Source organism: Corynebacterium sp. KPL2825, from assembly GCF_037908445.1.
GTDB classification, from domain to species: Bacteria; Actinomycetota; Actinomycetes; order Mycobacteriales; family Mycobacteriaceae; genus Corynebacterium; species Corynebacterium kefirresidentii.
The window spans coordinates 55,754-113,424 of the sequence record NZ_JBBMGI010000007.1; the positions used below are offsets into that span (position 1 = coordinate 55,754).

Here is a 57,671-nt window from a genome sequence, read left to right on the forward strand (position 1 = left end):
CCAAAGGGTGGATAAATGAAGGGCAATTGAATATCGCCGGCCAGCATGGGTCCGCTGTAGACAGAGCGGTGTTCAAGGAAGGCCTTGACGCCTTCGCGGTAGACCACCATATCGATGGGGAAGTCCGTAATGTGGATGTCTTGGACGATCTTCCGAGCGCCAAAAATGAGCCCCAGTAAGGCCAGGGCATAGCGGAATAACGGGGTACGCGCGAATTTCATCGCAGGATATCTTATGTGATTTGCGGGCAAAAGGCGCGCACCCCACCGAAGCACAGCAATTTAGCAGCTATCTCCTGCTAATTCACATAACCGTCAACCACGCGAACCGCGCCGCGGTCAGCTGAGGTTGCCATTGCCGCATATGCACGCAGTGCCTTAGTGATCGGGCGGTTGCGGCTTACTGGGGTCCAAGGGGATTCGCGCTGTTCTTGGGCGGCGCGGCGGCGCTTCAGTACTTCCTCATCCACGTCTAGGGTGAGCTCGCGCTCGTGGATATTAATAGAGATGGTGTCGCCGTTTTCGATGAGCCCGATAAGTCCTTGGTGAGCAGCCTCGGGGGAGATGTGTCCGATGGATAGGCCGGAAGTACCGCCGGAGAAACGGCCATCGGTAATCAGGGCGCATGCCTTGCCCAAACCGGCACCCTTGAGGAAGGAAGTCGGGTGGAGCATCTCTTGCATGCCAGGGCCACCGGCCGGGCCTTCATAGCGGATGACCACGACATCGCCCGGCTGAACCTCTTTATTGAGGATGATAGATACCGCTTCCTCCTGGGACTCTACGACTCGTGCAGGGCCGGAGAAGGTCCACAGCTCCTCTTCGACGCCCGCTGCCTTGACGATGGCCCCGTCGGGAGCGAGGTTGCCGCGCAGGACAACGAGGCCACCATCGGAAGAAAAGGCATGCTCGGCGTCGTGGATGCAACCATTGGCGGCGTCGGTATCGAGCTCGTCCCAGCGGTTGGATTGGGAAAAGGGCTCCGTGGTGCGCACACCGCCGGGGGCGGCGTAGTAGAGTTCGCGGGCCTCATCGGTGGCGTGAGGGTTGCGGATATCCCAGTCATCGAGCCACTGTTCGGCGTTGTCATATATCGCTGTATGTACCTTGAGGTTGAGGTGCCCGGCGCGGCGAAGCTCGCCCAAGATGGCGGGAATGCCGCCGGCGCGGTGAACATCTTCAATGTGGTAGGTCCCGTTGGGCGCTACCTTGGACAGGCAGGGTACGCGGTAGGAGATGTCGTTGATGTCATCCAGGGTGAAGTCCACCTCGCCTTCCTGCGCGGCCGCCAAGGTGTGCAGGATGGTATTGGTGGAGCCACCCATGGCCATGTCTAGGGCCATGGCGTTAGTGAAAGCTTCCTTGGTAGCGATGTTGCGCGGAAGGACCGATTCGTCTTCTTCGCCGTAATAGCGACGGCACATATCGACGATGGTGGTGCCGGCCTTTTCGAATAGGCCGCGGCGGGCCGTGTGGGTGGCCAAGGTGGTACCGTTGCCGGGCAGTGCAAGGCCGAGGGCTTCGGTCAGGCAGTTCATAGAGTTGGCGGTAAACATGCCGGAGCAGGAACCACAGGTGGGGCAGGCAGATGCTTCGACCTGGGTCAGTCCTTCATCCGAGACCTCATCATTGGCGGAGGCCGTAATCGCCGTTATGAGGTCGGTTGGGGCGTGGGCTACGCCGTCTACAACGACCGCCTTTCCTGCCTCCATTGGCCCACCAGAGACAAAGATGGTGGGGATATTTAACCGCAGGGCAGCATTGAGCATGCCGGGGGTGATTTTATCGCAGTTGGAGATGCATACCAGGGCGTCGGCAGTGTGGGCATTGGCCATGTACTCGATGGAATCGGAGATGATTTCGCGGGAGGGAAGCGAGTACAGCATGCCGCTATGGCCCATGGCAATGCCATCATCGACTGCGATGGTGTTGAATTCCTTGGGCACTCCGCCGGCCTCACGTACGGCATCGGCGACAATATCGCCGACGTTTTTGAGGTGCACGTGGCCGGGGACGAATTGGGTATAGGAGTTGGCGATGGCCACGATCGGTTTACCAAAGTCATTTTCCTTGGTGCCGGTTGCGCGCCACAGGGCCCGGGCGCCAGAGGCCTGGCGTCCGACGGTAGTTACTTTTGAGCGCAGCGGGAACATGGTTTAAAGTCACCATTCCTTCAAGGGATGTGGGGGAGGGCGTCGGTGGCGTATTTAGTTTTCGGCCGAGGGCTTGAGCTCGGGGTGGCGCTCAAGGTAGTCCGCATACTCTTCTTTGCTGAGCAGGACTTGCTGGCCGTCGCGGTGGACGACAACCACCTTTTCATCTGCCGCGTCACGGCCCTGGGTAAGGGCGTCCGGGATGCGGCCGCGGGAGGCCTCTGAAAGGCGTGGGAGCGAGTTAAAGGTGATACCGGGCAGGTTGTGCTCTGCGCCGCTTCTCGTACGAGCAAAGGCGCGGGAGCGTTGGAACCCGATACCGGCAAAATCGTCCCAAGGGATCTGTACCTTTTTCCGGAAAGCATAGGAAATGTCGATCCCGGATTCGGAGACCTTGGTGCGGGATTTTATGACCCACCACAGCCCAAGGGCGGGGATGATAAACAGCCATGCGAGGTATTTGGGGGCCCACCCAATGCTCAATAGCGCAATGGTGGACAGGATAAGGATGCCCAAGATGTGGTCACGGGATGGCTTGAAAACCTCTGCCTGGGTGGTGGACTGATGAGGTTTATTGTCCTTAGGTGGTGGAGTCATAGTGTGCAAGCCTAATTCACAGGGGTGGGTGAGGGCTAACCTATTTTCAGGTATGTCTCACCATGTGGGAAACCGATCCCAAATGGGGGTAACTGTCATAACCGTAATAACTATCGGTGTATAGTCATGCTCATGATCATTATTCGACTTCAGGTAGTACCAATGCGGCGGTGACCGCGGCGCTCATGACGTCGACGCTTTTCGCCCCCGCAGACACACCAGCCCGCGGGGGCTTTGTTCATATCTAAAGGCGTTAACGATGATGATCACGACCAGTATTAGAGCAATCCAAGGAGCACATTAACCGTGGTTACGACAACTTCGCCCACGCCCGCTTCGGTGGCTGCAGCCTCACGCGCCCACGCTCCGGAGCGGATGAGTGGTGCCCACGCCATTGTCCGCACTCTTGAAGATTTGGGAACCGATCTTGTCTTCGGCATTCCAGGCGGTGCCGTGCTTCCGCTCTACGATGCTTTGCATACCTCGACCAAGCTGCGGCATGTGCTCACCCGTCATGAACAGGGAGCTGGACATGCTGCGGAAGGCTATGCGCAGGCTTCTGGCAAGGTGGGGGTGTGTATTGCCACCTCGGGGCCGGGTGCGACTAACTTGGTGACAGCGCTTGCCGACGCCAACCTGGACTCCGTCCCCATCGTCGCTATCACCGGCCAAGTGGGAAGCAATCTTTTGGGAACCGATGCCTTCCAGGAGGCCGATATCCGTGGTGTGACAATGCCGATTACCAAGCATAACTACATCGTGACGGATCCTAGGCAGATTCCCGCTGCTATTGCTGCAGCATTCCATTTGGCTTCTACAGGGCGCCCAGGACCGGTCCTAGTGGATATTCCGAAAGACGTTCAAAATGGCCACTTGGACTACTCTTTCCCAACCGAATTCGATTTGCCTGGATATAAGCCAACGACCAAGCCACACCACCGTCAAATCGCGCAAGCGGTTGAACTCATCGCGCAAGCAGAAAAGCCGGTTATTTATGCCGGAGGTGGTGTCATCAAGGCAGAGGCGGCACGGGAGCTGCGTGCATTTGCGGAATGTACCGGAATTCCAGTCGTGACCACACTCATGGCCTTGGGGTCCTTTCCAGAGTCTCATCCGCTGCATATGGGCATGCCGGGCATGCACGGCACCGTTCCGGCGGTCGCGGCGATGCAACGTGCGGATCTGCTCATTGCCATCGGCGCGCGCTTCGATGATCGAGTAACTGGGGATATCTCAACCTTTGCCCCTGAGGCCCAGGTGATTCATGCGGATATCGATCCTGCTGAAATCGGCAAAATCCGTGAGGTGGACGTGCCTATCGTGGGTGATGCGCAAAAGGTACTAGCGGGACTTTTAAAGGAATACCGTAAAAACTCCTCTCTGGATCTGCCGCAGACAGGTCCATGGCGGGACTACCTTGACGGACTCAAAGAGCGGTTTCCCCGTGGTTATGATCCCACTCCGGATGGGCAGCTAAATCCTCAATTTGTCTTGGAGAAGCTCAGTGAAACCGTAGGCCCCGAAGCAATTTATTGCGCCGGAGTGGGGCAGCACCAGATGTGGTCGGCACAGTTTATTGACTTTGAACAGCCGCGTTCCTGGATTAACTCCGGCGGGGCTGGAACCATGGGCTATGCGGTACCGGCAGCCCTTGGCGCCAAAGCAGCATGCCCAGATAAAGAGGTATGGGCGATTGACGGTGATGGCTGCTTCCAGATGACCAACCAGGAGCTAACCACCGCAGCTTTGGAGGGCTTTCCATTCAAGGTTGCCGTTATTAATAACGGCAACCTAGGTATGGTCCGCCAGTGGCAAACCCTGTTCTTTAATGAGAAATACTCCCATACCAAGCTGCGAGAGCGCGATGTCTATACCCCGGACTTTGTCCGCTTGACAGAAGCACTGGGGTGTGAAGCCATCCGGGTCACCTGCGAGGAAGAAGTGGTGCCAGCGATTGAACGGGCCCGTGCAATCAATGACCGCCCTGTGGTTATTGACTTCATCGTTGGAGAAGATGCCCAGGTGTGGCCGATGATTGGCGGTGGGGCGTCTAACGAAGAGATTCAATACGCCCGCGGTTTGCGCCCGCTATTCGATGAAACTGAATCGGCAGCAGAAAGTCCAGCCGATATCGACGAGACCATCCAGGAGGTATAGGCATGGCACCCACTGACGTTTCCCGGCATACCTTGTCGGTCCTGGTGGAAGACGTAGAGGGAATCCTGTCGCGGGTGACCGGAATGTTTTCGCGGCGCGGTTACAGCATCATTTCCCTGGTTTCCGCCCAAACGGAAAATCCGGGTATCAACCGGCTGACTATCGTGGTTGATGCATCCGAGACAATTATGGAGCAGGTAACTAAGCAGCTCAATAAAATTGTTCCGGTCATCAAGATAGTTGAGCTTGAGGCTGACGCAACCGTGGCGCGAGCTCTGATGATGGTCAAGGTGGCTGCAAATAATACCAACCGGCCCCAGGTTGTCGATGCCGTCAATATCTTCCGCGCTCGCGTGGTAGATGTGGCGCAAGAATCCGTGGTAGTAGAAGCGACTGGTACCCCGGGAAAGCTGGCGGCGCTACTGGATGTATTAGAACCTTTTGGTGTACTCGAGCTGGTGCAGTCGGGCGACGTGGCCTTAGGGCGTGGGCCCAAAGCATTGGCTCCGCCCCGAAATTAATATCTCACTAGGTGGGCATTAAATCCCATACACTGATACAATAGTGGGTGGGACGTTGATTCATTGAACTTTCAATCACTACAGAATTGAGGATTAGGACATGGCAATTGAGACCTTTTATGACGATGATGCGGATCTGTCCATCATTCAAAACCGCAAGGTAGCCGTCATCGGCTACGGTTCCCAAGGTCATGCACACTCGCAAAACCTGCGTGACTCCGGCGTTGAGGTTGTTATCGGCCTGCGCGAGGGTTCCAAGTCGGCGGATAAGGCTGAGGAAGCAGGTTTTGAGGTTAAGACCGTGGCAGAGGCTGCTAAGTGGGCAGACGTCATTATGCTGCTGGCGCCAGATACCTCTCAGAAGCAGATCTTTGAAGAGGAAATCGCCCCTAACCTGGAAGATGGCAATGCACTGCTGTTTGGTCACGGTTTGAATATTCACTTCAAGCTGATTGAGCCGCAGGCCAGTGTCACCGTCGGAATGGTTGCTCCTAAGGGGCCTGGTCACTTGGTTCGCCGACAGTTTGTAGATGGCAAGGGAGTTCCGTGCCTCATTGCTACTGAGCAGGATCCGAAGGGTGAAGGCCATGATTTGACCTTGTCCTATGCCGCAGCCATCGGTGGTGCGCGTGCCGGCGTTATCCCGACTACCTTCGAAGCAGAGACGGTTACTGACCTCTTCGGGGAGCAGGCTGTCTTGTGTGGCGGTGTGGAATACCTGATTCGTACCGGCTTTGAGGTTCTGACTGAGGCTGGATACGAGCCAGAAATGGCCTACTTTGAGGTTCTCCATGAGATGAAGCTGATTGTGGACCTGATGTTTGAAGGCGGCGTCGCCAATATGAACTACTCGGTATCTGATACCGCAGAGTTTGGCGGCTACATTTCCGGTCCCCGCGTTATCAATGCCGATACCAAGCAGCGCATGAAAGACATCTTGTCTGATATTCAGGATGGCACCTTCACCAAGCGCCTGCTGGCCAATATTGAGGGCGGCAACAAGGAATTGGAGGACCTGCGCGAGGAATTTGCACAGCACGAGATTGAAAAGACCGGCGCTAAGCTGCGCGATTTGATGAGCTGGGTCAAGAACCCACTGGATGCTACGGCCTAGCACATAAGGCCACGCGAATAGCGCCAAACCCACGGTGAATTAGGGGTGTTCACCGTGGGTTTTTCTGAATTATCGGCAGGAAAGAATTAATCCTTGGGGGTAGGATGTCGGGCATGGGCTTTACGACGCCAAGTTATGATCTCAAAGACCTCTTTGCACGGATTAATCGCGGGGACATCCAGCTACCTGATTTCCAACGCAGCTATGCATGGGACGAAGATCGCATCCGTTCACTCATTGTTTCTGTGCTGCGCGGCTATCCCATCGGGGCGCTTATGGCACTTGATACTCGAAACGAAAAGATGCGCTTTCGCCCCCGCGCCCTCGCCGGCGCGCCGGATACCGGCGTTGACCCCGGCTTGCTCCTTTTAGATGGACAGCAGCGTTTGACCACGCTGTATCACTGCTTCAACGGCGAGGGCTTTGTAGACACAACTGACTTCCGCAAGAAGAAAATTCATCGCCGTTTCTTCATTGATATTCGAGCTGCCGTGCGGGGCGAGATTATGCCGGATGACGCCATCTTTGCAGTCGATCACAAAGGAAAAATTCGATCGCACTTCGCACCGACGATTGAGGGGGACATTCTTTCACGGGAAGACGCCCTAGAGAATATGTGCATTCCTGTTGCTTCACTATTGAGTGAAGATGGCGTTGGCATGCTCTTTGAGCTTGCATCGACCAAACAGGAATACAGCGCGGAGCTAGCAGCGTTTAATAATCGCATCGTTAGACCATTGTCCGGCTATGACCTGCCGATGATTCGGCTTTCCCGAGAAACAGAGCGAGCCGGCATCGGGTCAATTTTCGCGCAGGCAAATTCGGCAGGCCTGCAAATGGACGTATTCGATTTACTCACCGCAGTATTTGCTTCCGAGGATCCCACGTTCCACCTGGCCACTGATTGGCAAGAAGTGGAAAAGGATCTGCGTACGTCCCCAGCTTTGGACGGAATTGGGCGCACAGAATTTCTTTCTGCAGTATCGCTTTTAGTCTCCGGAGAAAAGGGCCGTGCTGGTGGGCAGCGCGAGGACATCTTAAAGCTGTCCCTAACGGAGTATAAGGCGGCGGCCAATGATTTACGCATTACTTTCCGTGAGGTATCTGAGTTTTTGGCGGAACGATGCATCCTTAATACGGATCAGGTTCCGTTTAATGAACAGATTGTTCCTCTAGCCGTCATCATTGCCCGCCTGGCTAAACGCGGGGGAGCGCTGTCCACCCAGCAATCGTGGGACCGCATGAACCAATGGTTCTGGTGCGGCGTCTTCGGCGAGCTTTATGGCTCGTCTGCAGTGCAGCTGCGCGCCGCTCGCGACGTGGATGAGGTCACCGAGTGGGTAGCGGGCGCAACGGATGAGGCCCCGAAGACTGTCACCGATGCCACCTTCCGGGAATCCCGTTTGCTCTCTGTGGATGATAATGACGGTGTATGGCATGGTCTCTATGCCCTCCTTATGGCGCGCGGCGCAAAGGATTGGCGCACAGGAAAGGCGTTTAATAGGCGCACATTTGAAGAGCTCAAGCCGGGCTTTTTCCCGGTGTTCCCGCTGAATTGGTGCAAGCGCCACGGAGTGGACCCCGTTTTGGCGGAGTCCGTGATGAACTACACCCCAATGGGCAAGCGAACTGAGGTAGTACTCGATGGCTTCGCTCCCGATCGCTACCTGCCGCGCGTTCAGTCCAAGTCCATCATGGAAGACAGGCAATTTGATGAGGTACTAGCGTCCCACGATATGAGTTTGAATTACCTGCGGGCGTCACAGCCGCGAGAATTCCTAGCAGACCGTCGTCAACGGTTCCTTGACATCGTGGAATATGCTTTAGGTAAACCTGTCATCCGTGATGTGGATGAAGCAAACCTGTTTGGTGGAGAGGAAGGCCCGCAAGCTTTTGATCGCTAATTCTGTGCGCCTGACTGCCACAGTGCTTGTCGCATCGCTCGCATTAGCTGCCTGTGGCACGCCAGTTACTGAAACCAAACTGGTCAGGCGGGGATTGTCTGATTTGGATGAGTCTGAAATTGACCTCAATAAGGCCAAAGCGGAGAACCAAAACCGGCTGATTGACCCGAAATTTGACGGCAGATTCGTCATTGTCAATGACCCCATAGGCATCGAGGCTAGCCGCCTATTTTTTGAAGATTCCGATTCGCTCGTCCTCTTTACCGCGGATGATAAATCTATTCTGCGTGCAGCAACGTTGGCGGTAAACCAGCATTTGCCTGCGGTGCAGTATGACGACGCTAGGCGATTGGAAATCCATAAGCTACTCACGGACCTGGGAGTACGACGCTTGGTGATTGTCGGCGATGTGCCGTGGACACAAACATCTGGGGACTTCGAGGTGATTAAGGATCCAGGTACGCACAAAGCGCTGGGAGAGTTTACGGCATTCCAATACGGCTCCAAGGTGGTAGCTTCCCCTGAGCAAATGGTCAAAGATATTGCGCGATTGGACAAGACTCCCCAAGTGGAGCTGCGGCCCGCATGGGTGCCGTATGAAGGCGAGCCTGAGGCTGATGGGAAAAAGAAAAAACCTGTCCCAGCACAGTCCCGCAGGGATGCCCAGATGGCGCCGAATATCATCGCGACAAAAGACAGTCCCATCGCGAACGTCATTACGGCGGCAGCCTATGGCGGCAAGGTGTTGGTAGTGCCGACTGTTGATCCATTGGAGGATAAGCACAGCATGGCCGCTGTTGCAGGCCTTGAAGATGGTGCCTTAGTAGCCCTTGGACCGGAATTCGGTCGAGTGAAAGAATTTAAGGCAAAAATCAAGCAGGGCGCTCCTTCCTGAACTACACTTCCTTGACACGCGGGAATTCCGCGTGCACCGCATCACACTTAAGCGAAGGAAGATATGTCGAAGCCGGTAGTCCTTATTGCCGATAAATTAGCTCAATCCACAGTTACGGCCTTGGGGGATTCAGTTGAGGTTCGTTGGGTGGACGGTCCAAACCGTGCGGAGTTGCTCGCCGCAGTTCCGGATGCAGAGGCTTTGCTGGTGCGTTCTGCAACTACTGTTGATGCAGAGGTTTTAGAAGCAGCTCCAAAGCTAAAAATTGTGGGCCGCGCAGGAGTAGGCCTAGATAACGTTGATATTCCGGCGGCAACGGAAAAGGGCGTCATGGTGGTAAATGCACCTACGTCTAATATTCACTCGGCGTGCGAACAGGCCATTGCATTGCTCTTGGCGACGGCGCGTCAGGTACCAGCAGCCGACCAGTCGCTGCGCGAGGGGGAATGGAAGCGTTCTTCTTTCAAGGGCGTGGAGGTATATGGAAAGACCATCGGTATTGTTGGTTTTGGACACATTGGTCAGCTCTTCGCACAGCGTCTGAAGTCTTTTGAAACGACCATCATTGCCCACGACCCCTATGCCAACCCGGCTCGTGCGGCGGCACTGGGCGTGGAACTGGTCGAATTGGAAGAGCTCATGTCTCGTTCCGATTTTGTGACCATTCACCTTCCGAAGACCCCAGAGACTGCCGGAATGTTTGATAAGGAGCTTTTGGATAAGGCGAAGAAGGGGCAGATTCTCATTAATGCGGCTCGCGGCGGATTGGTGGATGAGGAGGCCTTGGCTGAGTCTATCGAACAGGGCCATCACCGGGGCGCGGGTTTCGATGTCTTTGCTACGGAACCATGTACTGATTCTCCGCTCTTTAAGCTGCCGCAGGTCACCGTTTCCCCACACTTGGGAGCCTCCACTGTAGAGGCCCAGGACCGAGCAGGAACCGATGTGGCGGCTTCGGTGCTCAAAGCTCTCGCTGGTGAGTTTGTCCCGGATGCGGTAAATGTCTCCGGTGGTGCTGTAGGAGAAGAAGTTGCTGGCTGGCTGGATCTCGCGCGCAAGCTAGGACTTACGGCTGGACGTCTGCTGGGGCAGGCACCCGTTGCCGTTGAAGTAGAAGCTTGCGGTGAGCTGTCTACCGAGGATGTAGAAGTTTTAGGTCTTTCTGCTGTCCGGGGTCTGTTTAGCGGCGTGACATCGGAGCCGGTGACATTTGTTAATGCCATGCAGATTGCGCAGAGCCGTGGGGTAGAGGTGGAGGTATCTACCAACGCGGAATCCAAGGGGCACCGCTCCTCCTTGCAGGTGAAAGTTATCGGTGCTGATGGAGAAACTTCCTCGCTGACCGGTGCGCTTATTGGCATCGATGGAACCGAGAAGTTTATTCGTATTAACGGCCGCGGCGTCGATATGCGCGCTACTGGTCGCAATCTTTTCTTCCGCTATGCAGATGCTCCGGGCGCGTTGGGAACGGTGGGTACCAAGCTAGGTGCTGCTGGAATCAATATCGTGGCGGCGGCGCTTACGTATGGCAAGCAGGAATCTGATGCGGTTCTTATTCTGCGTGTGGAAGCCGAGGTTCCGGAGTCTCTCATTGCTGAGGTCAATGCGGCATTAGGTGCGCAGTGTGAACAGCTGGATATGGACGCATAAAGCTGCTGGTGCAGAATCCGTGGAGCATATCCCGCGTAGTGACAGGTAACTTCCTGCGCTGCGCGGGTCCTTTTTGATAGAGTTGGTTAAATCCACTCTATGGGAAAGGAATCCTACATAATGAAACTTGCGGTAATTGGTGGGGATGGTATTGGGCCCGAGGTAACGGCTGAGGCTCTCAAGGTGCTGCATGCCGTTCGCTCCGATATTGACACCACCGAGTATGACCTTGGTGCCCGGCGCTACCTACGCAACGGGGAGCTTCTCACGGATGCGGATTTAGCTAGTCTCCGCGAACACGATGCCATCTTATTGGGGGCTATTGGTGCCCCGGGTAAAGTGCCTCCAGGCGTATTGGAGCGAGGGCTATTGCTCAAGATGCGATTTGCGCTGGATCACTACGTAAACCTCCGTCCTTCCAAGCTGTATCCCACTGCTTCTTCGCCGTTGGCCGATCCTGGAGACATTGATTTTGTGGTGGTGCGCGAGGGCACCGAGGGGCTGTACTGCGGAAACGGTGGTACCTTGCGCGAGGGCACTGAGCATGAGGTGGCCAGTGAGGTATCACAAAACACCCGCTTTGGCGTGGAGCGCGTAGTGCGCGATGCCTTTGCGCGGGCTGAGCAGCGCCGCAAGCACCTGACCTTGGTGCACAAAACCAATGTATTGGTCAATGCGGGTGGGCTGTGGCAGCGCACTGTCGATGACATCGCCGCTGAGTTTCCAGAGGTTCAGGTGGAGTACCAACATATTGATGCTGCGACCATTTATATGGTTACGGATCCGGCGCGATATGACGTAATAGTCACCGATAACCTTTTTGGAGACATTCTTACCGATCTTGCCGGTGCCGTAGTGGGTGGCATTGGCCTTGCTGCCTCCGGAAATATTGATGCTTCAGGAGCGAATCCCTCGATGTTCGAGCCGGTCCATGGTTCTGCACCGGATATCGCTGGGAAGGGGATCGCGGATCCGACAGCGGCTATTTTATCGGCGGCCATGCTCCTTCGGCACGTAGGCGATGAAGCCAATGCGCAACGGATAGAGGATGCGGTAGCGCAAGACGTTGCCCAACGCGGCGATGGGTCGGTGAAGACCACTGACGTCGGCGACCGAATTTCGCGCGCCCTAGCTACATAGGAGCAAACCTGCCCTGCACGATGCGCTTGCCGACGCCCCCGGATCCGAACGGTTGCTTTCATCCCCTCTTCCAAGGGCTTGCAATGGCGTTTGTAAGAACACCGCAATTTACTCAAATTAACTAATTAACACCGTAACCTTTGCACACATGTGAAGGTAACGATTGAGTAGGATTACCGCTATGCGTTTAGGACGAATTGCACACCCAGAAGGAATCTGTTTCGCCATTATCGATGGGCCGAAAGACGCCCCGATGCAAGAGCTAGTAGCAAAAGAAATTGCTGGCACGCCTTTCACTCCGCCGGAGCCAACCGGACGCGAGTGGAAGCTTAACGAGGTTCGCCTCTTGGCACCGACCCTGCCTACCAAGGTTGTGGCGCTGGGCCGCAACTATGCGGACCACGTTGCGGAAGTCTTCAAGAAGTCTGCCGATAGCTTGCCGCCCACCATCTTCATTAAGCCGTCCACCGCGGTCATCGGCCCGGATGCCGCGATCAAGATCCCAGACTATGCCACCAATGTAGAGTTTGAGGGCGAGCTTGCCGTAGTCATTTCCAAACCGTCGAAGAATATCAAGGCCGAGAACTGGCAAGACCACGTACTGGGCTACACCATTTGCAATGATGTTTCCTCCCGTGACCTGCAGTTCAAGGACGGACAATGGGCTCGTGCCAAGGGGATCGACACTTTCTGCCCGCTCGGCCCATGGATTGAGACGGATCTGGACAGCTTGAATCTGGATGACCAGAAGATTAATGCCTACCTGACACACGAGGGCTCTCGTGAGCAAAAGCAGGATTCCAATACGGACCAGATGATTGTGAAGATGGGCGGCATCTTAGAAGAGATTTCCGCCGCCTATACCTTGCTTCCCGGCGATGTCATTACTACTGGTTCACCGGCGGGCACCGCTCCGATGGTGCCGGGGGATACCATCGAAATCGAGATTCCAGGGCTGGGAACCCTACGCAATTCCATCGACCGTGCATAACTCCCACCAGAGCGAGCATCGCCCCTACGTTCCCACTCCCGCGGAAATGGAGGAGCGGTACCGCAGCACTGATCGCGTGTGGTCAGGAAAGCCGAACTCCACCCTTGTCGATTATGCTGCGGAGCTTGCGCCTGGCTCTGCCCTGGACATTGGCTGCGGAGAAGGCGCGGACGCGCTCTGGCTTAAAACCACGGCTAGGATGTGTTGGGCATTGACTTCGCCCCGACGGCCGTAGCCCGCACTCGCGCCCTCGGCGTTGCCGCACAGGTTGCTATGTTTAGTGGCTTTAGCCATGAGCCCTTTGACTTGGTAAGCGTCCACTACGGTGGGATACGCGCAACGTCGGAAGAGGTCGAAAAGCTTGAGCACTTGGTAGCTCCAGGGGGAACACTGCTTTTTGTTCACCACGATATGGAGTCCACAGAACTGGCGAAGCCGGAATGGTTGGCGCACAACCTGCGCGAATTGGAAACTGTCACCCTAGCCCGCCGGGAGCGCCACTTGGCTGAAGGTGCAGGTGCGCACCACCGCACCGACGTCGTGCTCGTCGCCAAGCGCGTGGGCTAGAGGCTTAGCGCCTTCAAAATGGTGCGCAGCTTAGCGGTGGTTTCTTCCAACTCCGCTTGGGCATCAGAATCGCCGACGATGCCTCCACCAGCCCAAGCGCGTGCGGAGAGTCCATCGCCGGCAACCTCTGCGCAGCGAATGGCTACCATAAATTCGCCGTCACCTGAACTATCGCACCAGCCGACCGCGCCGGCATAGAAACCACGGTCAGTCTCCGCAGTCTCAATAAGGGCTTGGGCGGCTTCGGCCGGGGTGCCACAGATAGCCGGTGTGGGATGGACCGCTAGGGCAAGCTCGAGCGCGGTCAAGTCTTTATCCTTGAGCGTTCCGGAAATCGGCGTGCCAAGGTGCCACATTTCATTGGTGCTTATCAGTTGTGGGACGTCCGGAATATCTAGTCGCTCGCACAATGGGGTGAGCGCCCGGCGCAGGTGGTCGACCACAAAAGCGTGCTCGTGGAGATCCTTGGAAGAATGCAAGAGGTCCTGTCCTGCGAGGTGATCCTCGGCCGCCGAGGCGCGGCGCGGAGACGAACCCGCCAAGGGAAAGGCTGACACAGTCGAGCCTTGACGCTTGACTAGAACCTCCGGGGAGGAGCCGACAAGCATCGCGCCCGGCCTTCCAGCGGGGGAGAGATCAGCAATGAACCCGTCACGGTTGGCAGAGAGATCGATAAGGCGCGCCGCCACGAGGCGCGGATCGATAGCTTCAGGGAATTCGATGTCTACCGCGCGGGCCAGAACTACCTTTTCTAGTTTGGAGGTTTCAATCGTGCCGATGGCTGCCTCCACGCGGCGAAGGTGTTCCTCAGGCTCTGGATCGAAGCCAACTACGCGGGAGCTTAAACTCTGGTTGCGATAATAGGCGTGCGGTTCCAGCGGGCCCTCTTCGCGGATGATGGCCTCCGGTACGGTTAGTGCCGCGGGGGTGTCCGAATCGAAGGGGATCGCACCGACGACCATCTCTACATCCTTGCTGCGGAGAGCGGAAATTGCCGCATCGGCGTCATTAAAAGCGTGGCGCGCACCTTGGGTACGGACAGACCCCGTTGCCCGTGAGAGCAAAAAATCGGGGGCGGTGCTTGGTCTGTCTTCGTGCATGAAAATATAGCTTAATGCCTTGGGCTTTTCTTACAGAATTGAGTGTGCACTGGGCGTGTAAACAGTGTCTTTAGTGAAAAATGTGGTTAGTTTTAACCTTGTGGCTAATGTTACTAATTTTCTTCGCTATTTCCTTTACCTGATTGTTGTTGGTGTGCTGGCTTGCGGGGCGCTGCTGAGCGTGTCTCCTGCCCACGCGCAAGAAGCGCCTGCACCTGCACCTGCGCCGGCCCCAGCAAACGCACCACAGCCAGCACCGGCACCAGCACCGGCACCAGCACCGGTACCGGGGCCGGCACCCGAAAACGCGAAGCCGGTTATCCCGCAGCCAGATGGATCCCACCTCGTTCCAGAAGGCGTGAAAGAATCCACCCCGGCACCAGCAGATAAAGGTGCTGACCAAGACAACCCGGCACCTGCTCCAGAGGGATCATCGCTTCCGGAGCCGGCGCCGCGGCCAGCGATGGTAGATGCCAGCATCAACCCCAACCCGCCATTTAAGCCGGGCTCCATACAGTCGCTCACTATGGAGCACGAGGGAAAGACCCGCAGGTATCTATTGCGCATTCCCAATAACTATTCGCCGGAAAAGGCTGCGCCTGTACTTTTCGGCTTCGGTGGATGGGGAGATTCCCCGGAAAACTATTCCAGCTACGCACGCATGCAGACCACTGAAGCCAATAACGAGGCAATCATCGTCTACCCGGAGGGTTTTGAGCGTGCTTGGGAGGCAGCACCTTATGCCAAGACGCGCGATGGTGAGGACATCCGCTTCATCAAACGCATTCTTGACTCTGTGGACAAGGACTACCACGTTGACCGCAACCGCGTGTACGCCATGGGTATGTCCAATGGCGGCGGCTTTACCTCAGTGCTGGGCTGCCACGCCCAAGATACCTTCGCCGCTGTAGCCATGGTCTCGGGTGCTTTTTATAACCCGGTCGAGGTCAACTGTGCCGATGCGCCGATGAGTACCCTCATCATGCATGGCGTCAATGACAAGATGATGACCTATGAAGGCGGTGACCGGCACGAGGCTGGCTACTTGCCGGTGCGCACCGTGCTTGGCGGCTACCTGAAACGCAATCGATGCGATATGACCTTCCAGGCGACTCCAGAGGCTGGCGGTTCCGAACGCCTGAACTTCAACGGTTGCCAAAAGGACGTACAGCTGGTCAAGGTTCCAGAAGACCACACCTGGTTCTGGCAGCCAGATACTCCAAAGGTGGTCTGGGACTTCCTCTCGTCCAAGACCAGGGTATAAAAACAGCGGCTCTTAGCCACGGATGAGGCCCAGAGGAGAGATCCTCCGGGCCTCGTTCTATGGTTGGCCGATAACTAGCACTGCGCTAGTCGACGCGCGGCAAGTGGGCCGTGGCATCATCGGCCGGCTGCTGCGCTGGGGCCTTCTTCTTGCGGAAGAACCGGACATAGACCAGCAGGCCGATTCCGAGCACCAGAGCGAATGCGCCTAGTCCGGCTAAAAGGCCCGCCCAGAAGCTGCTTTTAGCCAGGGTGGCGGTATACGCAGCGGCATTAGTCAGTACATTTCCAGTGTTTTTGCCTTCCGCAGCGCCGGCATCCGGCACCCTCTTTGCACCAGCGGTGCCTGCGGCCTTGCCCTTGGTACGCTTTGCGGACTTTGCGTCCCGAGAGCCGGTGGACTTTTTGGCCGTCGAGTGGGAAGAACCGCTGGTGGAAGCAGAACGGTGCGAGCCCGTGCCAGCGCCTCCGCTTTTTCCGGATTTCGCAGTGGAGGCAGAATCATTGACACGGCTAGTCGAATGGTGGGTCGTAGCCCCAGAACCAGCACCAGACTTTCGCGTAGTACCAGAGGCGTGAGCCGAACCCGTGGACGGCGTCTTATGTGGCGCTCCATCCTTCCCAGCGTCTTTTTCCTTGGTGCGGGAGGGCTGCTTGCGCTTGCCCGCGCTGTCCTCGTCAGAACCCTTCTTGTCTTCTTGTGGCTTGCCACCTTCTAGGAATTTCTGGCCCTCCTGCAGGGTATTGTCGAGTTCTTTGTCTAGCCCGGCGATGGCTTTGTCTACGTCTTTGACGTCTTTTTCCAGTTGCTTGGGGCGGCTATTTGAGTCGCCACCGTTGCCGGAAGCACCATCCGCATCGGTATAGTCCACGCCGCATAGATCTTTCGCATCTGCCTGCTCTCCGACGAGGAAGCCAGTATGCAAGTGGTGTCGGGTGCCGTCGGGAAGCTCAAAGGTAAAACTCACCGCGAAAGTACCCGGCTCGGTAAAGGCAAAGGCCGGGTGGGAATGGGAGTTGCCGGGGTAGTCCCAGGCAGAGCCATCGGCAGTGTCCATAAGCACCTTGGGGTCACCAAGATTCACCTGGTAGGCCAAGATGCGGCCATCCTCGGGGCCCTGTGCGATAGCCATGCTCAAGGTAGCGGTGTCTCCAGCGGCGAGGAGATCCTGAGACAGCTCTTGGGTATTAAAACCTAGCCAAGGAGCATCGGGGTCTTGCGTTTGCGGCAGAATCCAACCTTCATCGGGCAGGGAAGAATCACCGAGCTCTGATAGCGGTTGTTTAAGGTCATCAGATACCTCAATGGCAAAGGACTCAGAGTCATGCTCGACGCCCTTATCATCATCTTTCACCGTGAAGCTGAGATCACCGGAATCGCCGCTGAGCGCCATGTCCTGGTGGCCCTTGGTGATGAGGTCGAAGTCGCTGGAAGAGCATTCCGCGGTGGATTCTTCGGCATATGCGGTGGCGGGCTCGAAGGGTTCTACTCCCGCTCCCGGAAGGGCGCCGAGGCTAATAAGTCCGGCGGCGCCAAGGGCCACCGCGGTGCGGCAGACAGGTTTCATGAGGAGACGGATTCCTTTCGTGGGGTGGGGTGTGGGGCGTCGGAAAGCGAGGCACCTGCGTGCTTGCGGGCGCCGAGCAGTGGGTGGATAGCCCAAACGCCCAAGAAAATGACGGTGAGGGTGAGCACGATGGTGGCGCCGGCCGGCAGGTCAATGGCCCATGCTAGGTAGATACCGAGGAAGCTAGATAGCGCGCCAATGAGGGCGGATAGCCACATCATGGTCGTGAGGTTTGCGCTAAGTAGGCGTGCCGTCGCGGCCGGAGTGATAAGCAGTGCGAGGACCAAGATATTGCCGATCGTGCTTACGGAAATGACCACTGCGGCCGTGACGCACAGGTACAAAATGATATCCAGCACAAAGACGGGCAAGCCCATTGCGCGAGCGGTTTCCCGGTCCAAGCACGTGGCATTGAGCTGGGGGCCAAAGGCTATAACGATGGCGATAACCACGGCACATACGCAGGCCGCGATGATGATATCGGTGCGGGATACGCCGGTGAGTGAGCCGAAGAGGAAGCTTGTCAACGAGGCACTATAGCCATCGGTGCGCGAGATGATCACCATGCCCAAGGCGAAGGCCGCGGCGAAGAAGATACCGATGATGGAATCCGCTCGTACGTGGCGACGCTGCGAAAAGGCGGCGATGAGCAAGGCCACAACCGCACCGGCGACTGCGCCACCCACGAGCACCGAGGCTTGCAGGGCGAAGGCAATGGCTAGGCCAGGAAATACCGCGTGGGAGACGGCATCGCCAATAAAGGCCATGCCGCGCAGCACGACATAGCAGCCGATGACGCCGCACACGATGGCCGCCAGCAAGGAGATGCCTACCGCGCGAGCGAGGAAGTCAAGGTGGGGATTGACCAGGTCGCGCAGGAAATCGAGGAAGGAAATTTCTATCATGCGGAGACTCCAATGGCAGAAAGCAAAGGCGAACCGGCACGCACGCCAAAGGTGTGCGTCCACGGATCCGTCTGGCGAAGAAGGCGCGAAGCGGAATCATCGGCTACCACGGTGCCGTTAAAAAGAATGAGGCGGTGGCAGGAATGTGCCGCTTCAGAAAGGTTATGAGTGGACATAATGATGGAGGTGCCGCGGTGGGAAAGCTCTTCAAAAAGCTCGAGGAGCGATTCGGTATTGGGCGCATCTAGCCCGGTAAAGGGCTCATCGAGCAGAAGCACGTGTGGTTGTGTGGCGAGTGCCCGGGCGATGAGCACGCGCTGGCGTTGACCACCGGAGAGTTCTTCGATGGGGCGGGTGGAAAATTCTTCCATGTGAACCAAACGAAGCGCCTCTGCCGCCGCGGCGTGGTCCGTGGCGCGCGGTCGCTTGAGCCAGCCGATAAGGCCGGTGCGGCCGCTGAGAACGGTGCGATAGACATTGATGGGAAAGCCCCATTCCACCTCGTGGCGCTGGGGAACATACCCCACAGTGCCGGAGATGCTGCGAGTTCCGGAGGAAGGAATAAGCCCTAAAATCGCGCGCATGAGGGTGGTCTTACCAGCACCATTGGGCCCGAGGAGCCCGATGAATTCGCCCGGGCAGACAGTGAGGTTGGCATCGGTGATAACGCTGCGGTGCGAGAGCGAGACGTTGAGATCAGTAACGGAAATAAGCGGTTTAGCCACGGTTATCGCCCCGCTTGGCTGAACGCAGGGCGAGTCCTAGGGCCAGTAGCAGTACTACGGCGCCGACACCGGCGAGGACAAAGACCCAGGTGGGAATAGAGGAGCCCGCGGTTTGGGCATCGTCTGGATTCCAGGTGGTGTCCTGGGCCGCTTGGACGTCGGCGTCATCACCCACGGCGAAGGTGAGTACCCCATCGGTGCTGAAATCGGCACCGTCCTTGGTCTTGCCCTTTACCCTGATGCCTACCTGATGGGTGCCTGGCTCCGTAAACGTCCAGTTGGCGTGGGTGTGGGTATTGAGGTCTACCCAGAAGTCCTCGTCGCTCTTCTGCGCGGTGGACCACAAGAGCTGTGGCGCTTCGAAGCCGCCGTTTTGCAGGAAGAGGGAGAAATCGCCTGGCCCGGAATGGCCGAGGAATTCCATGGTGACTCCACGATCGGCGGCGTCGACAAGTGAGGGCGCCTGGGTATTCCACCCCAGCCAGGGAACACCGACTTGTTCGGTTTGGGGAACTACCCAGACCTTATCGCCGGATTCAGCGCCAACGAAGCCAAAGTCATCTGTATCGGGAAGGGTTTGCTGTGCCTTATCGCCCACGGAAAACACGAGGTCATCCAGGTGACGCCAGACTGGCTTATCGCCGGCATCATCGCGGGCCATAAGCTCAGAATCCGTGCCATTAAACAGGGCACCAATGTCTACGTGACCGGTATCGATGACCTTTTCCTCGCCCTGTGGGGCAACGTGTTCATCGGCGCCGACCACCTGGGCGAGGTCGCCCGCCCAAGCAGGACTGGTAGAAAATGCCAGGCCTGCAGTAAGGACGCAGGCGGCGGTGCGGGTGGCGGTACGAGTAGCGAATTTAAGCATTTTTATCTCCATCGGTGGGGTTGGGGGTGAGGCAGCGCTGAAGAGAATCAGCGTTAAATTTCATAAGGTCGATGTAGGAGCTGACGGTGTCATCGAACGTGTCGCCGTAGATGGGGCACAGCTCCACGCCTTGCTCCGCGGCAGCCTGCTTCAATGTCTCGGCGCTTGCCTGCTGCACGGGTTCTACAAACACGGCTGGTAGATGTAGGTTCTCCAGCGTGCGACGCAAGGAAATGACCTCGCGCGGGGAAGGCTCGATGGCTGGATTGGGGGTGACGAAGCCGGCCACCGACATGTCATATCCTTGCTCCAGATAGGCGTAGCCGTGGTGGGTGGTCACGAGGTGCCGGTTTTCTTTAGGGATAGAAGAAATGGCGCGGTCAACATAGGTATCCGTATTCCGCAGGCGCTGGGTGTAGGCCTCCGCCCGTTGGCGGTAGGACGCCCCGTGGGAAGGATCTGCTTGCGCCATTTCCTCGGCAATGACATCGACGTAGGCGATGGCGTTGTCCACGTTGTGCCATAGGTGCGGGTCCACCTCGCCGTGGATGTGTTTTCCTAGGACCGCCTGCGGCAATAGGTAGGTATCCGCGCCCGGCCTGCCCAGGAAGCGGTAGGCCGGATCCGGCGGAATGGGCTGCAGCACTGAAGAGGGGATGGACACCACGGTGGTGGCAGGGTCGAAACGCTTGTCCTGATCGCGCAAGTCAATGCTGTGCTTGGCTAGGTCACCTGCAATATCCAGGTGTCCGGAATCTATCACTTGCATGCCTTTAGGTGGGTTTACTCCCACGGCCACAGTGAGGTGTTGGACGTCGGTGCCCTCTGCTTGGAACCCGAGGTGGTAGATCCCTGGCTGGGAAAACCCCCAAGAGACGTGCGTGTGGGCGTTGGCCGGCAGGGTCACTGAGTCTTCTTTGTCATCGATGCCATCGGCCGAGTCAAAAAGGACCTCCGGGGTGCCGAAGGTAGAGACCACATAGGCCGCGACGTTACCTGGTCCGTCGGCAGAGACCATGCGGAAATCCACTCCAGAAGAGCGCTGCTGTGCGCCGCTGATACGCAAGCCCAGCCAAATTGCCTCGAGCGAGACATCTTCTACCAGCGGCACGAGAGTGGCACCGCGGGTGGAGGCAGCATCGGCGACTTCCACCACGGGGGCATCGGTGGATTCGTGCAGTGTATCGATGAGAGACTGCGGCTCCAGCAAGTAGCCATTGCTCAGCGCCAAATCGGCATTGGCAACATCGCGCACCGTGCGCAGCGTTGGCTCAAAGGTATGCGGATCTTTTCCGCTGGGGATAAGGCTTTGTACCCGGGCATCTTCTCCCGCGACGTTGCGCGCAAGATCCGCGAGGATTGGGGTGGTGGCCACCACGGTGAATTCTTCTCCGCTTCCGGTATCCAATGCAGCCGAAGGGGCACAACCAGTAGCCAGCAGGCAGGAGCCCAGCAGCGCGCCTATGGTCCGAAGCCTGCGTCCATGGGAAAGCGCATGCGCCATTAGTCTGCTGCCTTAGCTACAGCTAGACGGGCAATGCCCAGGCCGAGGAAGAGCATGCCCAAGCCCAGTGCTCCGATGCCAAAGGGAACAATGGGAGTCCCCGTATTGGCTAAAGAACCGCCCTTGCTGTGTGCCTGCCCGGACTGGCCAGTGTTTGATCCGGTGCTTGCGGCAGAGCCACCAGCGCTTGCCGACGCCCCACCTGCCGCAGCACCATCCCCGCAGTCTCCGCCCTCCGGATTTACCGCAGCGCCTAGGTCGAAGTGCCCGTTGTCAAAGGCTTCAGCCGGCTTGTCGCCGCCGACCACGAAGTGAAGTGTCGCTTCACCGGCAACTTGCTTGCCCTCATCGGTCTTTGCCACCTGGCGGATGGTGACGTCATAGGTGCCCTGCGCACCAAAGACCCAGTTGGGGTGCACGTGCGTATTGGGGGCAATCGAATAGGTGCCCTCCGCCGCATCTGCATTGCCGCGGAACCACTCATCGCCCACGATCTTTCCCAAGCCGCCCTGGGAGTAGACCATCATCGGGCCAGGGCCCTTGAAGCCTGCTAACTCCCAGGTGACATCTCCAGGGATATTCTCGCGCATGGTCGGACTTTGGGTATTAGCACCGAGCCACGGCACGCCATCGACCTGGGTAGAACCAATCATCCACGCCTGACCAGCTGGCACTGGACCTACCTCTTGAGGCAGATCGACGCTGGATTTATCGGAGAGATAAAAGGTAGCGCCATCAGCATCGCGCCACTGGGAAGGAGAGACAGTATCGTCCTTGATTTGCGGCGTCATACCCGGGGTGCACTCTTTATCCGTAGCTGCACCGGACTTATCTGCGGCTGCAGCGCCGCCCTTGTCTGCTGATCGTGGGGTGCTCGCAGTTTCCTCGTCATTGCTCACCTCGCCGGTATCAGCCGATCGATCGGCTGCGGATGCATCGCCGCCGTCGCCCACCTCCCAGGTGTAGGTCACAGCATTGCTGGATTTGCCGTTGGAATGGGCTTGCACCGTCATGGTGTATGTGCCGGCCTCACTAAAAGCCCAGTTGACGTGCCGGTGAGCAGGATTGGGCTGGTTGATGACCTCGCCGCTGGTCAGCTCCATTGAACCGGAATCGGTCACCGTCTTCACATCGCCAAAGCCGCTCGTTTCAAAAACATACACTGAACCAGGTCCAGATACTTCGGCGAATTCTAGGTCAACGTTGTCAAAGCCGCCATCGCGTGCAGGCTGGGTATCCCAGCCCGGCCAAATGATGCGTTGATCCTGGGTCTGCGGCAGGAAATAGGTGGGCTGGCCGATCTCCGGCACGGCCTCGGTGGCATCGGACCAAGCGTCCTCCACGACCTTGAGCACCACATCATCGCCGGAGCGTGGAACGCCCGATCCAGTGATGTCTTCCTTCATCGAAAGGTGTAGCTGACCGTCTGGGGCCGTGACATAGAAGGCGTCTACGTGGCCAGAGTCGAAGACCTCATCAAAGGCAAGTGCCGCGGCGGGGGAGAAGAAGGCCAATGCTGTCGCAAAGACGGCGGCAAATATGTGAATAAATCGGCGCCGCAGCGGGACGCGCCGAGAGGCAAAAGATGGTGAATAGTGCATTGTGTTTCCCGTCTAATTGGTGGGGTAGAAGAGGCTTAGAAGTTGAGGCCGAAGCGCTTGCGGATGAGGTCCTCGTTATCGCGGAAGAAGTTATAAAAGGCCTTGAAAATCACCACGAGGACCGCTGGTAGGACCAAACTCCACGGGCTAAACGAGGAGCCTGTAGGCTCTTCTGGCCGGCCGGGGTGGGCTGGTGTATCCGGGGTATCTGGGGTGGACGGTTGCGTGGAAGGCTCCTGGGAAGGCTCCGCAGAAGGCTTATCCGTTGGACTCTCGCTGGGCTTTCCGCTCCCGGCCGTACCCGGCGCGCGGAAGGAACAGGAATCCAATGTCTTATCGCCTACGGCAAAGGTGAGGGTTTGGGGCGCGGACTTTAGCTCCTTGCCGTCTGAGCCCGTGGCCGTATAGGTAGCCTCAAACGTGTACAAGCCAGGCTTGGAAAAGGCCCAGTGCGTATGGGTATGAGCCGGAAAGTTGGTTTCGATGGTGTAGTCCTTAGCCGCAGAATTGGCGAGGACCGAAAAGCCCTTGCCATGGGAGCCATCGATAAATGCGCCCCACTCGGCACCGTCCGGCGTGGAGGTGGGCTTCAAGTTGAGGTTGACGGCATTGTTCTTGGTTGAGGAATAATCCAGGTCCTGGGTGTTATAGCCGGGCCAAATTATGTTTTGATCCTGGGTTTGCGGCAGGTGATAGAAGCGCTCACCGGGCTTTCCTAGGAAATCGAACTCCTTGCCTGCGAGCTTCTTATTGCGCGGGGTGAGCGCATTATCGTGTACGCCGAGTACAACGTCATCGAGTTTGCGGTCAACAGACTTCTTGTCCACCTGTGCCGTGTCATCGCGCAGAACCGTTGCGAAGCCTCCCTCGGCAGGCTGGGCCTTGATGTCTACATGACCACGGTCTAGTAGGTACTTGTCGCTGCATTGTGCATTGCCGGCTTGCGGTTCTTCGGTGCCTGGCTGCGGCGCGGAAGACGGAGTGTCTTCCTTGCCTGGGGTAGCCTCCGGTTCCTCATTGGAAGTGGAGAACTTCCCACTGACTTCATAGTTTTCACCAAAAGCAAAAGACTCGGTAATAACGCTGCTAGCGTGTCCGGCCTTCACTGTGGAATGGGGGAAGAGGTTAACCTTGGCAAAATAGCCGTCGAAGTACTCGCCCTCATCAAAGGCGACCTCGCCGTGGCCGTTAGTAATAGGGGTTTCCAGATCCACGGTGGGGTATTTCGCCCCTTTGGTGTCATAGAGCCCGCCGGTGAGTAGGCCGTTGAAGTTTTTATCGTCGGTATCCACCACGATCTTGGTGCCACCATTGCCCTGCTTGCGCATGCGGATGGTGTAGCCGAGCTCTTTTAGCTCGGTTTCCTCGGTGGGGGCCAGCTGGCGCGGCTGGGAGGTTTCCTGCCACGTATCAGCGGCGGTAGAAGAATCGGTGTGGCTGGATTTGCCGGGTTGGAAGTCAAGGGGTTGGGATATCCAGCGTGGGGCATCGCCCTCTGGGGTGAAGACGGCCTGTACCTGGGACGGGTCGGGGCCCATATATTCGTCCCACTGAGCATGTCCGTCCTTAACGGGAAGGTCGGTGAGGAAGTAGCCGTCGATAAGCAGAGTGAGGGTGCCTTGTGCCTTGTTCTTGGCGTCGAAGGAAATGGTGGTGAGTTTGTCGTCACCGTCTTTTTCGGGATTGGACTTGGGGGCCATGCGCAGGCTGTAGCCTGCAGCAGCGGCGTTGCCGGCCGCGGACTGGGCGAAGCGCTCCTTGAGGCTCGGCGTTTTTTCCTCTTTGGGCTTTTGTCCGCCTACTTGGATGGTGGTGGTCTGTGGCTCATTGGCTATGAGCTGGCCGCCCTTTCCGCGCGCACTGGTGCGGTAGGTCAGTCGGTATCGTCCGGGCTTGGTAAACAGAGTGGAGTTGTGCGTATGCGTGCCGGCAACAATGTAGGCAGAGTGCGGCGAATCCGGGAAGGAACCGAGCATGCGGTGCAGCTGGGTGCCGTCCTCATCATCTTTATTGGTAAAAAGCTCTACCTCGCCGGGGCCATCGACGCTGAGCAAATCAAGGAACGCGACCCCGTCACGGAATTTGTCCGTGGGCAAGGAGGTATCGGCGCCAAAGCCCAGCCAAATGGGTGAAGTATTGCCGGATACTTGGTGCGGCGCTGTGTAGTAGGTTGTACCAGGTGCCCCAATGTAGTCTTGGGTCCCGTTTGCCGGAAGCGTATAGAGATACTGGTTGCTGTTATCCGTGGCGCTGTAGCCCTTGCCCACCCAGGCAACGGTGTCGGCTATCGGGGGCTCTTGACCGCCAAACTCGGATTTCAGGACGAAATCGTTGTTCTCCCAGAAAGACTTGGGGGAGTCAACGTGGGTATTGGTAGCGATGTGCTTGCCATCATCCGGGCCCGCGACAGCCGTGGCGGGAGTGATTAGCGCCAACGTGCTCAGCGTGGCAAGGAAACGGGTGCGTGGGGAAGCCACAGTTGGGAAGGCCTTTCTACAGTTCTCACAAGTTCACCAGAAACTATAGAAAATGATTCCCATAACCTGTTAGCCCTAATGGAAGTCAGTTTCATTGACCTGTGGTTTTGTAGTGAAACCTGTTTCCAATTACCCCAATTTGCGTGTAGGAATAAACTGCAAACCGCTACGCGCCGGGCAGGTTTCAGGGGCGCCTGGGCTGGTGCGGACTGGAATCGGCGGCTCCACTACGATGGTGGGCATGACTGAAGTACGCGTTAGATTCTGTCCATCCCCAACCGGCACACCGCACGTAGGCATGGTGCGCACCGCACTATTCAACTGGGCCTACGCCCGTCATACCGGCGGAAAGCTGGTATTTCGCATCGAGGACACCGATGCCGCCCGTGACTCTGAAGAGTCCTACCAGGCCATCATTGATTCCCTGACCTGGCTCGGGCTGGGCTGGGATGAGGGCATCAATGTTGGTGGCCCGCACGAGCCTTACCGTCAGTCCCAGCGCATGGACATCTACAAGGAAGTCCTAGACAAGCTCATCGAAGGTGGCTTTGTCTACCCGGCATATTCCACCGCCCAAGAGGTAGAGGAGCGCCACAAGGCGGCTGGCCGTGACCCGAAGTTGGGCTATGACAACTTTGACCGTGATCTCACCCAGGAGCAGATCGACGCTTTTGAGGCCGAAGGCCGCAAGCCGGTGTGGCGCCTACGCATGCCGGATCAGGACTGGACCTGGACTGACTTGGTCCGCGGGGAAATGACCTTCAAGTCTGAAACCCAGCCGGATTACGTGGTTGCTCGTTCCAACGGTGCGCCGCTCTACACCCTGGTTAACCCGGTGGATGATGCCCTAATGCGCATCACCCATGTGCTGCGCGGTGAAGATCTGCTGTCTTCTACTCCCCGGCAGCTCGCGCTTTACGACGCCCTGCAGAAGATCGGCATTGCCGAGTTCACTCCAGAGTTTGGTCACCTACCGTTCGTGATGGGCGAGGGTAATAAGAAGCTCTCTAAGCGTGATCCGCAGTCCAACCTGTTCAACCACCGTGATAATGGCATTATCCCGGAGGGCATGCTTAACTATCTTTCCCTGCTAGGGTGGTCGCTGTCTGCAGACCAGGATATTTTCAGCATGGAAGATTTGGTGAAGAACTTTGATGTCCACGATGTGCTGGGGAATCCGGCCCGCTTTGATCAGAAGAAGCTCGAGGCTATCAATGCCGACCATATCCGCCAGCTGGAACCAGAAGAGTTTGCCTTCCGTCTGCGCAACTACCTGACGGAATACACCGACTTCCCGGCCGACTATGACGGCGAGAAATTTGCCTTCGCGGCAGATCTGGTACAGACCCGTATCAAGACGCTTTCCGATGCTTATGGCCTCATGAGCTTCTTGGTTACCCCAGATGCGGAACTTCAACTCGATGAGAAGGCAGCGAGGAAGAACCTCAAGGAAGAGGCCGTGCAGCCTCTGGAGGTAGGTATTGAAACCCTCGAAGGCGTTGCCGAGTGGAAGACCGAGAATATCGAGGCGGCCCTTTCCCAGGCGCTTATTGAAGACCTAGAGCTGAAGCCTCGTAAGGCTTATGGTGCGCTGCGCGTAGCTATTTCTGGTGCCCAGGTTTCCCCACCGCTCTTTGAGTCCATGGAGCTGCTGGGTAAGGAATCTACCTTGGCCCGCCTGCGTGCCGCACGCGAGGTGACTCCCTACGTCCCGGCGGCGCAGTAGGTAACGCTGCGGCAAGCGCTGCAGTCAACGCTGGGATTAAGAACTCCTCTCGCGTTAGCGCGGTGGATGACGGCTGAACTACAGCACTGTCATTCACCGCATTTTTAATGCCGCCTTTATGGGCTGAAAAAGCGTTATGCGCTGGCGATTTGGCAGTTTACGCGAAGATCATTATAGTTATTACACGTTGCAGCGAGCAAGGGAGAACGGCTGAAAGGCAGTTAGCTTCCCTAGCGAGTCAGCAAATGGCCTATGGTGTAATTGGCAACACAGCGGTTTCTGGTACCGCCATTCTAGGTTCGAGTCCTGGTAGGCCAGCAGTGAAAATGCTTTAATGGCAGGCTCACTAGTTCTATGCCCCGTTCGTCTAGCGGCCTAGGACGCCGGCCTCTCACGCCGGTAACACGGGTTCAAATCCCGTACGGGGTACAAAGACCTCCAGCTTAGTGCTGGAGGATTTTTCATATCCGAGGCGGTATCTTATCGGGGCTTAAAGGGGGGAGGTATCGATTGTGAGGTGTCGTCTAAAGGCCACGTGGAGATGTGGTCAAGCATGGGGGACTGGTTATAACCTAACCCCGGACCATTGGTAGCTTTCGCGCAGGCAGCGACGCGCCGCCGATAAGACCAGGGTTAAGACCACCGCGAAGTTGTGCAAACCCCTTCCAGTCCTGCAAGTACAGGCATAGACTGCAAGTACAGCAGAAAACAGACAGAAAGGAGAGCGGGTGACAGAAATCGAAACGCACCACAGCGAAGGCGCACAGGCCGAAAGCATAGCCAGGTAGTAACGCTATAATCCACAACTTCCTTCCCACCAACATTTGTACGAAGTATAGGAGCCTGCAGTATATGCACTTCGACGCACAGCGCCATCCCGAGTCCTACTAGCACAGCGTTCTCGGCCACGGACTATCCACAGATTGCATGCGGAATAACCACTGATTCGATCCGCACCTCGGCCATGAAGAAACCTCACTGCAGTAGAAGACTCGGGACCCTTTTCGTTTTCCTAGCCTCCGCCCTCAAAACCGCCCCTAAGCGTGCGATTTGTGCTCAGTTAACCCATCGTTTACTCTTAACGAGTCCGCAACGCACAGTGTGTGCTTGCTGCGAACGCGCCCCGTTCGTCTAGCGGCCTAGGACGCCGGCCTCTCACGCCGGTAACACGGGTTCAAATCCCGTACGGGGTACCAATAGCAAGCTGCGAGCTTAATGGCTCGCAGCTTTTTGTTTTTAGTTCCAGACGCATTTTTTGCGGTTGGTGGCCCATAAATCTCTCGGCCCTCAGGCACCTGTATTCTTCAATTCTCGCTCGATTCTCGTCGAGCGCCCTAAACAGTGCAGCAGGCGGCGTTGCACCTCCCTACAGTGAGTTCTGAGTGGTCAGCTGCGCCCTGCGCTAGACCGCAGCAAGAAAGAAGCCCAACGGGCCGTGAAACGGCTCGCTGGGCTGTGTAGAGGAGGGCGTCGCCAAGCGCTGGCTATGCCATCACCTTTGTCTTCTTAATCGCCTTTTGTAGGCGCTTATGATAGGCGTCCATGGCGCGGCGGATAAGGAGTCCGACGACCAATGCCGGGATGGTAAACAACAGCAGCATGCCCAGCTCACGCCAAATATCGCCATGGTAGATGCCCGCGATGGCGCTGCGGAAGGCATCGATAGCATAAGTAGCTGGCAACCAAGGGCTCACGTTCTGGAACCATTCAGGCAGCAATGGCAACGGGTAGGCGCCGCCGGAACCAGACACTTGTATCACAAGCAGCAATACCGCCAAGGCCTTGCCGGCACTATCGAGTGTGATGACCAGTGAGTAAATGATCAACATGAATACCAGCGAAACTACCCATGCTGCGAACATGAGCATGAATGGATGTGCAGGCTCGATTTGGACGAAGAAAATGAGGCTAAGCACCACCAAGGTGGCTTGAGCCAGACCGACCAACGCAAGCGTGGCAAAGCGACCGAAGAATGCCTGGCCACGGGTGAAATCGCTTTCGTCGTACTTTCCGTTCTCGTCTTTTCGCAAGTACTTGCGCTCGGCGTTGGTATGGACCAGCACGCACGCCAAGAGGGCACCTACCCACAGCGACAAGGTGAGGTAGAACGGTGTCATGCCTACGCCGAAGGCGGCCACAGGATAGACCGGTTCACGGTCCACAGCCACAGGAGCAGCAATGCGGGAGGCGAGCAGCTCTGGGTCAGAGCCAACGATATCGGCCAGTTTGCTTAGGTCGCCGCCATGGCGAACCTCGTCGATCTTGCGTCCCATGTCCGCGAAACGGCCGCTTTGCTCCCGCAGGGTGTCAGCGAGGCCAGCAGTAGTATCGCGGGCGCGGGCCAGGCTTTGTTGTGGTGACTCGTTATTGCGAGAAACCGAGTCGCGAATACCAGCTATGTCCTGCTTAACAGCATCAATATCGCCGGCCACCACAGAGACGCTTTGGTTGAGCTGATCCAGCTGGGGCTTGAGGTTCTCGTTATAGGAAGTGCGCGCCTTCTCTGCGGCGTGCTTCGCATTGGCGATGGCATCCTTGGTGCGCTGGCGCGATTCTTGCGAGGTACCACGGCCCTGCTCAATATCATCGGCGGTCGAAACCAACGAATCATGTAGCGCGTTGCTCTGGGCGATAGAAGCATCAATCTGGCCCATCAACGCCTTATAGCCGCCAGCGACTGGAGCCGGCAGCGCCGCTTTATCGGCTTGCTCCTTGATGGAAGCGCGTACGCCCTCAAAGGCGCTCGTTTGCTCATCTACACGTTCAGCTGCGCTGCGGTAGGTCTGCGCCGTTTGTGCGGTGGCGTTACTTGCGTTATTGAGCAACTCATCCACCTGGGCAGAAAGCGCATCGTAGCTTTGTGTTGTAGCCGCCAAGGAAGCGTCTAGTGAACCTGCAGAGTCATTGAGGGTGGAGCGCAGAATGTCGATGGGGTTCTCGCCTTGGGCATTGTCCGTCTCCGTGGCCTGGCGGCCGGCCTCGGCGAGGATATTATCCGCTGCCTGCGTAAGCGGGAGGGTGGAATCGACAAGATTGCTTAGGGCACCTACAGTGCCTGAAGCCGCATCGAGGCGAGTGCTGACGTTATTGATGCGGTTGTGAAGGTTATTGAGTGCCGTCTGGGTGTCGTCCTCGTTGAGGTATTTATCTAAATCGGATACGACGCCGAGACCAACGTTAGATACCACGCGGGTGAAGGACTCGTCGATTTTTTGAATGACGCCGTCCGCACTCTTTTGTGTGATGTTGGTAGACAGCGCGTTCTTCTTCTCATTGGTATAGAGATTGAGCTTGCTGGGCTCGGTTCCTTCTACATAAAAGGTAAGCAGATCTGCGCTGAAGTCCTTTGGCAGGACGATGCCAGCATAGTATTCACCGGATTTTGTTCCCTCGACCGCATCGGCGCTGTCGGTAATGACCCAATCAATATCGTGATTGCGGCTGAGCTGCGAGAGCACCTCATCGCCCAAATTAAGCTTCAATGAGGCTAGGTCGCTTTCGTGTCCCTCATCTTCGCTGGCAACAGCAATCTTGAGCTGGTTGGTATTGGCAAAAGGATCCCAGCTGGCCAGCACGTTGAAGGAGGTAAAAAGCAACGGAATGATAGCAAGACCGAAGATAATGACTGCGGTCATTACATTGGTGCGAATGGCGTGGAGGTCATCGCGGAGGATGGTCAGAATGTTTTTCATGACTTACTCGCCGCCCTTTCCGGAGTCATCGCCTTCAACGGCGGGTATTTCTTTGGTCTCGGTGGTATCAGCAGGTGCGGATTCCTCGTCCAAATCTTCCAGGAGGTAGCGGTTTGGATGTTCCTGCTGGTGCTCGAGGTGCTCCTGGATTTCCTCGTCGCTAAGATCCGCCAGGCGGTTATCATGTGCGATGCTCTGCTTGACGTACTCGAGGGAACAGATAACACCCACCGCGATGAGCGTAACCAGGCAGGCCAGGCCGAAGATGATGGCCTTTTCTCCAGGGTTAATGCGTGAGTAGATACCCAAAGCGACAACCAGCGCCAGGCCCACCGCCACGGTGATTTTCATCAACTGAGAGTAGTTCCTGCGCGCCATGCCCCACTTATTCTCAAGGCTTTGTTGATAAGCCTCGCGGTCGTTCAAGGCATAGAGGAGATCGGTGAAACGGTAGCGGCTTCCTACAAGGTGGACCTGTTCATTGATAACCAATCCACCCTTGCGCAGTTCGTCGTTGACCAACATATTGACGTTGGACAAGCCACGGCGCATCACCGAACCGATGAGGTAAGCAATCGCCGCCATGCCGATGAGGGCGCAGAGATCACGTGCGTAATGGTTACCGTAGAAACCTCCGACGGTTTCTCGCATGGCGTCAATGCCGTAGGTAAAGGGGAGGAACGGGTGTACCGCACGGAAGAAATCTGGCGTCATCTCAATCGGGTAGAGGCCGGAAGCGCCAGGAATCTGGATGAAGGCAAAGACCACCGCGATGCCTCGGCCCACGTGGCCAAACGTAGACACCAAGCTATAGGTAATGCTCAGATAGCACAGGCCGACGATGACTGCGGTACCGACATAAGCCACTGCATTGGCATGCTCCACTCCAATGGCAAGGTTGCCGATGGACACGATGAGCGCCTGGGCGATGGCAAAGAAGGAGAGTAGAAGGAAGCGGGCAAGGTACGCCTTGGTGATGGTGAGGTTCTTGCGGCCCTGCGGGTCTACCTCAGCGCGGAAGATGATGAGCAGCATGAAAGCGCCGATCCACAACGTGAGGTTGATAAATAGGGAGGACATGCCCGAGCCATAGTGCTTCACCGGGAAGACGGCGTGGCTTTCCATCTCCGCAGGGGAGGCAAGGAAGGAGGAAACCTCGTCGGTATTGAGGCCCTTGACTGACTGCAGGATGGAATTGTTATTGGCGGTATTACTCAACGCCAGCACATCGCTGCGGGAGGCCCGGAGTCCCTGTTCAATGCCATCGAGGTCTACAGAAAAGCGCTCGACCACCTGTTGGGCTTGGTTGAGCTGCTTGTCGACGCCGCCTAAGAGCCCATCGGTCTGGCCCACCAGTGCCTTTTGGCTTTCGAGCGAGGCGGAAAGTTTTCCGGTGGTAGCTGTGACGTCGGAAAGCGCGGCATTGAGCTTGGGCAAGCCTTCGGCCACATTATCGCGCAGCGCGTGGGAGTCATCGCGCGTTTGGGCAGCCATCTTATCCAGCAAGCTCGTTGTCTTATTGAGCGAATCGATGGTGTCGTTGGTATCGCCGTTGAGAGAGTCCAGGTCACCGAGGACGGCGCGGTTCTGATTATTGCGTTCACGCAAATCTCCCACCTGATCTTTAATCTGCTGGGAAACCTGCGGGGGCAGGGCTGGAGATGAGGCGAGCTTATCGAGCTGGTCAATAGCCCGATCCGCTTCACCAACGATGCCTGCTGCGCCAGCAGAAGCGGCATCGACGCGAGTGAGGGCACCGCGTAGCTTGCCAGATACCGAGCCCACGGTAGCGTTGGCAGAAGCAGTGCCGTCTGCCAACGCGGTCGTTCCTTCCACATAAGCGGCCGTGGCGTCATCGGAGAAAGAAGTGACCTCGCGCTGGACCTCAGCGGTAATGGAATTAACTTCGTTCAACGCGGCCTGCGCGTCATCGACGGTCTGTTGGACCGTACCGAGTGATTCGCGGGCTTGCGCGATAGTCGGGCGTGCGTCATCGATGGTGGCGTGAACGTCGGCCAACTGGCTGCGCGAGTTGGCTACAGTGTCTGCGGTTTCCGAAAAAGAATCCGCGGTATCGCCCGCGGAACGGTTAATCTTCTGGCTTAAATCACCACCGGAATTTTTAAGCTCCGTCGCCACTGAATCTGCCACCTGCTCATTGAAAGTAGTGCTAATAGTGGTATCCAGAGTCGAAGCGCCGGTATCAGTAATCTTCGGCGCGATTGCATTGAGCTTTTCGTTAACGTGGTATTCGAGCGTGGGCTGAGAATACGTACCTTTAAACAGGCTGACGAAATCGGCCGAGAAGTCCTCGGGCACTATTACCGAGGCGAACACGTCGCCCTTCTTAACGGCGTCCTCGGCTTCTTGCCTGTCCATGAATTGCCAGCCAAGCCTGTCGTTATCATGCAGCTTGTCAATCATTTGTCCGCCGACGTCTAAGTGGCCGGTCATCTCCGAGGTGGCGCCCTTGTCCTCATTTACAACGGCGACCTTGAGGTGTTCTGTGTTTCCGTAGGGATCCCAGAAACCGGAGATGTTTACCCAGGAATACAGGGCTGGGGTGATCATCAAACCAATAAGGATCACCCAGACCTGCGGGGTCCGCCACAAGCGGACAAAATCTTGGAGAAAAATCTTCCAACTAGTAATCACTCGAAGAACCGTAGCACCCAACCGGAAAGAACTAATAGTCTGACTGTCAGTTTTAACAGAAATGAGAGAGTGTGTCCTGTCGAGCTCGCAGATATGTTTCTGGTGTGAATTTCGGGGCGCTCTTTAGCGGAAGGGTAGACATAGAAATGGCCGCCGGGACCCACAAGGTGAAGGGCCGAGGCGGCGCATAATGAGGGGCTAAGCCCCGAGCTGCAACTAGTGCTCGTCGTAGTGATCGCCGTGTGCGGCGTGGCGGTGGCCGTCGTGCAGATAGTCCACATGGTCGCCGTGCGGGATAGCTACGTGGCCGCAGCCTTCACCATGAGTGTGGTCGGTGTGAGCCTCGGCTTCTACGTGCTCGGTGGTCTCGCACTCGTCCCAGTGGCCATCGTGCTCACGGTGGATATGACCTTCGTGGAGGTAGTCGGTGTGGTCGCCGTGTGGGAAGGATACGTGGCCGCAATCGGTGCCGTGGGTGTGGGTGTGGTTCTCGTGGGTGGTGTGGGTCATGATGACTGGTCCTTTCTGGCGGGGATTAGTCCCCGTTGTTTTCAACGTATTTTCATTAAATCGTATTTTCAGTTTGGTTTCAATAGCTGGCGGCGAGTTTCCTCAAATTTTTTTTAAATGAGTAGAAAAAGGCATTGCCCGTCTCTGCAAGGATTGGGCAGAGACGGGCATGGTGGGGGCGAGGGGAAGCTTAAAGCTGGCTGCTCAATTCGCGAGCGGCTGCCGTGAGGGTATCCGCGTACTTTTGGGCGGGTGATGGCTGGAAGCGCTCGACAGATCCGGAAATGGACAAGACTGCCAGGAAAGTTCCGGCTTCGTCGAAAACCGGTGCAGAAATAGAGGCTAGCCCGGCTTCGCGTTCTTCAATGGACTCCGAATACCCTTGGCTCCTTGCCGCTTCGATGTCCTGGAGAGTAAACGAGGCGTCTTCGATATTGACCTCTACATAGGCGGCAATGATGCGCGCTGCGGATCCGGAGCTAAGTGGTAGCTGGCGTCCGACGGGGACGACATTATGAAGGCCAGACTCGGGTTCCCTAGTGGCAATACAGGTGCGGGTATTTCCAGTGACCTCGTAAAGCTGGATGGACTCGCCGGTGTCTTCGCGCAGCTTCTCCATAATTGGACCCGCCACTTCCAGTAGGTGGTCACGGTTGCCAGGGAGGGCTGGACCGGCCTTCCACTTTCCTTCGGGGGTGCGAACGAGGATGCGGTGCGCTTCCAGTGCGGTGGCTAGCCGGTGTGCCGTCGCCCGAGGTAGGCCCGTGGTTTCACATAGTTCGTTGAGGGTGGAGGGGTGGTTGGCGGCGGCCATCATGATGGCCATTGCTCGATCCAACACTTTAATTCCGGAAACTGCGCTATACTCTCCCATACAATGAAATCTACGTCCCAAATTATGAGATTTCAAGTGTGGAGAGATGTTTATGAACCAGAAGCTGACATTGGCGGAAAAAGTGTGGCGCGATCACGTCGTCCAACCCGGTGATGCTGGGGCACCAGACCTCATCTTTATTGACTTTCAGCTACTACATGAAGTTACCAGTCCACAGGCCTTTGATGGTCTGCGGCTGGCTGGGCGCACACTGCGCCACCCTGAACTGTACTTGGCAACCGAGGACCATAACGTTCCCACGCAAGGCATTAAGTCTGGCAACCTCTTGGAAATCAAGGATGAGGTTTCTCGCACCCAGGTATCGACCCTGCGTAAGAACTGCGAGGAATTTGGTGTGCGCTTGCATTCCATGGGAGATGCACAGCAAGGCATTGTCCATACAGTTGGCCCACAATTGGGTATCACCCAGCCAGGTATGACCATTGTCTGCGGCGACTCGCATACCTCCACCCATGGTGCCTTTGGCTCAATCGCAATGGGCATCGGCACCTCTGAGGTGGAGCACGTCATGGCCACGCAGACGCTTTCCTTGAAGCCTTTTAAAACGATGGCGATTGAGGTGACGGGCGAATTACAAGAGGGAGTCTCCGCCAAAGATCTCATCCTGGCCATAATCGCCAAAATCGGTACCGGCGGCGGACAAGGTCACATCATTGAGTACCGTGGTGAGGCGATCCGCAGGATGTCCATGGAAGAGCGCATGACTATCTGCAATATGTCTATTGAGGCAGGAGCCCGCGCCGGCATGGTCGCCCCAGATGAGACCACCTTTGAATATGTGAAGGGACGCGAGTTTGCTCCCAGCGGGGCGGACTGGGACGCTGCGGTTGACTATTGGAAGACGCTTCCCACCGACGAGGGGGCGGAATTCGATACCGTCGTTGAGATTGATGGTTCTGCCTTGACCCCGTTTGTTACGTGGGGAACCAATCCTGGACAAGGTCTGCCATTAGGGGAGAGTGTTCCAGATCCAGAAGACTGCGGTGACGACAATGAAAAGGCCACTGTAGAAAAGGCCCTCCAATATATGGACCTGCAGCCGGGGACTCCGCTGCGCGATATCAAAATAGATACCGTATTCGTCGGCTCATGCACCAACGCTCGCATTGAAGATTTGCGCGCCGCTGCCGGTGTGGTCAAGGGCCGCACCATCGCCGAAGATACGCGGATGCTGGTAGTGCCGTCTTCAGCAGCTGTCAAGGCCCAAGCAGAGGAAGAAGGCTTAGATGAGATCTTCCGCCAGTTTGGAGCCGAATGGCGTACCGCTGGTTGCTCGATGTGCCTAGGAATGAATCCAGACCAACTAGCGGCGGGAGAGCGCTCAGCTTCAACCTCTAACCGCAACTTCGAAGGCCGACAAGGCCCAGGTGGGCGCACACACCTAGTCTCGCCCCAGGTGGCTGCCGCTACAGCCGTGACCGGATACCTGTCTAGTCCTGCTGACCTGAATTAAGCGCTTAGAAAGGCATTGATAATGGAGAAATTTATAACCCATACCGGAACTGGCGTACCGCTGCGCGTTACTAACGTGGATACTGATCAAATCATTCCGGCGCGCTACCTGAAGTCGGTTAAGCGTACAGGCTTTTCTGAAGGGCTGTTTTCTAATTGGCGCCCCGAAGAAAGCTTCGTGCTTAACCAAGAGCAATTTAAAAATGGGTCGGTGCTTTTTGCAGGAAGAGACTTTGGCACCGGTTCCTCCCGGGAACATGCAGTATGGGCGTTGAGTGAATACGGGTTCCGTGCCGTGTTTTCTTCCCGCTTTGCAGATATCTTCCGCGGTAACGCAGGAAAGTCCGGCCTTCTTACCGGTTTGATGGAACAAGAGGACATCGAGCTTATCTGGAAGCAGCTGGAGTCAGGAGAAACCCAGGTCACCGTTGACTTGGAGGCGCGAACGGTCACGGTGGGAGAAAATACCTACCGCTTTGATATCGATGACTACACCCGTTGGCGGTTGATGGAGGGACTCGATGACATTGGTATCACCCTCCGTAACGAGGACGATATTGCTGACTATGAAAAGCGACGCCCCGGCTTTAAGCCCTCTGTTATCGCCCCATAAATGGGAGCGCGGTTGGGGATGAACTTGCGCCAACACCCCTACAGTCCTTTTTAAAGAAGGGGCGGTGGGGGTGCCGTGCGTTTGGGTATGAGTCTTGAGTACAAACCTTGGGGGAGCCGTGGGGGTACAGATTGGTAACGTAAGGGTAACAATCGCCAGCTCCAGTTTCCTGTAACAGGGTATGCCCCTAGCTTTAGAACTATGAGCAATCCCTATTCGAATAATGATTCCTTTAATTCAGGAAACAATGGTCCAGGTACTCCCGGACCTGCCAGTGAATCTGCGCCGTACGGAAACGGCGCGAACGGCCAACCAGGCTACGGGCAGCAGTACGGTCAGCAACAGTTCGGGCAACCCGGATACGCCGGAAGCACCGACCACGGAGAAGATTCCCTTTTTGGTCGTGACGTAGACGCCATTCAGGTACTCGCGGATAGCTTCCGCTACTTCGGCCGCGGTTGGGCGCAGTGGATTTTCGGTCCACTGGTGCAGATCGTAATTGTCTCCATTCTCTATTTGCTGTTGACCCTCGTCCTAGCAGGCAGCGGTACATCCATTGATGCCCTAGCCAATAGAGGCTCGGGTTCCGATGCCGCACTTACTGGTGGGTTAATTGCGGTAATGCTCTTAGCTATTATCGCCATGTTCCTAGTGTTTATTTGGTCCATTAGCACCTGGTACAAGGCTGCTAATAAACAGGTTGATACCGGGATGCTGGAGATAAAGGACTTTCTGAGCTTTAAAAATGTCGCCGGTCTCATGGCGGTGAATGTGCTTTCGTGGCTGGTTATTTCCCTGGGCTTCGTTCTCCTGATTATTCCGGGACTCTTCGCCGCCTTCTTCTTTACTTGGATGCCGGCTGTTAAGGCCGTACGTCCTGAGCTATCCGTTGGCGAGACCTTTGGGGCTTCCATCGAGGTAGCGAAGAAGAATGTCGGAGTGACCATCTTGGTAGTCGTCCTGAGTGCCGTCCTGTACGCAGTGTTGAGCTTTACCCTAGTCGGCATGTTTGTGTACCCAGCACTGAACACCCTCATTTTGGTCCTCTTCGTCCGTCGCACGCTCGGCTTGCGCGGTTAGAAAACCCCGCAGCCGCACGATAGTTGCGCAAATAAGGCCCTGCTCGTCCACCGCATGAGATGGAAGGCAGGGCCTTAATTGTTGGTCGGCGAGGAACCAGGAAACTAGCGCACCGGCAGTGGGCTAGCCAGATAATCGGCGCCGGTGAGCTCGCCATTGTTGAAAGACAAGACCCACACAGAAGCCTTCTTAAACTTCAGCTTGTCCACCGGCTTTTTCAGGAACTTTGGGGCGAGGTCCTCGATGATGCCGGGGATGGTGCCGCCTTGGCTGACAATAACGGGCACCCCGCCTTCGTTTACCACGCGGTGGAAGGCTTTCTTGGCCGCTTCTGGGTCGTTTTCCCAAGCCTCGTCGCCAAAGTTCTTATTGATGGAGATGTCCTTGCCCAGTTCGTCGGCAAGCGGGGCAGCTGTCTGCTGGCAACGTTGGGGCAGCGCAGAGTAAATGGCAGTGGGCTGATAAGCGCTGAGCATCGGGACCAGCATTTCCGCTTGGCGACGCCCCTTCTTATCAAGCGGCCGCAGGTTATCATCGCCTTCCCAGCTGCCGCTTTCATGCGCGCGTGCGTGGCGCACATAAAGCACGCGGGTAGCGGGCGCGATGCGTAGGCGCTTAGCCGCCTTGGCCACTACCGCGGTATCAACGTCGTAGGACAAAAGGTCTTGCGCCTCGTCGATGGGCAGCCACCGTAGCTCATCGGTTTCACTATTGGCGGAATAGGTTCCGCCCAGGTACTTGGCCACCCAGTAGTAGACCACCTTAGTGCGGCCCTGGACTGGGTACGTTACCTTGCCGATGAGCTTGCCTAGCCGGACGCTGAATCCGGTCTCTTCCAGGATTTCCCTGGCTGCGGTGGTAGGAAGAGACTCGCCGGGATCCACCTTGCCCTTGGGCAGGGACCAATCATCGTAATGGGGGCGGTGGATGAGCGCGATTTCTGGGTCCTGCGGGGACCCGCGCCAGATTACGGCGCCGGCGGCAAGGGTAGTTCGGTGGAATTCCTTGGCAGGGTCCACCGGGATTTCTTGATGGCGACCGGAGATAAATTCCTCGTGCTGTTGATCCTTGTCGGTTTCGTGCATCTTTTTAATATTGGGCATCGTCTGCCTCCACGGGGCCTTTCCACAGTAATCGGGTTTATAGGAACAACGTCTAAGGGACCATTGTCCCACGGGTTAGGCGCGGTGTGCATCCCTGCCACACGGTCGGACAGACATGCTTTAAGGTTGGGGTTATAGATTCGCACATTTGGAGGAAACACCATGGTTAACGTTGCTGTGATGGGTGCTGGTTCTTGGGGAACTACCTTGGCTAAGGTCTTTGCGGATGCCGGAAATGATGTCCGCCTGTGGGCGCGCCGCGCGGAATTGGCGCAGGCCATCAACGAGACCCACACCAATCCGGACTACTTGCCGGATACCCGCCTACCGGCGGCTGTGCGGGCGACTCATGATGAAGTGGAAGCATTGTCATGTGCCGAGGTCGTCGTATTCGGCGTTCCCTCCCAAACCTTGCGCGGCAACGTGGAAAAGTGGGCCCCGCATCTGCCTCAAAACGCGACCTTGGTCTCCATTTCCAAGGGTGTGGAGACCACCACGCTCAAGCGCATGAGCGAGGTCATCATGGATGCGGCGGGAGTGCCAGCAGACCGCGTGGCGGTACTTTCTGGCCCGAACCTGGCTAAAGAGATTGCCGCAGGCCAAGTGGCCGCCACAGTAATCGCCTGCCCAGATGAGGAACGCGCAAAGCGCGTCCAGGCGGCGGTGGCCGCGCCGTACTTGCGCCCGTATACCAACACCGATGTTATTGGTGCGGAAATCGGCGGCGCCTGCAAAAACGTCATCGCATTAGCCTGCGGTATAGCCTCTGGCAAGGGATTAGGCAATAACACCATGGCCACCATCATTACCCGCGGTTTGGCAGAAATTACCCGCCTCGGAGTGGAGTTGGGGGCGGATCCATTTACCTTCTCCGGCTTGGCTGGCTTGGGTGACTTGGTGGCAACATGTACCTCGACATTGTCGCGCAACCGTACTTTTGGCTATCGCCTAGGCCAAGGCGGCACCATTGAAGAGGCCAAGGCCGCCGCCAACGGGCAGGTTGCGGAGGGCGTCTACTCCTGTGATTCTATCTACCGCCTAGCCCAGCAGGCAGACGTAGAGATGCCGATTACCCACGCGGTTTATGGTGTCTGCTACGAGGGCATGGCGGTGGAAGATATGATCATCGCTCTGATGGGTCGGTCCAAGAAGTCGGAGTAGGTCAAGGGTAAAATCTGCGGGCATGACTGAAAAGACCCGCGTGGCCGTTATCTATGGCGGCCGTAGCACCGAGCACTCCGTATCCTGCGTCTCTGCAGGTGCGATCATGAATCACCTCGATCCTGAAAAATTCGAGGTGGTGCCTATCGGCATCACCCGCGAGGGCACGTGGACGCCCGGCACCACTGAGGGACTAGAGATTGTCAATGGTGTCATGCCAGAAGTCAGGCGAGGTGCGGAACTAACGCTTTCCCTGGATCCTAATGCCAGGGGCCAGTTCCATAACGTCACCGATGGCACGCTCTTTGCTGAGGTTGATGTGGTATTTCCCATCCTGCACGGGCCCTTTGGTGAAGACGGCACCGTCCAAGGTCTCTTTGAGCTCTCCGGCCTGCCCTATGTCGGGCCGGGCGTATTGGCTTCCTCGGTGGGCATGGATAAGGAATTTACCAAAAAGGTGCTGGCAGCGGCAGGCCTGCCCGTAGCGCCCGAGGTCATTCTGAAGGGTCGTACCGAGCTCAGCGAGGAAGAAAAGCAGCATCTAGGGTTGCCCGTCTTTGTAAAGCCCGCCCGTGGCGGATCATCAATCGGCGTATCCAAGGTGAATAGCTGGGAAGAATTCCCCGCAGCCGTTGACCTTGCTCTAGAAGACGACGAGAAAATCCTGGTGGAGCCAGAAATCGTAGGCCAAGAGGTAGAAATCGGTGTTTTGCACTATGCCGACGGCACACTGTTGGCGTCTGTTCCAGCACTGCTGGCGGGCATTGATGATTCTGACGAGGGCTTTTATGGCTTTGACACAAAGTACCTCGATAATGTGGTTACCGCGGAAATCCCTGCGCCCTTCACGCCTGAGTTGACCGAGAAGCTGCGCGACATGGCTGTTCGCGCATTCGAGGCCCTAAATTGTGAGGGCCTATCCCGGGTGGATTTCTTCGTTACCGAAGATTCCGTGTACATCAATGAAATCAATACTCTGCCGGGCTTTACCCCGATTTCGATGTATCCCCAGGTGCTCGCCGCTTCGGGTGTGGAGTACCCCGCTTTGCTTGAGGCTCTCATTGAGCAGGCGCTAGCAAAGTAGGGACGGAGTACTTTCTACTTTTCAGCGGTGTGCTTGGCAAGCACACCGCCAATCTCCACCAGTGCCGCTTGCGCGGCATCCTGTGGGGCGTGCAGTGCTAGGTAGTTGTCGCGGCCCAGGGCGAACCACGTGCCGGCTGTGGTGCCATGGGCCAAGGTGGTGTCCTCGAACCACGGAATCTCGTTGACTTGCTGCAGCTTGACCCCAGCACGATAGTTTTCGGGCTTGGCCACACCGCAACGGGCCACGATGTCTTCGCGGCCATCGGCGCTCCACACAAAGGTATTCTTCTCCGCAACCTCGCGGCGGTGGTAGCCTTCGGCCACCGAATCAGGCAGGGCCTTTTCTATATCGGCGCACCTTTGGTCATCGCCCGCCTTGAGCTCCTTGAGTGGAGCCTTATGAGCGGGGGCAGGCTTTTCTTTGAGTGCTGAGAGGGCGTCGTTAAGCTCGCCCGGCTCGGCGTCGGTGGGGGCAGTAACGGCGACGATAGGGAAGCGCTGCGCCGCATACCAGGTGGTTAGGTTGGATCCCGGCGTGGCATCGCGCACCTTGTACCACTTTTCTCCCTCTAGGTCTTGGGTCTGGGCATACTCGGTGTACTGGAAAGGCATGTCCACGCCGCAGCGCACGGTGACCTTATCCTCAGAGTTAGCTGCCCATGCAGCGACACCGGAGGGCACAGGCTCGGCAATGTCTGCGCGCGGCTTATCCATGACCTTATCCGGCAGGGCGTCGATAAAGCTATGGCAGGCTTGTGAATCTGCTTCCTTGGATTCCACGGGGGAGACCGCCACGGGTGCTTTGGCGATGTTATTGAATACGTACTTTGCGCCGAAGAGGACCGCCAGAACCATCACTATGGACAACCCAAGTGAAATGAAGATCGCGGTGCGGTTAAATTGGGATGTCATAAGGGCTCATAGTATCGAAAGGACGCTGGTGAACTTAACTCAGACTCTCGCAGAGGTGGGAGAACGCAACGCCATTCGGGAAATTACCTCTGTGGCCTCGAGCAGGCTCAACGGAGATGACGCGGCGGTATTGCCTAGCGCACCACCGAATTCCCGCACCGTGGCAGCCACGGATTTGATGGTGGAGGGGCGTCATTTCCTGCGCGAGTGGTCTACCCCGCGCGAGATTGGTAAGAAAGCTATCTTGCGCAACTTCGCCGATGTTGAAGCCATGGGGGCGCGACCCGTTGCTGCCCTTTTAGCCATCGCCGCGCCAGGTGATACCCCAGTGTCCTTCGTGCGGGGCATCGCTGAGGGCATTGCGGAGCATAGCTCTTTCTATAATGCCGAGTTGGTGGGCGGTGACCTCACGAAGTCTGATCTTTTGGTCATCAACATTTCGGCCGTGGGTTTCCTCGGCGGCAGCCTTCCTGCCCTGACCTTGGACGGTGCGCGGGCAGGCCAGCACGTGGTAGCGCATGGCAAGATTGGCCACTCGGCCGCCGGCTTGGCCTTGTTAGAGCGCTTCGGCCGACAGCTCCCCGCTGGGTACGAGCACCTCCAGCCGCTTATTGACGCCCATTGCGCACCCTGGCTCAATCCCGGCCGCGGTGTCATTGCCCGCGCCGCTGGGGTTACCGCCATGACGGATAACTCCGACGGCTTGATCCAAGACTGCACCACGATGTCTGAACACTCTTGCGTGCATATGGATTTGGATCCGCAGGCTTTGCAGCCGGAAGATTTGCTGTGCCAGGCCGCAGACCTTGTGGACCGTGACCCGTGGGAATGGGTGCTAAGCGGCGGTGAAGACCACACATTAATAGGCACGACCGCGAAAGACACCCCCTCCGGATTCCGGAAAATTGGCACCGTAACTCGGGGCTGCGGGGTTACGGTGGGAGGAAAGACACCGAGCTATCAGAAAGGCTGGCGAAGCTTTTAAATATGCACCCCACCTATCACCCTTCATGGGAGCCGGTGCTGGCGCCGGTAATAGAAGAGCAATGGCCACGGATTTCTCACGCCCTTGAGGGCCAGGAATATCTGCCCCCAGCTGAGGATGTTTGTCGCGCGCTGCGCATGCCACTGGATGAGGTCCGTGTGCTCATCGTGGGCCAAGACCCGTATCCCACCCCAGGGCATGCCATGGGCATGGCCTTTTCTACTCGCCCCGGCGTGAAGCCCCCGCGTTCTTTGGTCAATATTTACCGTGAACTTCACGATGATGTGGGGATCAACGGCCGAGAGGACGGCGATTTGAGTGCTTGGGCTGACCAAGGCGTATTGCTACTTAACAGGGTGCTGACCGTAGCCCCAGGCCAAGCAGGCTCGCACCGTCGCATCGGATGGGAAGAAATCACCGAGGCTGCCATCCGCGCGCTCAACCGCAGCCCCATGGTGGCGATCCTCTGGGGCCGCGATGCGCAAGCGTGTGAGCGCTTTCTTCCCGACGTCCCGTGCATCAAGTCTCCACACCCCTCACCGCTTTCTGCCAGCCGTGGCTTTTTCGGTTCTAGGCCCTTTTCCCGGGCAAACGCCCTTTTGCGGGACCAAGGCGCGCAGGAAATAGACTGGCGCTTGTAAACTATTGCGCATGTCATATCCCAGCACGCTGGATTCCTGCGGTCTGCGCAATTGGGCTACCCGCGCCGTGGGGGAATTAGCCCATCGCCGCGAGGAAATTAACGCCCTCAATGTGTTTCCCGTACCGGATTCGGATACTGGTTCAAATATGGCGCACACCATGGAAGCAGCGGTTGCGGAGCTCGACAAAGGTGGCGATGTAGCTGATTCCCTCGCGTGTGGGGCGGTGCGTGGGGCACGCGGAAATTCGGGCATGGTGTTGTCTCAGGTTCTGCGCGGCGTAGCGGAGTCCACGGTGGACTCAGTTATTGACGGCTCCGTTTTTGCCCGTTCTTTGCAGCAGGCCGTGGAGTTGGTGGACCTAGCCATCGCCGAGCCAGTGGAAGGCACGGTTATTACGGTTTTGCGTGCAGCAGCGGAAGCCGCCGACGACTCCGCGGCGCGTCCTGGCGCGACCTTGCACGGCATCGTCAGCGGCGCAATCTCGGCCGCTCGGACTGCTCTAGAGCGCACCCCATCGCAATTGCCAGCCCTGCAGGAGGCTGGAGTAGTGGATGCTGGCGGAGCCGGCCTCGTGATTCTCTTAGAGTCCCTTCTCGCGGAGATTGAGGGCTCTACTGGGCATGCAGGTCTACCCGCCCCAGAGGAGGTCACCGTGCTGGAAGTGGTCTTTTTCTATGAAGGAGATATCGACGCGCTGCAGGCGGCAATTGCACCGATGGGAGATAGCTTGGTCATCGCTCGCGCTACCGAGGACAGCGCTAATGTGCATATCCACTCTCCGCAGGCGGGCGCCGTCATTGAAACCGCCTTTGCTAAAGGAAAGGTGACCAACTTGCACCTTGAGGTGCTGCCGGCTCCCACCGAACCCGCCGCCGAAGAACCAGTTGCTCGCCGAGTATACGCAGCCGCGCCGGCCGGGCCTATTACCGATCTTTTGGAATCTGCGGGCGTTACCGTTGTGCCACCGGAAAAACCCATTGCGGCCGAAGATGAGGACATTGTCCTAGTTACGGGGCTGAGTTCGCAGACTGGTGCCGGGCGAGTAGTGCCTGCACAGTCGCTAGTTGCTGCCTTGGCCGCTATCTCTGTCAATGAACCTAATAACCCAGATACGGGTGCTGTGGTCGCTGCTATGCGCGATGCAGCCAATTCCATGCGCGTAGCTCATCCCAGCCAGGAAACCCTTGCGTCAATCAGCGCCACCTGTCGCGATCTCTTGGCAGAAGGCGGGGAGCAGGTCACCATCTTAAGTGCCCTTGACGTAGATGAGGAGGATTTGGGCCAACAGCTACATGTGGATGTGGTGGCGCTTAACGTTCCGGATATTGCAACCGAAATCGGAGTGGAGTAGCAATGCTCGGCTGGCAGGACAACCGACCGTTGACGGAGGTTCTTGCGGCGAAAGACGCCGCGAAGATTACCAAGGCGTTGGGGTATGAGACCTGCGGTGAGCTTTTGGCTCACTATCCGCGAGACTATATTCGCCACAACAAGGACGTTGGCCTAGGAGACGCTGCGGAGGGCGATATCGTCACCGTTACTGGGACTATTACCGGCTTCAACCGGCATGACAGGGGCAAGACCACCATCATCAATGTGCAGCTCGATGACAGCATTATGGCGACTTTTTTCAATGCCAATTACGTCATGCGCATGCTGCATCGCGGACAGCGCGTCATGATGAGCGGCAAGCTCAAATTCTTCCGCAACCAACCGCAGCTGCAACAGCCAGACTTTGTGGAAATCGATGCGTTCGGCCGTCCCGATGGTGAAGTGGATGGCTACCGCCAGCCGGCGGCCGAATCTGGAAAGAAGAATCGGCCCAAGGCCACCGGCTCATTGCGGAACCTCTCACAGTTTGGGAGGCTCGACCAGCTCCTTTTGGAACGAGAATGGATCCCGGTGTACCCAGCCACGTCCAAGGTGACCTCCTGGTACATCATGGGGGCTATTCACTACGTCCTATCAAAGACCCCGCCCATCGAAGAGCCACTGGATTATCAAATGATAATCAGCCTGGATAAAGCGGTGCGGGAAATTCACGAGCCTGGTAAGGCAGGGCCTTATCGTGCTATCCAAAGGCTTAAATATAACGAGGCTTTGTCAATTGGCTTGGTGATGGCATTGCGCCAGCGCGATGCGGAAGCTCGAACCGCTCCGACCATGCCGGCAACCTTAGGCGGCTTCCGCGAAGAACTGCTAAGCCATTTGCCTTTCGAGCTCACCCAAGGGCAGCGGCGTGTTATCAGTGAGATTGAAGATGACCTAGCCCGCCCATTGCCCATGATGCGTTTGCTGCAAGGCGAGGTCGGCTCGGGCAAAACCATGGTGGCTACCTGCGCTATGCTGCAGGCTGTTGACGCAGGAACTCAAGCGGCGTTGCTAGCGCCTACTGAGGTGCTGGCTTCCCAGCACGCTGCCTCCATCGGAACCGCAGTTCCTGAAGGCGTCACGGTGGTACTTCTCACCGGCTCGATGCGCACTGCGGATAAACGGCAGGCATTGCTGGATATCGTTTCCGGAGATGCGGACATCATTATTGGAACCCATGCCATCATCCAAGACACAGTGGAGTTCTTCAACCTTGGACTAGTGGTAGTAGATGAGCAGCACCGGTTCGGCGTAGAGCAGCGCGATAGCCTGAGACTGAAGGCTAACGAGGGACTAAGTCCCCACGTACTGGTGATGACGGCTACGCCGATTCCTCGCACCATCGCGATGACCGTCTTCGGCGACCTTGCCGTATCGACCCTTACTGAGCTGCCTGGTGGCCGCAAACCTATTCAGTCAGCGGTGGTAGCTGAGTGGCGCCCTACCTGGGTATTACGCGCCCTCGAGCGGATTCGCGAGGAAGTGGCCCACGGCCACCAAGCCTATATCGTCTGCCCGCGCATTGAGGGAAAAGGCGGAGTGCTAGAGCTTGCGGAGCAGCTAGAAAACGGGCCGTTTAAGGGGCTGCGCATAGCAATCTTGCATGGAAAGATGCCTAATAAAGACGAGGTTATGACGTCATTTGCTAGGGGAGAAATCGATGTCTTGGTCTCTACCACGGTCATCGAGGTGGGTGTGGATGTTCCCAATGCCACGGTGATGCTCATCCGTGAGGCCGAGCATTTCGGCGTCTCCCAGTTGCACCAGCTGCGTGGGCGTGTGGGACGAGGCGGCAATGCCTCTATCTGTCTTCTGCACACTATGGCAGGCGATAACACTCCGTCCTTCCGCCGCATCAATCAGATTGCCCAAACCTCGTCCGGATTTGAGCTGGCCGAGCTCGACTTGCGTCAGCGCCAAGAGGGAGACATTTTGGGCACCATGCAGTCCGGAACACACCGTACGCTGCGGCTATTAAATCTGGCGGATGACCAAGACATTGTGGAACGCACCCATACGGATGCCCGCGCAATGGTGATGCGCAATCCCGAGTTGGCCGAGGAACTCACGCGCAACTTGAGTGAAAGCGAACAGGAATACTTGGAGAAGAACTAAGACAGGTTAACCTAGAAGCATGAACGTCCTTGCCCCCTTTGCAGGCATCTTCCGCTGCCAGGTGAATGGGGGAGGCACCGTTGGTATCGGCGTCGCGCCCGCGATCGTCGACGCCACGGAACTAGTTGCTTCCGTAGCGAGCCCAGGACTAAGCAAGGCATACCGCATTGTGGTCGCTGGCTTGAGGGACGTGGTAGCCGGAGACCTTTTGATGGAGATTGGAGAAAAATAAATGACGCGCATTATTGCCGGCGAGGCCCGCGGCCGCACCATTAAGGTGCCCACCGAAGGAACCCGGCCTACTGCAGACCGTGCCCGTGAAGGGCTTTTTTCATCCCTCGCGGCACGTTGGGGCTTTGCCGGTTCTTCGGTTCTTGACCTATTTGCTGGTTCCGGCGCACTAGGCCTTGAGGCAGCTAGCCGTGGAGCAGAAGAAATTGTACTAGTGGAATCTTCGGCGGATGCGGTGAAGATCATTCGGCATAACATGGGCGTCGTCAAGCACCCCGGCGTGCGCGTGCAAGAGATGAAGGTAGGCACCTACCTGGGAAGTGCCCCGCGGCGGCACTTCGATCTGGTGTTGGCGGACCCGCCCTATGCTTTTGATGAGGTAGATGAGCTCATCGCCGCTATTGAACCGGTGCTCTGCGATCACGCCATGGTAGTCATTGAGCGCCACGTTGATTCCGCGGCAACTGCGTGGCCTGCAGGTTTTGAGCCCACTGGTCAGAAACTGAAGAAGCGTACCTTTGGCATCGCGCGCATGGATATGGCGGTCTATACCCGCCCTGGCAGCGAGGAACCCGAAGACTAAACCCCTGAAGAAAAGGAAGCGACAAAAGCATGACTAAGGCCGTGTGCCCAGGATCATTCGACCCCGTGACCTTAGGTCACGTCGACATCATTAACCGCGCTAAGCAAATGTTTGATGAGGTCACCGTATTGGTAACCGGTAATCCTGACAAACCCTCCGGGCTCTTTAGCGTGGATGAGCGTATGGAACTAATTCGCCAGAGCGTGGATTCTTCCATCAAGGTGGACTACTGCTCTGGGCTTTTGGTGGACTACACCACTGAGCATGGGGTGGATGTTTTGGTGAAAGGGCTGCGCAGCTCCCTAGATTATGAATATGAGCTGCCTATGGCGCAGATGAATCGGCGCCTTTCCGGCATTGATACCGTCTTTTTGCTCACGGACGAAAAATACGGCTATATCAGTTCCTCACTGTGTAAGCAGGTGGCGAAGTTTGGCGGGGACGTGACCGGCATGTTTCCTGAAGCCGTAGGCCGTGCGGTAAAGGAGAAATACCGAAAGTGAGCCTAGCACTGGTCATTTTTCTCGTTGTGGTCGTAGGTTCGACCCTCCAGCGAGTATCTGGAATGGGCCTCGGTCTCATCGGCGGTCCTATTCTCATGCTGATTATGGGGCCGGTAGAAGGAATCTTGGTCATCAACGTTTTGGCCTGCATTAATGCGGTGCTGACCACTTATTCCGTGCGCGAGAATGTGAGCTGGAAGAAATTTGGACTCATAGCCCCAGTCATGGTGATTGGTTCCTTGGCCGCGGCGCTGCTCATTAGGCGCATGGATACAGCAGGTCTTATGGTCGTTGTGGGCCTTGCGCTTTTGGCCGCGCTGACGGTAGTGACCTTTGGCAAGAAGTTTGTCCCGCCAATGGAAGGCAAAGGCCCAGCTATTTCCGCGGGCATCCTCGGCGGCTTTACCAATACCTTGGCCGGTGTGGCAGGCCCAGTTATTACCGTCTACGCGCAAGCGGCAAAGTGGCCTCAGCAAGTGTACGCCGCTACGCTGCAACCCATTTTTGTCGTAGGCGGATTCTTTTCTGTCATCACAAAGACGCTTACGGGGGCGGCACACTTTGATGGTTTGCCCTGGGTAATGTGGCCCGCCGGAATTATGGGAATGTTCGTCGGGATTTGGGCCGGCACCCGCATCGCGCAGCGTGTGCCCCGGGAGAACGCCCGCGTGCTCTCGCTAAGCGTTGCCGGACTGGGCGCAGCGAGCGCATTGGTTCGCGGCCTGGTGAGCCTCGGTTAAACGCCGATACCATGGACAAGGCCCGTCGCCTCTGCAGAGACAGAAGCTGACAGGCCTTTGCACAGTCAATCATGTGCTATGGGCTTAGAGTAGATTGGCCAAAAAGTCCTTGGTACGTGGCTGTTGCGGATTATCCAGCACTTCAGCGGGGCTACCAGACTCGATGACCACGCCGCCGTCCATGAAGAAGACTTTATCTGCCACCTCGCGGGCAAAACCCATCTCGTGGGTGACTACGAGCATGGTCATGCCCTCGGCCGCGAGATCCTTCATTACGCGTAGTACTTCGCCGACAAGCTCGGGGTCAAGGGCTGACGTGGGTTCGTCGAAAAGCATGAGCTTAGGGTCCATCGCTACCGCACGAGCGATAGCAACGCGCTGCTGCTGGCCGCCGGAGAGCTGTACGGGGTAATTATTGGCCTTGGAGGCTAAGCCAACATCCTCGAGCAACTCCATCGCGCGGGCGCGGGCAGTTTCCTCTGGGATCTTCTTCACCTGCACCGGTGCCTCAATGATGTTTTCAATCACCGTTCGGTGGGGGAAGAGATTGAAGGATTGAAAGACCATGCCGATATCGGAGCGCTGCTCGGCGGCTTCCTTTTCGCTGATCTCATAGAGGGTCCCGTTTTTCTCGCGGTAGCCAATCAGCTCGCCGTCGACGTATAAGCGCCCGGCCGTTGCTTTATCCAAGTGGTTAACGCAGCGCAGGAAGGTAGACTTGCCGGACCCCGAAGGTCCTAATAGGCAGGCCACCTCGCCGGCTTGGACCTCGAGGTTAATGCCTTTGAGGACCTCAAGCTGCCCGAAGGACTTGTGGACGTTCTGGGCAGAAATCATGGGAGTAGCCATTATTTTTGAGCCTCCGAAATCACGGATACGTTGCGGGGAATGGTTCCTTCAGCATCTGCAAGAGCAGCAAGCTGGCGGCCGGTGAGTTCGCGGGTTGCACCGCGCTCAAAGCGGCGCTCCAAGAAGTACTGACCCACCATAAGTAGGGAAGTAACCACGAGGTACCAAGAAGCCGCGACCAATAGTAGCGGGATGGGCTGGAAAAGGGCGGCGGAAATATCCGTAGTACGGCCGAAGATTTCCTCTGTATAAGGAATGGCCACGACGAGGGAAGAGGTCTTGAGCAAGGAAATAAACTCATTGCCCGTAGGCGGAATGATAATGCGCATGGCCTGTGGAAGGACGGTGCGGCGCATGGTCATCCACCACGACATGCCGAGTGCCTTGGAGGCCTCCTTTTGGCCCTCTGGAACGGAAGTGATGCCCGAGCGCACAATCTCAGCCATATAGGCCGCTTCATTAAGTCCTAGGCCCATCACCGCAAGGAAGAAGGCGTTGGTGAGGATGGTTTGCAAAGACACCTCGGTAAAGCCTAGGTTGATGGACTGGTAGATGGCAGAGAGCAGACCCCAAAACACCAGCTGGACATAAATCGGCGTGCCACGGAATACCCAGAGGAAAATCCAGGAGACGGCGCGCAGCACCGGGTTAGGTGACATGCGCATGACCGCAAGCACGGCACCACCGATAACGCCGATGATCATCGACAAAATAGTGATGGCGATGGTGTGCAGGGAAGCGAGCGCGATGCGCTTATCAAAGAGGTACTGGAAATAGGTTCCCCAGCCAAAAGCCTCGTTGCGGGCGGAGGCAATGATGAACCACACTCCCAGCACGATGAGTAGACCAGCGAAGACCCAGCGCCATGGATGGCGCAGCGGGCGGGCCTCGATCTGCGCGGGTTCTTCTTTAGGCTTGGCCGTAGCCGGCGTCGCCGCATTCTCATTAACCATTGATCGGCCTTTCATTAATCATTGCCTGGTCTATTAATCCATCCTCGATGCCCCAGCGGGACAAAATTTCTGCATACTCGCCGGTTTCGATGAGGTGCTGCAGCGCTGCGGCCGATGCCTTGCCCAAATCGGAATCTTTAGGAACTGCGAAGCCATACGGCGAGGCTTGGAACATATCGCCTACCTGCTGCATTTTTCCCTCAGAGCGATTGACCGCCCACGCTGTGACCGGGGAGTCCGCAGACAGGGCATCCGCGCGCCCCATCAGGACGGCCAGCGCGGCGTTATCCCCGGTGTCATAAGACAAGACGGTGAGATCGCCATTACAAGCTTCTTGCTTAGGGCGAACATCATCGGTTTCGGAGACCGTTGTGCGCTGCACTGCGACTGTCAATCCGCAGGGGTTATCGGGGTCGACCTTCCTAGGCCCGTCCACGCGCTCGGCCCACTGGATACCGGCGTAGAGGTGGTCTACAAAGTCGAATTCATTCCGGCGGTCTGGGTTATCCGTAAAACCGGAGACACCCATATCGATCTGGCCCGATTGCACGGCCGGCAAGATCATGGAGAAGTCCTGCTCCAAGGGCTGGAAGTCGAGGCCCAAGACACCTGCTACAGCGCGGGCTAGGTCAAGCTCGACGCCTTGGAGGGCTCCGTGGGAATCCTTAAGCTGAAATGGCGCGTAGGGCGGGTTAGTGCCAGCGGTGAGGACGCCATCATTGTCGTCATACATGGCGGCAATCTCCGGTACTACAGAGGTGTGGGGTTCTTCCCAGCCCTCTGGAGTGGAATCTTCCTCGTTGGTGACGCAAGCGCTTAAACCCAAAGTTGGGATAAGGACCGCGGCAATTGTAGCGCGGCGAGAAAACGTGCGCGGCATTATTTCTGCGCCGTCCTTTCATCTATGGCGCGTGCTTTCTTCAGGTCAATGAAAATGAACGCGGAAACGATAAGAGCGCCGATGATGAACATGCCGATGATAATGCCGCTGGAGGCATCCTGGTCAGCTCCCCACGGCCACAGTGCACGCAAAGAACCGAGCATGAAACCTGCCATGGCCATCAGCGTAGGGGCTCGGTGATGATCCAGTAAGAAGTTCAAGACCTTGATAAACGCGGCGAGGCCGCACAAGGCACCCAGCGCAAAGACGGCTATGGTGCCAAGATCTCGATCCGATACAGCGCCGATGATGGGTTGGTAGAGCCCCATGGTCAACAAGATGAGCGAGCCGGAAATGCCCGGCAGGATGAGTGCGCACACAGCAATGGCGGCGGCAAAGAAGACCACGATAAGGCTGGGGTTCTCATGCGGCTCGGAAGTAAAGCCGGTGATAAAGAAGATGGCAATAGTGGCGATCACAAACGCAATGATGGAAGAAGGGCGCAACCGCTCCTGCTTGGACAGCATAGACAGTGGTACGAAAATAGACACGGCAACCATGCCCAAAAATAGTGCCCCGGACGCGGATACGTGATTTTCCACGAAGTTAGATAGCACGGTGGACATTGCGAAGACTGCGATAAACATGCCGACTGCTACGGAGACAAGGAAGCTCCACTCGACTCTCTTGAAGCGACCAGAGATGAGGTCATTGGCATTGTGGACTGCGCGTTCATAAATACCCACGATGAGCGCCACGGTGCCACCGGAGATTCCGGGCACAAGTTCGGCCATGCCGATGAGGGCACCGCGGATAGCGTTCAAAATGTATTGCATAAATTTAAAATCTACCTGGGAGAGGGCTGGAGTGGCGGGCGACTGGCCTAGGCGGGCGGGGAGAAAGTGCTTCCCGGTGGTGGCCATGTGGACCGCTGTTAATAGTGATGCATATCTTTCATTGAAAGGCGATTGGTTATCCGTCACGGAAAGGGACGTGATTTCTCTAACCGTAGAGGTGAAACAATCATTGAGGCGAATCCTCGTTCATGAATATTCTGTCAGAATAATACACTTCAGTGCAACTATGCAGTTTGGGGCATGGTAGGCGCGGCCTCCTGCAGTCAGGGCTGTTCTATATGGAAGAAACTATAAGTTTCCCATTATTCAGTCTGGTGTTTACGTAGGCGTCAACTAACTGAAAGATTGACTGCCTACTATTTCCTGCGTATTCCCGTCTTTCTCCCGTGCAAACATTCCTTTTCAGTGACCAAGGACTCTCTATGAAGAATCGTTTTGTCCTGCCCGCGGTGACTGTCACCGCGGTGGTGGGAAACCTCATTTTTGTGCCGGCAGCAAGTGCTGCGGAGGGGGCGCCCGAGGGGGCGTCGCCAAGCGAAGGCTCTCGTTTTAGCATCGGTGTACTGCCGGACACCCAGTTCTATTCGCGCTATTCCACCCCAGAGACCGGCAACCTGGCCCAAGCTCGCTACGGCAGCGAACCCTACTTGGCGCAAACCCAATGGTTAGTGGACCATCAAGACGAGTTGAACATGGACTTCGTCACTCACCTGGGTGATGTTGTAGACCAGTGGAACGTGGAGGGCGAATGGCAGGTAGCTGATAAGGCCATGCAGGTCCTCGACGATTCGGATCTGAACTACTCCATCCTGCCCGGCAATCACGACATGGACGTGGAGGGTGCGTCGGCTCACCCTTATGACCAGTGGTTTAGTGCCGATCGTGCCAAGGCCGCTAATCCGGAGACCTTTCAAGAGCGCTACACTGCGGTCAATAATGATTCCGAGGCACATATCTTTGAAGCTGAAGGCCAGAAATATCTCAATCTAGCCCTGGGCTGGCGCGCTGATGAGAAGGCTATTTCCTGGGCGCAAGGCATCATTGATAAGCATCCAGACCTTCCGGTCATTGTGACCACTCATGAGGCGCTCAATATCGATGGTGAAGGAAACGTCTTCTATTCCGATGACTATGGCAAGGGATTGTGGGATAAGTTCATCAAGAGCAATGATCAGATCTTTCTCGTGATGGGCGGCCACCACCACGGTGCCGGATACCGCGTGGACAAGAACGATGCCGGACATGACGTCGTTTCCATCTTGCAGGACTATCAGATGGCCTACCAGGGTGGCAATGGCTTATTGGGCGTGCTCGAGTTTGACCTTACGGGCAAGCAGCTGGAGATGACCGCGCTTTCGCCGTGGGTGGCGCAAAAGCCGCATGAGGAGCTCACGCAGTTCGATAAGCTCACCTTGGATGATAAGGGCGATAGCTATAGCATTCCGTTCGATTTTGAACAGCGTTTTTCCTCCTTCGCCCCGGAATTCACCGTGGGCGAGGGCCACCAGCCGGACCTAGCGCAGCGCGCCCGCGACATCGCCGCTGAGGGCTATAGGCCATACACCATTGCGGAGGACGAGCTTCCTAAGGGCGCGGACGATTTTGCCAAAAACGACCACACGGTATTCCACTGGCGCCCGGGCGAAGCGCGAGACAAGGATGGGCATGCGCTTGTCGATGGCGCCCCTGCCGGCCGTGGCACCACCATCCCCGACATTGCCAGCGATTCTGGCAGCGACCTGCATCGCGCTGGCGCCATGCTCGGAGACAGGGTGACCTATAGCACCGACCATCACCCGTTGTCCTCTGATGCCGGCTCCCTCTTCTGGTCTGACCCTGCCGGCAAAGTTGGCAATGCCGAGTTCCGTACCGATAAGGGCGCGGCTGCCAATAGCGTCGATACCACCAAGGGATATACCTTCGAATCCTTTGTCAAGATTCCGGAGGATTTCAACGGCGCACAGCATGGTTGGGGAAGTGCGCTCAGCCGTGACTCTGCCATCAATAAACTGGTAGACGGCTCCGAGGACACGGACCCAACCGTCATGTTCGGCATCTCCAACCTTCGTGAGCTGCGCTGGTGGGCGGAGCCGAAGCAGGGAAGCGGCACTACCGTGTGGTCCCACGAGGTTCCCAAAGACGAGTGGATGCATATCGCCGTGGTCAATGATCCCGAACGCGATAGCGTCGAAATGTTCATCAACGGCGCGCCCATCCTGCGCAATGCCGTAGGCGCCGAGGGACTCCTCCCGCGCGACCTGCAGTGGGTCATGGGTGGTGGCTTTGACAACCAGCGCCCACAAGACCCGTGGTATGGCTGGATCGGCGAGACCCGCCTGACGCAGGGCGTCCTGGGCAAGGACCAGTGGCTTACCGCCCGTGCACACAACGATGGCAAGCCGGCCGATACCGCGCAACCTGCCACGGATGGCTCCGCGTTGAGCTCTAGTACGAGTTCGAAGCCTGCCATCTTAGGAGCAATCCTTGGTATTGCCGGGGTGGCTGGCCTCATTGGACTAGCACTGCCGCAGCTGAAGGCTTCCATCCCGCAGATTAACGCGCTCCTGCGCAAGTACCACCTGCCGACTCTGCCCGAGTTGGGCTAAAGCACTGGGTAGAGGGATTTTGCAGTATCAGGCTTTAAAGCTTTAGCTGCACCAAAGCGCTTAGGTTCTTCGCCATAAGGGGAGAGAACCTAAGCGCGTTTTGGTTTTAATCTTCGCCCTGCTTGGAGAGATAATCCACCTTCCACCAAAACTAAGCGGAGGCTGCACCCAACACGACGGGTATCCAGGCTAGGGAAGGGGATTGCACGGCCATCATTGCCAACAATGTAATGAGCGTCAATGCAGTGAAAACTATCGCTTTAATTCTTTCCACTCGCAATCGGTTCATGAAATCTCCTCAATGTGGAAGGTATGCCAAATTTACACAGCCCAAAATAGGAGACTCTTGTCAGAGTGTCAATGATAGTTTACGGTATGTAACGTGAAATGTGCTTAAATTTTGGAATCGATGTCCTAGATTGTTTCGCTGGCGGCTGAAAGGCGCCTCGAGCACAAGGCGGCGAGATGTGAGGTTTGGGAAATGTCTAGTGATCAAACACAGAAGTCTGGGGACAACCTAGGGGATAAGGTCGAAGGAATGTTCCTGGCGGTTGTTGCGTTCGTTCTCATGCTTTCCGTACTTGGCTTAGTTCTGTGCATAGTTCGGTTCGACGATTATGTCGACGCTTTTGTCGTTATTCACCGCAGTTCATTCGACGGAATCGAGGATGCACGCGTGAGGCGGTGGATAATGGGTGTACTTCTACTTATTCGCTCCCTAGCAGCCCTTTCGTGGGTTACATCCTTTTTCCACCTTAAAAAGACGTTAGCTAAGGCGACTAGAAAGAGATTTCTGTTAATGGGGGTGTACTCCATCGCCTCTGCCTGCGGCTTTGGCTATCTCGCGTTGAGGGCGGAGCTGGCGAGCTTGGAAGCCATACGGGTCACACAGGCTAGTATTTGCGGCTTTTTGACGGCCTATCTATGCTTCCAGAGCTTGAAATCCTGGCAAGCTTCTACCCGTTCAACTACACGTCGGTAGGAGGGGCGAACATGAAAAAGACCCCGCATTCCGATTTACCGTACATGCGAGGTCTTTTCTATCTGTGCCCCTGGTGAGACTCGAACTCACACTGGACGGGTTTTGAATCCGTTGCCTCTGCCAATTGGGCTACAGGGGCGCACAGTGCCAAGGCTTGCTGCCTTTGACTGTGAAAATAGTAGCGCAGGGACTAGGGGAATTCCTAATTGGGTAGGGGAAGCGGGGGAATGCCCACGTCATCCAATAAATGTGCACCGGGGTGTTCGTATGTCGGCTCGCTTCTCTAGGATGGGGCAGGTGACTACTAAACAGCCTCGAATTCTGCTCATTGACGGCCACTCTATGGCCTTTCGTGCCTTCTACGCCCTGCCGGTGGATAACTTTTCTACCTCGGGCGGCCAGCACACCAATGCCGTATATGGCTTTTTATCGATGCTTTCCAATATCGTGGCGGAGGAGAAGCCCGATGCCATCGCGGTGGCATTCGATGTAGGGCGAAAGACCTTCCGCACCGAAATGTTCCCGGACTACAAGGCGCAGCGTGAAGCCGCGCCGGAGGAATTTAAGGGCCAAGTTGACATCATCCGCGAGGTGCTCGAGGTGCTGGGGATTACCACCCTCTCCCGCGAGAACTTCGAGGCCGACGACATCCTCGCCACGCTGGCGACCGAGGCGCAGGCTTATGAGACCCTCATCGTCACCGGTGACCGCGATTACCTGCAATTGGTAAACGATTCCACGACGGTGCTTTATCCCATGAAGGGCGTATCCACTCTCCACCGCTT

Annotated in this window: 47 protein-coding genes and 4 tRNA genes (2 of these 51 running past the window's edge); 29 read left to right on the forward strand and 22 right to left on the reverse strand. The window is 56.9% G+C overall.

What is annotated here, in order from left to right; genetic code table 11:
- The 3 genes from WMQ00_RS06960 to WMQ00_RS06970 all read right to left on the reverse strand — a co-directional run.
- A protein-coding gene (locus WMQ00_RS06960) for a glycosyltransferase family 87 protein (protein ID WP_340440815.1) crosses the window boundary here: on the reverse strand, nt 1-221 show its 5' end (the start). 1,054 nt of this gene lie to the left of the window's left edge; only the first 221 of its 1,275 coding nucleotides appear in the window; the start codon lies at nt 219-221; the stop codon falls past the left edge of the window.
- Nucleotides 222-298: 77 nt separating this feature from the next.
- The gene (ilvD, locus tag WMQ00_RS06965; protein WP_340440816.1) at nt 299-2,152 is read right to left on the reverse strand and encodes a dihydroxy-acid dehydratase; all 1,854 of its coding nucleotides are present in this window, start codon (nt 2,150-2,152) and stop codon (nt 299-301) included.
- Nucleotides 2,153-2,206: 54 nt separating this feature from the next.
- Nucleotides 2,207-2,749, reverse strand: a complete 543-nt coding sequence (locus WMQ00_RS06970) for a PH domain-containing protein (protein ID WP_340440817.1) — start codon at nt 2,747-2,749, stop codon at nt 2,207-2,209.
- Between the two features lie 306 nt (nt 2,750-3,055).
- Between WMQ00_RS06970 and WMQ00_RS06975 the strand changes: the two genes are divergently transcribed.
- The 9 genes from WMQ00_RS06975 to WMQ00_RS07015 all read left to right on the forward strand — a co-directional run bounded on the left by WMQ00_RS06975 (nt 3,056) and on the right by WMQ00_RS07015 (nt 13,688).
- Complete coding sequence (locus tag WMQ00_RS06975; protein WP_340440818.1) at nt 3,056-4,906, forward strand: acetolactate synthase large subunit; 1,851 nt, start codon at nt 3,056-3,058, stop codon at nt 4,904-4,906.
- A gap of 2 nt (nt 4,907-4,908) precedes the next feature.
- Complete coding sequence (gene ilvN, locus WMQ00_RS06980; RefSeq protein WP_086589129.1) at nt 4,909-5,427, forward strand: acetolactate synthase small subunit; 519 nt, start codon at nt 4,909-4,911, stop codon at nt 5,425-5,427.
- A gap of 100 nt (nt 5,428-5,527) precedes the next feature.
- A complete protein-coding gene (gene ilvC / locus WMQ00_RS06985) occupies nt 5,528-6,541 on the forward strand; it encodes a ketol-acid reductoisomerase (RefSeq protein WP_200287638.1) in 1,014 nt (337 codons plus the stop codon).
- A gap of 113 nt (nt 6,542-6,654) precedes the next feature.
- Nucleotides 6,655-8,445, forward strand: coding sequence for a GmrSD restriction endonuclease domain-containing protein (locus WMQ00_RS06990; protein WP_340440819.1), 1,791 nt, complete (start codon nt 6,655-6,657; stop codon nt 8,443-8,445).
- 94 nt (nt 8,446-8,539) lie between these two features.
- A complete protein-coding gene (locus WMQ00_RS06995; RefSeq protein ID WP_239208429.1) occupies nt 8,540-9,340 on the forward strand; it encodes a hypothetical protein in 801 nt (266 codons plus the stop codon).
- 63 nt (nt 9,341-9,403) lie between these two features.
- Complete coding sequence (serA, locus tag WMQ00_RS07000; RefSeq protein WP_316331101.1) at nt 9,404-10,990, forward strand: phosphoglycerate dehydrogenase; 1,587 nt, start codon at nt 9,404-9,406, stop codon at nt 10,988-10,990.
- 120 nt (nt 10,991-11,110) lie between these two features.
- Complete coding sequence (locus WMQ00_RS07005; protein ID WP_340440820.1) at nt 11,111-12,130, forward strand: 3-isopropylmalate dehydrogenase; 1,020 nt, start codon at nt 11,111-11,113, stop codon at nt 12,128-12,130.
- A gap of 181 nt (nt 12,131-12,311) precedes the next feature.
- Nucleotides 12,312-13,121 carry a fumarylacetoacetate hydrolase family protein gene (locus tag WMQ00_RS07010; protein ID WP_049360951.1) on the forward strand — a complete coding sequence of 270 codons (810 nt, stop codon included), beginning with the start codon at nt 12,312-12,314 and terminating at the stop codon, nt 13,119-13,121.
- Nucleotides 13,122-13,322: 201 nt separating this feature from the next.
- A complete protein-coding gene (locus WMQ00_RS07015) occupies nt 13,323-13,688 on the forward strand; it encodes a hypothetical protein (protein ID WP_375545471.1) in 366 nt (121 codons plus the stop codon).
- Here the strand turns inward: WMQ00_RS07015 and WMQ00_RS07020 are convergent.
- On the reverse strand, nt 13,685-14,788 hold the full coding sequence (locus WMQ00_RS07020; RefSeq protein WP_200287635.1) for an isochorismate synthase: 1,104 nt from the start codon (nt 14,786-14,788) through the stop codon (nt 13,685-13,687). The two genes, WMQ00_RS07015 and WMQ00_RS07020, sit on opposite strands and share 4 nt — an antisense overlap.
- 100 nt (nt 14,789-14,888) lie before the next feature.
- Between WMQ00_RS07020 and WMQ00_RS07025 the strand changes: the two genes are divergently transcribed.
- Complete coding sequence (locus WMQ00_RS07025) at nt 14,889-16,052, forward strand: alpha/beta hydrolase family esterase (protein ID WP_248098880.1); 1,164 nt, start codon at nt 14,889-14,891, stop codon at nt 16,050-16,052.
- 85 nt (nt 16,053-16,137) lie between these two features.
- On the opposite strand, the gene WMQ00_RS07030 is transcribed toward WMQ00_RS07025, so the two are convergent.
- From WMQ00_RS07030 to WMQ00_RS07060, 7 genes are read right to left on the reverse strand one after another with little or no spacing between them, the layout of a single operon-like run.
- A complete protein-coding gene (locus WMQ00_RS07030) occupies nt 16,138-17,619 on the reverse strand; it encodes a choice-of-anchor M domain-containing protein (RefSeq protein ID WP_316331099.1) in 1,482 nt (493 codons plus the stop codon).
- A complete protein-coding gene (locus WMQ00_RS07035) occupies nt 17,616-18,524 on the reverse strand; it encodes an anchored repeat-type ABC transporter permease subunit (protein WP_023021692.1) in 909 nt (302 codons plus the stop codon). The genes WMQ00_RS07030 and WMQ00_RS07035 overlap by 4 nt, the downstream gene beginning before the upstream one ends.
- A complete protein-coding gene (locus tag WMQ00_RS07040) occupies nt 18,521-19,249 on the reverse strand; it encodes an anchored repeat-type ABC transporter ATP-binding subunit (RefSeq protein ID WP_248098878.1) in 729 nt (242 codons plus the stop codon). The genes WMQ00_RS07035 and WMQ00_RS07040 overlap by 4 nt, the downstream gene beginning before the upstream one ends.
- A complete protein-coding gene (locus WMQ00_RS07045) occupies nt 19,242-20,120 on the reverse strand; it encodes a choice-of-anchor M domain-containing protein (RefSeq protein WP_248098876.1) in 879 nt (292 codons plus the stop codon). Before WMQ00_RS07045 ends, WMQ00_RS07040 begins: the two co-directional genes overlap by 8 nt.
- The gene (locus WMQ00_RS07050; protein WP_340440821.1) at nt 20,113-21,624 is read right to left on the reverse strand and encodes an anchored repeat ABC transporter, substrate-binding protein; all 1,512 of its coding nucleotides are present in this window, start codon (nt 21,622-21,624) and stop codon (nt 20,113-20,115) included. The genes WMQ00_RS07045 and WMQ00_RS07050 overlap by 8 nt, the downstream gene beginning before the upstream one ends.
- Nucleotides 21,624-23,225, reverse strand: coding sequence for a choice-of-anchor M domain-containing protein (locus tag WMQ00_RS07055; protein ID WP_316331097.1), 1,602 nt, complete (start codon nt 23,223-23,225; stop codon nt 21,624-21,626). The genes WMQ00_RS07050 and WMQ00_RS07055 overlap by 1 nt, the downstream gene beginning before the upstream one ends.
- Nucleotides 23,226-23,260: 35 nt before the next feature.
- Complete coding sequence (locus WMQ00_RS07060) at nt 23,261-25,702, reverse strand: choice-of-anchor M domain-containing protein (RefSeq protein ID WP_316331096.1); 2,442 nt, start codon at nt 25,700-25,702, stop codon at nt 23,261-23,263.
- A gap of 232 nt (nt 25,703-25,934) precedes the next feature.
- Here WMQ00_RS07060 and gltX point away from each other — a divergent pair, with 232 nt between their 5' ends.
- From gltX to WMQ00_RS07080, 4 genes are all read left to right on the forward strand, one after another.
- Nucleotides 25,935-27,428: a glutamate--tRNA ligase gene (gene gltX, locus WMQ00_RS07065; RefSeq protein ID WP_316331106.1), complete on the forward strand. Its 1,494-nt coding sequence runs from the start codon at nt 25,935-25,937 to the stop codon at nt 27,426-27,428.
- 246 nt (nt 27,429-27,674) lie between these two features.
- Nucleotides 27,675-27,746: transfer RNA gene (locus WMQ00_RS07070), tRNA-Gln, on the forward strand.
- 38 nt (nt 27,747-27,784) lie between these two features.
- A tRNA-Glu gene (locus tag WMQ00_RS07075) sits at nt 27,785-27,857 on the forward strand.
- A gap of 691 nt (nt 27,858-28,548) precedes the next feature.
- A tRNA-Glu gene (locus WMQ00_RS07080) sits at nt 28,549-28,624 on the forward strand.
- 288 nt (nt 28,625-28,912) lie between these two features.
- On the opposite strand, the gene WMQ00_RS07085 is transcribed toward WMQ00_RS07080, so the two are convergent.
- From WMQ00_RS07085 to WMQ00_RS07100, 4 genes are all read right to left on the reverse strand, one after another.
- The gene (locus WMQ00_RS07085; protein WP_340440822.1) at nt 28,913-31,120 is read right to left on the reverse strand and encodes a YhgE/Pip domain-containing protein; all 2,208 of its coding nucleotides are present in this window, start codon (nt 31,118-31,120) and stop codon (nt 28,913-28,915) included.
- Nucleotides 31,121-31,123: 3 nt separating this feature from the next.
- Nucleotides 31,124-33,775 carry a YhgE/Pip family protein gene (locus WMQ00_RS07090; RefSeq protein WP_239208448.1) on the reverse strand — a complete coding sequence of 884 codons (2,652 nt, stop codon included), beginning with the start codon at nt 33,773-33,775 and terminating at the stop codon, nt 31,124-31,126.
- Nucleotides 33,776-33,991: 216 nt separating this feature from the next.
- Nucleotides 33,992-34,285, reverse strand: a complete 294-nt coding sequence (locus WMQ00_RS07095; protein WP_023021683.1) for a hypothetical protein — start codon at nt 34,283-34,285, stop codon at nt 33,992-33,994.
- A 190-nt stretch (nt 34,286-34,475) separates the two neighbouring features.
- Nucleotides 34,476-35,159: an IclR family transcriptional regulator gene (locus WMQ00_RS07100; protein ID WP_034656457.1), complete on the reverse strand. Its 684-nt coding sequence runs from the start codon at nt 35,157-35,159 to the stop codon at nt 34,476-34,478.
- A gap of 52 nt (nt 35,160-35,211) precedes the next feature.
- Between WMQ00_RS07100 and leuC the strand changes: the two genes are divergently transcribed.
- From leuC to WMQ00_RS07115, 3 genes are all read left to right on the forward strand, one after another.
- Entirely contained in the window at nt 35,212-36,633 is a 1,422-nt protein-coding gene (gene leuC, locus WMQ00_RS07105; protein ID WP_340440823.1) for a 3-isopropylmalate dehydratase large subunit, read from the forward strand.
- A gap of 21 nt (nt 36,634-36,654) precedes the next feature.
- Nucleotides 36,655-37,245: a 3-isopropylmalate dehydratase small subunit gene (gene leuD, locus WMQ00_RS07110; protein WP_023021680.1), complete on the forward strand. Its 591-nt coding sequence runs from the start codon at nt 36,655-36,657 to the stop codon at nt 37,243-37,245.
- A 201-nt stretch (nt 37,246-37,446) separates the two neighbouring features.
- Nucleotides 37,447-38,325: a hypothetical protein gene (locus tag WMQ00_RS07115; protein ID WP_023021679.1), complete on the forward strand. Its 879-nt coding sequence runs from the start codon at nt 37,447-37,449 to the stop codon at nt 38,323-38,325.
- A gap of 104 nt (nt 38,326-38,429) precedes the next feature.
- Here the strand turns inward: WMQ00_RS07115 and WMQ00_RS07120 are convergent, their stop codons facing one another.
- Nucleotides 38,430-39,428, reverse strand: a complete 999-nt coding sequence (locus tag WMQ00_RS07120) for an NUDIX hydrolase (protein WP_023021678.1) — start codon at nt 39,426-39,428, stop codon at nt 38,430-38,432.
- Between the two features lie 162 nt (nt 39,429-39,590).
- On the opposite strand from WMQ00_RS07120, the gene WMQ00_RS07125 reads away from it, so the two are divergent.
- Nucleotides 39,591-40,589: an NAD(P)H-dependent glycerol-3-phosphate dehydrogenase gene (locus WMQ00_RS07125; protein WP_340440824.1), complete on the forward strand. Its 999-nt coding sequence runs from the start codon at nt 39,591-39,593 to the stop codon at nt 40,587-40,589.
- A gap of 22 nt (nt 40,590-40,611) precedes the next feature.
- The gene (locus tag WMQ00_RS07130) at nt 40,612-41,673 is read left to right on the forward strand and encodes a D-alanine--D-alanine ligase family protein (protein WP_023021676.1); all 1,062 of its coding nucleotides are present in this window, start codon (nt 40,612-40,614) and stop codon (nt 41,671-41,673) included.
- 14 nt (nt 41,674-41,687) lie between these two features.
- Here the strand turns inward: WMQ00_RS07130 and WMQ00_RS07135 are convergent, their stop codons facing one another.
- Nucleotides 41,688-42,587 (reverse strand): DUF3515 domain-containing protein, encoded by a 900-nt coding sequence (locus tag WMQ00_RS07135; protein ID WP_301716143.1) that lies wholly within the window; start codon nt 42,585-42,587, stop codon nt 41,688-41,690.
- On the opposite strand from WMQ00_RS07135, the gene WMQ00_RS07140 reads away from it, so the two are divergent.
- From WMQ00_RS07140 to WMQ00_RS07175, 8 genes are read left to right on the forward strand one after another with little or no spacing between them, the layout of a single operon-like run.
- Nucleotides 42,535-43,572, forward strand: a complete 1,038-nt coding sequence (locus tag WMQ00_RS07140; RefSeq protein ID WP_086588490.1) for a thiamine-phosphate kinase — start codon at nt 42,535-42,537, stop codon at nt 43,570-43,572. The genes WMQ00_RS07135 and WMQ00_RS07140 overlap by 53 nt on opposite strands.
- A 2-nt stretch (nt 43,573-43,574) precedes the next feature.
- Nucleotides 43,575-44,213, forward strand: coding sequence for a uracil-DNA glycosylase (locus WMQ00_RS07145; protein ID WP_023021673.1), 639 nt, complete (start codon nt 43,575-43,577; stop codon nt 44,211-44,213).
- A 10-nt stretch (nt 44,214-44,223) separates the two neighbouring features.
- Nucleotides 44,224-45,567, forward strand: coding sequence for a DAK2 domain-containing protein (locus WMQ00_RS07150; protein ID WP_316331089.1), 1,344 nt, complete (start codon nt 44,224-44,226; stop codon nt 45,565-45,567).
- Nucleotides 45,568-45,569: 2 nt separating this feature from the next.
- Nucleotides 45,570-47,702, forward strand: a complete 2,133-nt coding sequence (locus tag WMQ00_RS07155) for an ATP-dependent DNA helicase RecG (protein ID WP_248098850.1) — start codon at nt 45,570-45,572, stop codon at nt 47,700-47,702.
- 19 nt (nt 47,703-47,721) lie between these two features.
- On the forward strand, nt 47,722-47,934 hold the full coding sequence (locus WMQ00_RS07160; protein WP_023021670.1) for a hypothetical protein: 213 nt from the start codon (nt 47,722-47,724) through the stop codon (nt 47,932-47,934).
- Nucleotides 47,935-48,516, forward strand: a complete 582-nt coding sequence (gene rsmD / locus WMQ00_RS07165; RefSeq protein ID WP_023021669.1) for a 16S rRNA (guanine(966)-N(2))-methyltransferase RsmD — start codon at nt 47,935-47,937, stop codon at nt 48,514-48,516.
- Nucleotides 48,517-48,545: 29 nt separating this feature from the next.
- The gene (gene coaD, locus WMQ00_RS07170; RefSeq protein WP_023021668.1) at nt 48,546-49,019 is read left to right on the forward strand and encodes a pantetheine-phosphate adenylyltransferase; all 474 of its coding nucleotides are present in this window, start codon (nt 48,546-48,548) and stop codon (nt 49,017-49,019) included.
- Entirely contained in the window at nt 49,016-49,759 is a 744-nt protein-coding gene (locus WMQ00_RS07175) for a sulfite exporter TauE/SafE family protein (RefSeq protein WP_248098849.1), read from the forward strand. Before coaD ends, WMQ00_RS07175 begins: the two co-directional genes overlap by 4 nt.
- An 84-nt stretch (nt 49,760-49,843) precedes the next feature.
- On the opposite strand, the gene WMQ00_RS07180 is transcribed toward WMQ00_RS07175, so the two are convergent.
- The 4 genes from WMQ00_RS07180 to WMQ00_RS07195 are packed head-to-tail and all read right to left on the reverse strand — an operon-like array spanning nt 49,844 to nt 53,277.
- Entirely contained in the window at nt 49,844-50,608 is a 765-nt protein-coding gene (locus WMQ00_RS07180; protein ID WP_023021666.1) for an amino acid ABC transporter ATP-binding protein, read from the reverse strand.
- Nucleotides 50,608-51,561, reverse strand: a complete 954-nt coding sequence (locus tag WMQ00_RS07185) for an amino acid ABC transporter permease (RefSeq protein ID WP_023021665.1) — start codon at nt 51,559-51,561, stop codon at nt 50,608-50,610. The genes WMQ00_RS07180 and WMQ00_RS07185 overlap by 1 nt, the downstream gene beginning before the upstream one ends.
- Nucleotides 51,554-52,441 (reverse strand): ABC transporter substrate-binding protein, encoded by an 888-nt coding sequence (locus WMQ00_RS07190; protein WP_023021664.1) that lies wholly within the window; start codon nt 52,439-52,441, stop codon nt 51,554-51,556. Before WMQ00_RS07190 ends, WMQ00_RS07185 begins: the two co-directional genes overlap by 8 nt.
- The gene (locus tag WMQ00_RS07195; protein ID WP_034656484.1) at nt 52,441-53,277 is read right to left on the reverse strand and encodes a DUF368 domain-containing protein; all 837 of its coding nucleotides are present in this window, start codon (nt 53,275-53,277) and stop codon (nt 52,441-52,443) included. Before WMQ00_RS07195 ends, WMQ00_RS07190 begins: the two co-directional genes overlap by 1 nt.
- Before the next feature lie 443 nt (nt 53,278-53,720).
- Between WMQ00_RS07195 and WMQ00_RS07200 the strand changes: the two genes are divergently transcribed.
- Nucleotides 53,721-55,904 carry a LamG-like jellyroll fold domain-containing protein gene (locus WMQ00_RS07200; RefSeq protein WP_340440825.1) on the forward strand — a complete coding sequence of 728 codons (2,184 nt, stop codon included), beginning with the start codon at nt 53,721-53,723 and terminating at the stop codon, nt 55,902-55,904.
- Between the two features lie 1,047 nt (nt 55,905-56,951).
- Here WMQ00_RS07200 and WMQ00_RS07205 read toward each other — a convergent pair.
- Nucleotides 56,952-57,025, reverse strand: a tRNA-Leu gene (locus tag WMQ00_RS07205).
- 149 nt (nt 57,026-57,174) lie between these two features.
- Here WMQ00_RS07205 and polA point away from each other — a divergent pair.
- Nucleotides 57,175-57,671 carry the start of a DNA polymerase I gene (gene polA, locus WMQ00_RS07210; protein ID WP_316331091.1) on the forward strand. The gene runs 2,152 nt beyond the window's last position, so 497 of the gene's 2,649 nt are visible here — the first part of the coding sequence; the start codon lies at nt 57,175-57,177; its stop codon lies off the right edge, out of view.

What these genes read in the sequence shown, in the direction of transcription:
- ilvD (WP_340440816.1), bottom strand. Translation starts at nt 2,152, where the DNA reads ATGTTCCCGCTGCGCTCAAAAGTAACTACCGTCGGACGCCAGGCCTCT.
- WMQ00_RS06970 (WP_340440817.1), bottom strand. Translation starts at nt 2,749, where the DNA reads ATGACTCCACCACCTAAGGACAATAAACCTCATCAGTCCACCACCCAG.
- ilvN (WP_086589129.1), top strand. Translation starts at nt 4,909, where the DNA reads ATGGCACCCACTGACGTTTCCCGGCATACCTTGTCGGTCCTGGTGGAA.
- ilvC (WP_200287638.1), top strand. Translation starts at nt 5,528, where the DNA reads ATGGCAATTGAGACCTTTTATGACGATGATGCGGATCTGTCCATCATT.
- WMQ00_RS06990 (WP_340440819.1), top strand. Translation starts at nt 6,655, where the DNA reads ATGGGCTTTACGACGCCAAGTTATGATCTCAAAGACCTCTTTGCACGG.
- serA (WP_316331101.1), top strand. Translation starts at nt 9,404, where the DNA reads ATGTCGAAGCCGGTAGTCCTTATTGCCGATAAATTAGCTCAATCCACA.
- WMQ00_RS07005 (WP_340440820.1), top strand. Translation starts at nt 11,111, where the DNA reads ATGAAACTTGCGGTAATTGGTGGGGATGGTATTGGGCCCGAGGTAACG.
- WMQ00_RS07010 (WP_049360951.1), top strand. Translation starts at nt 12,312, where the DNA reads ATGCGTTTAGGACGAATTGCACACCCAGAAGGAATCTGTTTCGCCATT.
- WMQ00_RS07020 (WP_200287635.1), bottom strand. Translation starts at nt 14,788, where the DNA reads ATGCACGAAGACAGACCAAGCACCGCCCCCGATTTTTTGCTCTCACGG.
- WMQ00_RS07030 (WP_316331099.1), bottom strand. Translation starts at nt 17,619, where the DNA reads ATGAAACCTGTCTGCCGCACCGCGGTGGCCCTTGGCGCCGCCGGACTT.
- WMQ00_RS07035 (WP_023021692.1), bottom strand. Translation starts at nt 18,524, where the DNA reads ATGATAGAAATTTCCTTCCTCGATTTCCTGCGCGACCTGGTCAATCCC.
- WMQ00_RS07045 (WP_248098876.1), bottom strand. Translation starts at nt 20,120, where the DNA reads ATGCTTAAATTCGCTACTCGTACCGCCACCCGCACCGCCGCCTGCGTC.
- WMQ00_RS07050 (WP_340440821.1), bottom strand. Translation starts at nt 21,624, where the DNA reads ATGGCGCATGCGCTTTCCCATGGACGCAGGCTTCGGACCATAGGCGCG.
- WMQ00_RS07055 (WP_316331097.1), bottom strand. Translation starts at nt 23,225, where the DNA reads ATGCACTATTCACCATCTTTTGCCTCTCGGCGCGTCCCGCTGCGGCGC.
- gltX (WP_316331106.1), top strand. Translation starts at nt 25,935, where the DNA reads ATGGTGGGCATGACTGAAGTACGCGTTAGATTCTGTCCATCCCCAACC.
- WMQ00_RS07085 (WP_340440822.1), bottom strand. Translation starts at nt 31,120, where the DNA reads ATGAAAAACATTCTGACCATCCTCCGCGATGACCTCCACGCCATTCGC.
- WMQ00_RS07095 (WP_023021683.1), bottom strand. Translation starts at nt 34,285, where the DNA reads ATGACCCACACCACCCACGAGAACCACACCCACACCCACGGCACCGAT.
- WMQ00_RS07100 (WP_034656457.1), bottom strand. Translation starts at nt 35,159, where the DNA reads ATGGGAGAGTATAGCGCAGTTTCCGGAATTAAAGTGTTGGATCGAGCA.
- leuC (WP_340440823.1), top strand. Translation starts at nt 35,212, where the DNA reads ATGAACCAGAAGCTGACATTGGCGGAAAAAGTGTGGCGCGATCACGTC.
- leuD (WP_023021680.1), top strand. Translation starts at nt 36,655, where the DNA reads ATGGAGAAATTTATAACCCATACCGGAACTGGCGTACCGCTGCGCGTT.
- WMQ00_RS07115 (WP_023021679.1), top strand. Translation starts at nt 37,447, where the DNA reads ATGAGCAATCCCTATTCGAATAATGATTCCTTTAATTCAGGAAACAAT.
- WMQ00_RS07120 (WP_023021678.1), bottom strand. Translation starts at nt 39,428, where the DNA reads ATGCCCAATATTAAAAAGATGCACGAAACCGACAAGGATCAACAGCAC.
- WMQ00_RS07125 (WP_340440824.1), top strand. Translation starts at nt 39,591, where the DNA reads ATGGTTAACGTTGCTGTGATGGGTGCTGGTTCTTGGGGAACTACCTTG.
- WMQ00_RS07130 (WP_023021676.1), top strand. Translation starts at nt 40,612, where the DNA reads ATGACTGAAAAGACCCGCGTGGCCGTTATCTATGGCGGCCGTAGCACC.
- WMQ00_RS07140 (WP_086588490.1), top strand. Translation starts at nt 42,535, where the DNA reads ATGGACAACCCAAGTGAAATGAAGATCGCGGTGCGGTTAAATTGGGAT.
- WMQ00_RS07135 (WP_301716143.1), bottom strand. Translation starts at nt 42,587, where the DNA reads ATGACATCCCAATTTAACCGCACCGCGATCTTCATTTCACTTGGGTTG.
- WMQ00_RS07145 (WP_023021673.1), top strand. Translation starts at nt 43,575, where the DNA reads ATGCACCCCACCTATCACCCTTCATGGGAGCCGGTGCTGGCGCCGGTA.
- WMQ00_RS07150 (WP_316331089.1), top strand. Translation starts at nt 44,224, where the DNA reads ATGTCATATCCCAGCACGCTGGATTCCTGCGGTCTGCGCAATTGGGCT.
- WMQ00_RS07155 (WP_248098850.1), top strand. Translation starts at nt 45,570, where the DNA reads ATGCTCGGCTGGCAGGACAACCGACCGTTGACGGAGGTTCTTGCGGCG.
- WMQ00_RS07160 (WP_023021670.1), top strand. Translation starts at nt 47,722, where the DNA reads ATGAACGTCCTTGCCCCCTTTGCAGGCATCTTCCGCTGCCAGGTGAAT.
- rsmD (WP_023021669.1), top strand. Translation starts at nt 47,935, where the DNA reads ATGACGCGCATTATTGCCGGCGAGGCCCGCGGCCGCACCATTAAGGTG.
- coaD (WP_023021668.1), top strand. Translation starts at nt 48,546, where the DNA reads ATGACTAAGGCCGTGTGCCCAGGATCATTCGACCCCGTGACCTTAGGT.
- WMQ00_RS07180 (WP_023021666.1), bottom strand. Translation starts at nt 50,608, where the DNA reads ATGGCTACTCCCATGATTTCTGCCCAGAACGTCCACAAGTCCTTCGGG.
- WMQ00_RS07185 (WP_023021665.1), bottom strand. Translation starts at nt 51,561, where the DNA reads ATGGTTAATGAGAATGCGGCGACGCCGGCTACGGCCAAGCCTAAAGAA.
- WMQ00_RS07190 (WP_023021664.1), bottom strand. Translation starts at nt 52,441, where the DNA reads ATGCCGCGCACGTTTTCTCGCCGCGCTACAATTGCCGCGGTCCTTATC.
- WMQ00_RS07195 (WP_034656484.1), bottom strand. Translation starts at nt 53,277, where the DNA reads ATGCAATACATTTTGAACGCTATCCGCGGTGCCCTCATCGGCATGGCC.
- WMQ00_RS07200 (WP_340440825.1), top strand. Translation starts at nt 53,721, where the DNA reads ATGAAGAATCGTTTTGTCCTGCCCGCGGTGACTGTCACCGCGGTGGTG.